Source organism: Pseudooceanicola sp. HF7, from assembly GCF_011806405.1.
Classification (GTDB): Bacteria; Pseudomonadota; Alphaproteobacteria; order Rhodobacterales; family Rhodobacteraceae; genus Pseudooceanicola.
The window spans coordinates 1-55,746 of sequence record NZ_JAATOW010000014.1 but is presented as its reverse complement, the minus strand read 5'-3'; the positions used below and the strand labels follow the sequence as shown (position 1 = coordinate 55,746).

Below are 55,746 nucleotides of genomic sequence, written 5' to 3'. Positions count from 1 at the left end.
GCTCCATGATCGGAGCCAGCCGCGCAATCGTCTCCTCGCCTATGGCTGCCGAGTTGAGCTTTTTAAGAACGCGAGCGTCGAGGTCGGCGGCCTGGCTTGCGACCGGGTCTACCAAGCAGGCGGCAGGATACATCGCCGGTGCCTTCAATCCCTTGATCGCCGTCAGCAGGGACGCAATCGCGTCGTCTTCCTTGGAAAGCTGCGCGAGGTTGTAGCCTGACCAGGCTGTCTCGACAGCTTGCGCGAATGCTCTGGCGGCGGCCTCCTGGACCCCGGGGATTAGCACGAAGGACTGGTTGCCGAGATCCAGAGTGAGGCGGGCGGAGACACGGCCACGCTGCACGACGGGACTTGCCGCGATCTCCGAGAGGTGGATCCTGGCATGCGCGCCATCGGATGCCGCAATGGTGTCGTCCTGAAGCGATAGCGCTCGCGGGTGTTTGCGGAAGGGGTCGGACAGGAAAGCGGGCAGGGGGCGCGATACGAGTTTCATCGAAATCCAGTGGTCGGGTTCTGTTTCCGACATACCAGACGTACCCCAGGGGGGAAGTGTCTGTTATCAATCTCCAGTGGGGGCACGCACGGTGAGGCATCGGCCCAAGGGGATGGATCGGTCTTACTACATCGGTTCCGGGGAGTGGTCGTCTGACGGTCCGGGCATCTCGATGTCCACCTCCCTGAACTTCTGACGCCAGGCTTCGGCAAACCGGGTGACTTCACCTTCCTCATGCGCGTCGACCAGGTCGCCTCCGAGAACCTCGGCAACGCTTCCATCCCGGAACGTTACCTGAATCCCTGATTTGTCCGAGCGGCGCCAGCGCCAGCCACTGAAGCGCGCATGCAGGAGCCGGAGAAGCTGCCTGAGCTGCTGGCCGAAGGTCAGTCGACCGGGCTGAACATCAGGCCGTGGATCTCGGAGATCTGCTGCTTCAAGCTGCGGTTCTCTGCCCGGATCTCCTGAAGCTGCCCCGAGATGGTCTTCAGCATCTGTGACAGTGCGGCGTTGGTCTCGTTCGCCTGATCCAAGGCTGCGCGGTGCTCGTCCCGGAGGCTTGTTGCTTGCCGAAGATCCTCCGAGATCCGCTGGAGAGCCTCGATCAGGGCCTGGCCGAGCTCGGACATCGGGTGATCGGGGTCGTTCAGCAGATCGAGCAGCGGGAGCAGCTGATCCATCTTGCCGTCCATGGTGAGCATCGTGTTCAGTAACACTTCGTGTTCCTGAGGCAGGGTCACGGATGTCATCTTTTTTTGCATGTTCGAATTCCATGAGTGGTTTCGCGTGGGGCAGGAGGGCTGCGATAAAGATCTGGGTGCTCAGGCGCAGTCGAAGGCGGTGGAGGGCATGTGCATGTGCGAGGCGCGTCTCAAGATGTCGCGGCTCCCAGGCTGGCCCCAACTCGCCGCCTAGGATCTGGGCCTCATCCAAGCTGAACAGGTGGCTCTTCACACCATGCGTATTCTGCGTTGTGGTGCGTAGGATGGCCGGGGATTGCTGCGCCAGAGCATCATCGAGGGCGTCGAGTGTTCTAGGGCGCTCGGTTGTGAAGATGGCTCTGAGGGCCTCGCTCAGCCTTTTCTTGGGCGCCGTGGTCAGCCGACGGGTGATGACCGGTGGGTCGAGGCGCGGGATCTTAGGATTGAAGTAGTCTGGTACGGGCAAGCCGAGGCGCCGAGCCAGCATTTGGTGATTGCGACTTGTCCGGATGTCGCCGGTCTCGGGGCGCAGGCGGGATCCGTCAAAGCCACGTAAGGCGATGGCGACATGCACATGGTCGCAGTCGGTATCGGTATGACGGGCCGCGACCCACGGAGTGCGCAGTGCGGGCAGGCCCATCAGGTGGAGCTGCGCCATGACAATCGCATGCCATGTTTCGCGACTGGCCCGCAGTCCTACGGGCAGCGACAATGTCATGTGCATCACTCCCGCACCATCCGCGAGGTTGTCCAAGCGGTCGCGCAGAATGACGGATTTCGCGCGCGGGATCGTACTGCCGATGAACTCTGCACTAGAACGGAGGTCGTAGTTTGGTAGGACGCGGGCTGTTTGGTGGAAGGTGTTATGCGCGCGCATCAATCAGCTCCTCTGTACCTTGCGGAGCTCCAGCGTGAGTCCATCGAGTAGAAGCGCCAAGTGGTCGAGTGTTTTGGGTGTGACGTCTTCCGCGTTGAGCGTCACACCGATACGACCAATAATCTCCGCGATCGCCGCTGTGCCGATTTCGGGTTCCAAAGCCCTCCTGCGGATGAACACAGTGCGGCTCTCTGATCCGGCAGACTGGCGCAGCTTTTCCAGCAGCGAGAGCTCCTCCTCAAAGAAGCGGACCTTGACGTACTTTTCCCGCCGCGCGCTCATGCGCGCGCCCCGTCAGGGTGACCGATGATCTGGGGGCAAGTAGAGCGGGTGCGGGCGCAGATGATGGCCTGGTTGTCAGTCAACGTGGTTGTTCCTTCAGCAGTTTTTCTGGCCTACATTGTAGCTGATGCAGAATTCCTCAGCGCGCCGGAATGGCGGCTCGAAGGCGTCTCACATCGCTATTATGTGGATAACCGCGCTGGCTTGGTGGGCCGAGTGGCTGGTGAAGCGCCCGGTCAGTGGCGGCTGAGATGACCTTGGCGGAAAATCCGTATTTTCCGCCAAGGGGGCTCACAGACCAGACTGGCCAGATCTGGCATGTTTATCGGAGCCTAATTGTCGCTTCGTGCCGCTTGCGCGCGAAAGGACCTAAGGGGGAGGGCCCTCGGGCGGTCAATCCTGAGCCGAAGCATCCGATATGTCGAAAATGATTTTCTGTCCCTCACTCTGGGGCAATCGCCTTGGATCTGAGAAAATCCGAGGGGGCAGGATTGCCTTGCAGAGAGCACGAGGAAGGGCCGGGGAAGAGGATAAGGGGTGTCGCGTCAGGGCCGTCCGGCCTCGCTTGCGACAGGATCACCGACGCGGACGGCTTGCCGCTGACCGTCGTCCCGCGCGAACTTGGTGATGCGCGCCCTCGTCGCCGGCACGCTGCGGGGGCGTCACCAGATGCGCCAGGAGGCGGCCATTGATCGGTGCCCGTCGAACCGTCTCACCAGCCCTGGCTGCGCGCCATTCAGGGACCGGGACGATCAGGCGCTGCGGCGCACCGCAGGAAAACGTCGCAAGTGGGGGTAAAACCGGGTTAGCAGTTTCACCGTTCGTTTCTCGAATGTTCTGCCAAACTTTGAGGCTAATTTCATTGTTTTCATTAGATAATCGCCAGATTTAGGTTCTGGCGCCTTTGGCGTGGGGGTTCGAGTCCCTTCACCCGCACCATTTTGATTTCAAAGAAAAAAATGGTTGTAGCGGCAATGCCGACGCCCGATTGTTCGGGCGGGTTTGGCAGTTTGTCAGCGCTTACCTGTTTCGTTTCCGCTCTGTTGCCTTGCCGTCTGGGCCCTTTGGGGGGCGGCTTGTTGTTGGCTTGGTGGGTATATGTCTGACCCATCGAGAGTGTCTTGTGGCCGCTAACGGCCTGGGTGTCGCGCATGTCGACACCTGCGTCGGCCAGCCATGCGGCACCAGGCCGCTTTGATGGGTGAAACGCAGATAATTTTCGGAACTTCCGCGACCCTCTTCTGCACCTTACGGTTTCCCTCGTGCTGAGTGCGGTTCTGCGCGTCCACGGAGCTGCCTGGACGCAGCCCCACTGAAAGGGGCGGCGCCGTTTAACAGCACAGTAAGGTCTGGCCTTTATCACCACAGCGCTGTTGGAATCTATGGGCAGGCCCTAATGCGTTTAGCTGCAATCGTATGTCTGGTCCTTGGACCCCTGATCGCCGCACCCGTGTTGGCTTTGACTGGCCGCCCCCTTCAAACAGCGACCACATTTCTTGTGGTCGGACCTATGAACGGTCTGCCGGAAATCCTGCGACGCGCAGGCGGACGGCCAATCGGCCCGACAGGCGCACCGCTTGCCCTGCTTGCTGTTGCAGACAGCCATCCTGAGAGCTTTCCAAGCCGCCTGAAAACCGAAGGCGCCTGGTTCGTACTCGACGGTACAATCCCAGCCCAACTTTGCGGAGTCTAAGATGAACAACAACAGCTCGTCCTTGGCAGTTGCACAGAGACAAGGTCTACGCTTGGTTGGCTATCTCAACATTTTGCTCACGCCCGTCCCGGCGTTCGGAGCTTGGATGGCAGGCGTTTCACCCTGGCCTTTCCTGGCGATGTCCCTCGCAATTGCGGCGGTCACCATCGGCCTGCAGCTGCGGGGCGGGGGGATCGCGCGGCTGGCCGTGTCGCTTGGCGCAATGGGGCAATTGCCGTTGCTGACGGCTGCGATGGCCGGACATTCCTGGCAGCTGGACACGCACCTGATCTACTTTGCCGTTCTGGCGGTATTGGTCATACTGCAGGACCAGCGCGCGCTTCTTGCCGCTTCGGGGCTCGTCGTTGCCCATCACGCCGTGCTGACGCTCTTCCTGCCGACCCTGATCTATCCGAGCAATGGCTTGCTGGTTGACGTGTCGCGCCTGGCGCTTCACGGCACGGTCTGGGTCGCCGAAACCGGCGGTTTGTTCTATCTTCTCCGCGTTCAACTTGGCCAACGCAAGCAGATCGAACAAGAGACGAAAAACCTCTCCCAGGCGCTGGAGAGCTCGCAGGAACTGCAAACGAATTTGGCCAAGAAGGAAGCGGAACAGCTTAATGTGATGGAGCAGTTCAGCGTGGCTTTGACAAAACTGGCCGGAGGGAACCTGGCGACACGGATCGAGACAGAGTTTCCGGAACAGTTCGAACCTCTGCGGGAGGAATTCAACGGCGCGGTGAAATCGCTGTCGGTTGCGATGTCCAGCGTGCAGGAAAACGCGGACTCCATAAAAATTGATACAAGCAGCATCGCGACGGCATCCGAAAAGCTCGCCAAGAGAACAGAGGATCAGGCGTACGCGCTAGGAAGCGTGGCCTCGCGTATTGATGAAATCAGTGAAGTCATGACCGCCGCATCGGAAGATGCCCAACGTGTGGCGGTGACGACCGCCCAAACGAGGGACGATGCCGAAAACGGCATGAAAGTGGTCGACGGTGCGTTGGAAGCAATGGGCGAAATTCAAAACAGCTCTGAACAGATCCGTTCGGTTGTTGTCTTGATCGAGGACATTGCCTTGCAGACCAATCTGCTGGCGCTCAATGCCGGGGTGGAGGCCGCGCGTGCGGGGTCCGCCGGTCTGGGGTTTGCAGTTGTCGCATCAGAAGTTCGCGCGCTTGCAGGTCGGTCCTCGGACGCGGCGAAGGAAATCAGTGTTCTCATAAACGATAGCGCCCGCCAGGTAACCAACGGTGTCAAACTGGTCGACAACGCCGGTGCCGCACTTCGCGGCGTTCTCGACGCCGTTCGCAAGGCACTCCACTCGATGCAGAACATTTCTTCGACTGTCGGAACGCACGCCCAACATATCGCGGATCTGAAACATACCATGGGCGAGCTTGACGAGCTTACTCAGCAGAATGCCGCCATGTTCGAAGAAACCTCCGCTGCGACAACGGCTTTGACTGCAGCAACCAATTTGCTCAGCGACGTCGTGGCAGAATTTCAAAATGTCGCGGAGTACGATGAGTCCGAGCTGTGGTCGGACATGGGCGAGATGGACCGTAAAATCGCTTCGTGATCGAGGGAGTCTGAACACCAGGGCCATGCAGCTTCGCATGTGACCTGCTTCCCGCTGCTCCCTCATTCATAACGAGTCGCTAGTGGTTGGATTCCGGTATTCGCGCGGCGCGAAGCGTCTTGGTGAGGCCGCCTCGGACAGGACGTCGCGCGGCAGGATTGAAAGCGACCTCTCCAAAGAAGAGATGTCGACTTCTTCCGGTGCGACCAGTGGTGACAGCCTACATCTGTCGATACAGCGGACGACGGGCATACCAAGGCGCGCGGCCTGCGTTCTGTCTTGGTTTATCGGCCATTTACTAAGAAATAGCCGTGCGTATGGCGTGATCGGCGAGACCGCTTGCCAAATCCGACAAGGATTTGGCCTATCGGATGCCGTAAGCCCTCTCGCGTTTTCTGGACCGTGGGCGTCGGGCAGCCCGAAGCTCGGTCCGGAGCTTCGCGCTAAGTTCGGCAAATGGCCGGTGTCACATGCTTCCCAAAATTCATGCGATACGCAGTATGACGCCAGGCGCAGACACGGATCTGGGGCAGGGAGCGGGCTTTCGTTGCGTCCTGGACGAACGCCCGCTGTTCGCAATTACCTGTGATCCTGATGATCGAGCACGAGGCTCTTGCGGCAGAAACGGGACCTCAGGGCGCTGCTATGGGAAACCAGCAGAAGCGCAACCTTTCGGCGCCCGGCCAGTTCGATCAGGGCCCGCATCAGGCGCTCCTGTTCGATCGCATCCAGTTGGGCGGTGATTTCGTCACAGATCAGAACCCTCAGACCCGTGTGGAACAGCCGCGCGAGCGAGACACGCGCCAGTTCGCCGCCCGACAGCTGCATCGGCCGACGGTCAGTCCAATCTTCGCGGATGCCGAGGGCTGTCAGCACTTCGGGGTCCGGGGCGGTGCCGTTTGCAAGGATCCTGCCCACGGTCCAGCGGGGATCGACCGCCAGCTCGGGGGATTGGTGGGCGTATTGCACCGGGGCCGGTTGTCCCGGGCTGGCCGCAAGGAGCTTTCCTCCATCGAGCAGAACCTCACCCTGATCTGGTATCAGCTGACCCGCGAGGATCCGGCACAGGGTCGTCTTGCCGGATCCCGAGGCTCCGCCCAGGCCCACCACTTCGCCCTGCGCAAGGTCGAGGTCCACACCACGCAGGACCTGCCGGTTCCCATAGGCATGACCCAGGGCGCGGGCGGTCAGCATTGCGTGTCCGATGCAAGCTGGGCATTCCAGAGCGCGCGGGAAAAGGCGTCGCGCAGGGCGGTTCCGGCTCCGCTGAATGCCTCTGCCAGGGCCGTTTCGACCTGTCGGCCCTGGCGCAGAATGACGATGCGGGACGCGATGCCGACCAGACCGGGGACATCGTGCGAGATCACGATCACACCGCGCCCGGCAGCAGCCAGATCTGCCAGCAGGGACAGAACGCGCGTCGCGGCGGCAGTGTCCAGCCCGACCGTCGGTTCGTCGGCGACGATCCAGTCCGCGCCCGTGGCCAGGGCCGTTGCCAGCAGGACGCGGCGCGCCATTCCGCCCGACAGCTCGTGCGGATAGAGCCGGGCGGTCTGCGACGGCAGGCCGACGCTGGCGAGCGCGCCGGGCACATCGATCGGCCGGTCGGCAAGCTGCGCAAACCGCTGGATCTGGCTTCCGACCGTGGCCAGCGGATCCAGCGCATCCAGGCGCTGAGGGACCAGTGCGACCGTCCGGGGGCCGACCGGCACGTCGGCAATGGTGATGCGGCCCGTGCGTGTGGCATCCGGGGGCAGCGCCCCAACCAGTGCCTCGGCGACGATGCTCTTGCCCGCGCCGGAGGTGCCGGTCAGACCGACAACCTCTCCGCAATCCAGCGACAGGGACACGCCCTCCAGCACTGGGCCGGTTGGAAAGCTTACCGCCAGGTTTTCGATTCTCAGGGTCATGCGATGCCGCCCGCCGGATCCGACAACCGGCGCAGGGCCTCGCCGAACTGCTCGAAGGCCAGGGCGACCAGCATCAACCCAAGGCCGGGCGCGGCCGCGACCCACCAGTGACCCGCCATGATCTCGCGCAGGCTTTCGGACAGCATCACGCCGATGGAGGGCAGGTGGGGTTCGATACCGAGGCCGATGAAGCTGAGCCCGGCTTCGTGCAGGATGGCATGGGGGAAGATCACGATGAAGCCGGCGAGGATCTGCGGCACCAGGTGCGGCACCAGGTGATGCCGCGCGACCCAGAGCCGCGACCGCCCGAGCGCGCGCGAGATTGCCACGTAGTCCGAGGCGGCGATCGTCTGCGCTTCGTGCCGCAGGACGCGGGAGAGGCGTGGCCAGTGGGTCAGCGCGACCGCGACAACCACGCCGGTCGTTCCCCCGCCCATGGCAAAAGCAATCATGATCAGCAGGACGAAATGCGGCAGGCCGAGTGCGAGTTCAGTCAGCACTCCGACCGCGTGATCGGCAAGACGCCCGAAGGTCGCTGCCAGACCCAGGACCACCGCCACGAGGGTCGATGCACCGGCCGCCAGCAGCCCGACCTGCACGCTCTGCGCCAGCGCCGCAAGCGTGCGGGCGGCGATGTCGCGGCCCAGCATGTCCGTGCCCAACAGGTGCCCCGGCTGAGGGGGCAGCGCGCGCGCCGCGGCGTTGACCGACAGGGCGCCGTCGGGCAGCAGTGCAGATCCTGCCAGCACCGCGCCCAGCAGCACCAGCGCAACAGCCCCATGCCATTTGGCCCGTTGTCGCGGGATCTTTCGGCTCCGGGCGGGCAGGGTCACGGTCAGTTCGGTCGCGTCGGTCATGCGGGCGTCCTCAGTCGCGGGTCGGCCAGGCGGGCGGCAATGTCAGCCAGCAGGTTCCCCATGAAGACGAACAGCAGCGTCGCCAGCCCGATCCCCATCAGCAGCGGCGCATCTGCCCCTGTCGCGGCGCGCACGGTCGCCTGTCCAAGGCCCGGCCAGGCAAAGACTGCCTCGGCCAGGATCGAGCCGCCGAAAAGCTCTCCCGCTCCCGCCAGATGCAGGGTCAGCGCGACACCTGCCGCGTGGCGCAGACCGGGGCCGAAAGCCAGCCGCAGAGGCGTGGCCCCATGGGTGGACAGGTGCCGTGCGGCGGGGCTGTCGAGGAAGGCCACGAGGCTCTGCCGCGTGTGCAGCACCAGCGGTGCGATTCCCACGACAGACAGGGTGGCGACCGGCAGGACCATGTGCCGCCAGCGCTCCGCCAGCGTGACCTCCGTAGCCAGTTGACCGGGGGGCGTCGCGCAGCAGGCGGGCAGCCAGCCCAGCCCGATCGCAAAGACCGCGACCAGCAGGATCGCCACCCAGAAGCCCGGGCTTGCCGCCAGCACGACGGCGAGGGTGCGGATCACCCGGTCAGGCCAGCCTCCTCGCGTGGCCCCCGCCACCAGGCCCAGGGCCGTGCCCAGAACGAAGGACAGCGCAAAGGCCAGCCCGACCAGCGCCAGCGAGGCCGGCAGCCGGGCAGCGATCACTTGAAGCACCGGCGCGTTGAAGGTGATGGATTCCCCCAGGTTGCCCCGGGTCAGCTGACCCAGCCAGCTGGCGAACCGCTCGGGCGCGGGCCGGTCCAGCCCCCAGGCGGCGGCGATGGCGTCCCGTTGCTCCGGGCCGATCTGCGAGGTGCGACCGCCGACGTAGGCCTGAACAGGGTCGATGGGCGCGAGCGAGATCAGCGTGAACAACCCGACCGCTGCCAGGGGCAGCAACCAGGCCAGCCGGATCAGGCGATCGGTCAGCAGGGGCGGAAGCCAGGCCTTCATTCGCCCCTCATTCGCAGGTCCAGCGCCAAGAGGGCAGGTCATGGGTGATCGGGAAGCCGTGCCCGTGCGGATGAACCTGCAGCGGCCCCAGGTCCAGGCAGTCCGACGCCCAGTAGGCATGTTCCAGGTTCACCATCCAGGCCCATGTCGCGTCGCCCTTGGGCCCGAAGCCCGTTTCCCCGTCCCAGGCTGCGGCTTTCCACTCGGCCAGTGACGCCTCGAAGCTGGGCGCGGCCTCGGCGGCCTCTAGGTGCGCGTCCACGGTCGGGTTCACGTAGTGGCCCGTGTTGTAGTAGTCGACGCCGGCGTAGTCGCCATGATGCAGGTAGAAGACCTCGGACGGGTCATGCGCGCCCCAACCCAGCACGACGACCTCGCTATGCATCAGCGCGCCGATCTCGTCCCAGCTGCTGCCCGTGGGCTGGGCGTCGATGCCGATCTCACGCAGTTGTTCCGAAGCCCCAAGCGCCAGCGCCTGCCGCGTGCTGTCACTGGCAGGATACAGCACCTGGAACCTCGCAGGCAGGCCGTCTTTCTCTCGGATGCCGTCGCCGTCGGTATCGCTCCAGCCGGCCGCATCCAGAGTCTGCATCGCGGTGGCCGGGTCATTGCCGGGGATCGCGGCCTCCGGGTTGTCCCAGGGCAGGCCGTCTGCGGGGCCGGTCGCGGGGCGACCGTGCCCATTCAGGGCCAGCGCCACCAGCGCCTCGCGGTCGAGCGCCTGGTTGATCGCCACCCGGATGGCCGGGTCCGCCGTCACATCGTTGCCGATCGGCGTGCCTGCCTCGGTCGTCTCGCCCGCCCTGGGCACCATCGGGAAGGCCAGGCCCCGATTGTCGACGGTATCGACGTGCAGCACCTTCATCCCCGAGGGGGCCCCGTCGGCCAAGGACGGCGGCACCGCCACCAGGTCGGCGGCGCCGGTACGGGCCAGCGCCTGTCCGGCCTCTTCCGAGCCGAAGATGAAGCTGACCCGCTCAAAGGCAATCTCGCCGCCATGCCAATGGGGGTTGGGTTCGACAACCAGCTGTTCGCCCTCGCGCCATTCGACCATCCGGAACGGGCCGGAGCCGACGGGGTGCCGGGCGTACCCCTCGCCATAGGAGGCAGCCGGCACGATGCCGAGCGTCGCAAGGCGCGAGACGAAGGTGATCCGAGGCTCCGTCAGCTCCAGTTCAACCGTCGTCGCATCCAAGGCGCGCGCCTCCTTCAGAACGGTCAGGTCAGCCAGTCCACCGGCCGTGCGGGCCGTGTTGTAGGTGAAGGCCACGTCCTTCGCCGTCAGCGGCGTTCCGTCCGAGAACATGGCGTCTTTGCGAAGGCGCAGCCGCCAGACAAGCCCGTCTTCCGAAAGGGCCCAGTCCGTCGCAAGGTCGCCGACCAAGTTGAGATCGGCGTCGGTGCGCAGCAGGGTCGACTGGAAAAGCGGATTGCCATAATGGCCCCAACCCATGATCGGGTCGAATCCGGCGTCGGGCTCTCCGCCAATGGCCAGAACCAGGGGGCGCGCTTCTGCCTGGGCGGTCAGCATCAGGGACAGGGCAACGGCCAGGGTGGACAGCGGACGGAACATGCGGCACCTCATGGTGTGAAATATCGAGTCACATTTCATACCGTGGTCAACTGCGGTGTAAAGCATGGACTGGCTTGCGATCCGCGTCCCGTATGACGATGCTTGGCAAGACAGCACGGAGAGGGTCATGCAACGGATTACCATAGCCATCGAAGACGAGCTGCTGGCAGAGCTGGACCAGCATATGGACCGGTCCGGGGCCACCAACCGGTCGGAGGCGATCCGGGACCTGCTTCGCCGGGCGCTGACACGGGATGCGCCGCAGAATGCGGATTGCATCGGGGTCGTCAGCTATACCCTCGACCTGTCGACCCGCGATCTGGGTCGAAGGGTTCCGCAAACCCGCCACGCGCGGCATGATCAGACGGTCGCGGCCATGTCGGTCCCCCTCGATCATTCCAATGCGGTCGAGGTGACGGTGATGCGCGGGAAAGTAGCGGAAGTGGAGGATTATGCGCACGGTCTGTTCGCCGAGCGTGGCATCCGGCATGGCCACCTGTCGCTCGTGCCCGTGGAAGACGTGGAGGAGATCCACCAACACGGCAGTGGCGAACCACACAGGCACAGCCACCTCACTATCAAGGATGGATTCCGAACCTGAGAAAGAGTCCAAGGTTGGCAATCAGGCAAGAGGTTGCGAGAAGCCAGATCGCCGGCGTGCAGTGAGTGTTCTCCGTAGGCTGTAACCGGCCATGTGACGCGCCTGTCGCGAAGGTCGACTCTGGGTCGGCAGCGCCGCGTTCTACTTCGCTCGCTTTTCGAGGCCGTCGCGGATAATCTTGATCTCTTCTTCGAGGTGCGGCCCGCGGTAGACGAAGGAGGTTTCGTGGCGGGCGTACTGGCCAGTCCGATCTGCGCTGAGCCAGTTGAAAGAGCCGGCGCAGAGAAGCTCCTTGTCAACGGTCACGATCTTGCTGTGCAGTTTCGCGACCCGGTGGACCGTGACGCCGATCGCCGAAAGCGCGTGCTCCACGGCATCAATCTGGGTTTTCCCGTCCGCGGTCGCCCCAGTGTTGAGGAGCGGGTCGGTAAAGACATCGATCTCTGCTCCGCGCCGGCAGGCCGAGGCCATCGCATCGAGCAGGCCGGTCCGCTCGATCGTCCCGGCAACGACCCACGGGCTGACGATCATGTATTTCCGCCCCTCGCCTTTCAGTGCGTCTAGCAGGAAGGCATCGTGCTCGTCCGCGTGCTGAAGCATCTCGATCCCGGTATTGCCTCGGGTCAGGTCCGTGCGCGGTTCCATGGCGAAATCCAGGGCCACGCCATTGGCCGCCAGAACCTCGAACAGCAAGGCGCGCGGCGTGCCGCTTCGGGCGGTGGCAAGGAGGTCCATGTCGCCGAAAACAAGGCAACTGTCCTTAGCCCGAGACACGGTGACGTTCAGCATGCTGGGAGAGGCGTCGATGAAGCCCCCGTCCGCGTGCCTAGAATAGACCGGCGAGAAGATGATGACGGGCCGTTCGGCGCCCTGCAGCGCATGTACCGTGCCGATGGTCATGCTGTCGCGCCCGGAGACCTTGATGTGGCGGGCGCTGCAGGCTTCGCGGATGGCGCGTACCTGCTGGCCGAACGGGGTGACGACGCCGACGAGCTGCTCGAGCGGGAGGCCGTAACGGCCCTCCAGAAGTGCCCGGTTGTCCTCCAGCCAAGCGGCGATGGTGCGGGCCTCGGCGGGGTTGGCGCGGCTTCCCCCGGCAGAGAAGGCACGGCCTTCGACATGCAGGTACCCAAGCGCGGGCAGGATTGCATCCGCAGGCGCGGGCCCGCGCATCGGGCGCAACTTACCTTTGTAGCACAGGGCGTTGCTGAAGCCGATGATCTCGTCGAAGCAACGGCGGTGCTCAAATAGGTAAAGCCCGCGATCCAGCTCGGGCCAGGGCGCGATCCTGCAGGCCTGCTGCGCGAGATGCATGGCGCTGCCGCCGTTCGTGCGGATGCCGCTCCTGTCCAGGTCCGTCGGAACGGCTTCGCCGTCGATCAGCCCGCAGTCCTTCAGGTTCCCGATATCGACAGGGCCGGGCACCGCAGAGATCGGCTCGATCTGCTGCGTGTCGCCGATGACCAGCGCGCGCTTGGCCAGGGCGAAAGAGGCTCCGGCGACCTCGGGAAGGACTTGGCCGGCCTCGTCGACAATCAGCAGGTCTATGAAATTGTACAGGCTTTCATTCGCGAAGGAGCCGGCCTGAAAGCGGCTGCACGAAAGCTTGCCCGGCAGGCTGGCAAAGGTGGCCACGGCGCAGGGCGTCAGCATCATGCGGCGGCGCCATCGGGGTTCGACAGACGTGCGTCCGGTTTTTTCATGAGAGGCGGTGATGGCGCTGAGATCGGCCTCCATCGCCATCAGCCAGCGCCCTTCCCAGTAATGGGTCGCTAGGAGGAAGAGATTGAACCGGCTGCCGAGATCCGCCTGCCGTTCCAGCGTTTCAAGGTCCTGTGCGCCTGCGAAGGCTTCGGCCAGCTCGCGCCAGGCCCGTTCGGTGGTCGCCGCCTGCTGGCTGAGATCCTCGGCACGGGCGAGGGAATGACGGGCGGAGGCGAGGGCCTCCTTCCCACGTCGCAGGGCTTGAGCGACCCTCGCTTCGATATCCTCGATACGGGTCATGTCTTGCAACCCGTCCAGCCCGTCCCCGATGGCCAGACGGGCCTGCAAGGCGCGCTTGCGCCGTAGCGGGGGCAAGAAGCCGAACAGCGCGGTTAGCCAGGACTCCGAGGCCAGGTGATGATCCAGTGCGCTGCGTGAAGCGGCCAGTCGTTCCGCCTCTTCCAAGCAGACATTGACCACCTCGGCACGACGGGCTGTTTCGGTCTCCGGCGCATCGCCAAGTTCCGACAGCAGGGCGGTGGCGGCGGCTTCTTGATGGGTAAGCGCCGTGTCGAGCTCTCGAAGCCGGTTGGCTTCGGCGGTCATGCGGTTGCGGAGTTCCGCGACATACCCGGCGACGTCCTGGCCCTTCGCCTCGGGGAACGCCCTGCCGGCCGACTCCAGCCAGGCGACACGGGCGCGCTGGAAGTAGGCGACGGTCTCACATTCTGCCTGGAAGGCCTCTGTCTGATAGCGTTGCGCGGCTTCCATGCGCCGGGAATGGGACGGCAGGAACATCCCGAAGCTCTTGATCTCTGGCAACCATCGCCCAGAAAACACGCCTTCGCCTGTCGCGAAATCCTTGCCGAAGGCGTCAATGATATTGGTGACCGCCTGGTTGTTCGAGGAGGCCGCCACGATCACCGGCGGGTCGCCCCCCTCAAGCGCGGCCTTCACCCAGAGTCCGGCCACGGCGGAGAGCAGCATGGTCGTCTTGCCTGTCCCGGGCGGGCCGTTCACCGCGATCACCTCGCCGGGTTGCGAGGCCTCGAGCCAGGCCAGGACCTGCCTCTGGTGTTCGGCCAGGGGGAAATGGGGGTTCGAGTGCCCGAGGCGCCGGGCCAACTCTCTTTCGACCGCATTATCCGGCGCGCGCTCAGGACGCGGAGCGGCAAACTGGCGTAGAAGCGGCGTGTCCGGCTCATCGGCGAGTAGCCTGTCGTAGAGGTCCATCATGCCGCGCACCGTTGCGCCCGCGCCCTCCGAGGCCTCGATGAAACCATTGCCGGTTGGCAGGTATTCCTTCTGCTCAGCGGGCCAGCCCGGCGCCAGGGCGTCGAGCATCTGTCGGCAATGCTGGCGATAGTCCTGCCAGCCGTCCGCGGTGGTCATGTCCGGCAGGGGCGTCGTGGTCAGGAAAGCGTCCAAGGCCTCGACTGATCCGAGCGCAAACGCCCCCCGCGGCAGCGGGGTCAGCAGGTCGCGGGCGATGGCGTTGCGCGTTGGCACGATCCGGCCAGTCCGATCGAGGACCCCCTCGGTCACGACGGGGGCGACAATCTCCGGCATGGCATCGGTGCGAGAGGCTGCATGTGAGACCCTGCGCGCCGTCACCAGGGGCCAGAAGCGCACCGAGACCGTTGCGGCGCCATCCTTGCCCCGGAAAATCGCCCGGACCAGGTGCTCGGGGAGGCAGCCGGTTTTGATCGCGTCATTCGGCAGGACCTCCAAACGCTTTCGATCCGCAGCCCGGAAAGTCCCTTCCCCTAGTGCACCATCCGCAAGGCTTGTCCGCCAATACCGCAGGACGTTTGAAAAGGTGGCGGTCATGATGGGGTCACCGTGGGGCTGTTGCGGGCGGAAATCTAAGCGAACCCAGTGGCTTGCTTAGAGGGTTTTCGAATTGTGACCTTTTGGAGATAGTAGGGCAAGTGTGGGCCTACCAGTTGGACACCTGCGATGCACTGCATTGCTCTATGCCCCCAAGATCGTTTCCTCAGCACTGCGGACCTGCGCCTTTCAGCGCACACGGCAGCGAGGCCCATTCCGGAGGACGGCGGGTCAGCGCCGTGAGCGGCGGTCCGCCAGTCAGGGGGAGAACCGGACATTCCCTTCGACCTTGGCGGATGCCCTACGTCGCAAGAAGTGGATGTGGCGCCTTTGAGATCGTGTCCGGTCGCTGTCGTTAAGGAAGGCCCGCACGATCAGACGTACTGAGCCTCTCAATCGGTCGAAACAGGTTGCCGGGAACGCACAGGCCAACTCTTCTTCTTGAGGCCAGCCGAGTTCTCGAGACCTAACGAGCAAGTATGGCGTCGAGCTCGGCAATCTGCCGGATTTCCGATACCATGTGACGTCGTTTGCCCTCTTGGAATGTTGGCTTGACTCGAGGTTGTGTCCGGGTCCAGCATAACAACTATGAGTATATCAAATTTAGAGACTTAACCTTCCTGGCAGTTCAGCGACCGTTGTCGACCGGCCGAACGTCTGTCGAGGCAAGGGGGAGGCAAACATGATATCTTTTGGACGAAAACGCTTGGGTGCGAGTGCCCTTGCCACGTTAACGGCATGCATCGGCATCGCGGCCAGCGCACAGGATGAAGCAAAGTCCCCGAACATCCTCGTGATATGGGGCGACGATGTCGGCATGTGGAATATCTCTGCCTATCATCGGGGCATGATGGCCGGCGAGACCCCCAACATTGATCGCATCGCCGATGATGGCATGCTGTTCATGGATCACTACGCACAGGCATCCTGCACCGCAGGTCGCGCGGCCTTCATCACCGGCCAGTATCCCCTGCGCGTCGGCCTTTCGACCGTCGGCCTTCCGGGCGCACCGCAAGGGCTTTCGGAAGAAGATCCAACCTTGGCGGAAATGCTGAAGGCCGAGGGCTATCGCACCGGGCAGTTCGGCAAAAACCATCTTGGCGATCAGGACAGGCATCTGCCGACGAACCATGGGTTCGATGAGTTCTTCGGCATCCTCTATCACCTGAACGCCGGTGAGTATGTCGAACAGGATGACTATCCAGCCCAGGCTTTCGAGGATGCGGGACTGGCGCAACGCGGTATCATTCACAGCTTTGCCACCAAAGATGGCGGTCAGGACATCGAGGATCTGGGTAACTTCGGAGAGGAGGTTCAGCGCAATCTCGATCAGGATGTGCTGGAAGAGAGTAAACGCTTCATCACCGAGGCGGCCCAGGCCGATGAGCCGTTCTTCGTCTGGCACAACACCACGCGGATGCATTATCGCACCATTCTCAATGACCACTACGACGGCATCACCGGCCTGGGCAACGTCTACGCCGACGGCATGGTCGAGCTTGACGACGACGTGGGCGAGCTTCTGGACCTGCTCGATGAGCTCGGAATCGCCGACAACACGATGGTGATGTTTTCGACCGACAATGGCGCGGCCTCGAACTCTTGGCCGGATGGGGGCAATCAGCCGTTCCGTGGCGAGAAGGGGGTAGGCGGCTACGAGGGCGGCTTCAAGGTCCCGATGATGGTCAAATGGCCGGGACTCGTTCCCGAGGGCACCACGACCGGCGAGCTGATGACGATGGAGGACTGGATCCCCACAATCATGTCCCAGCTGGGCAAGCCGGACATCAAGGAGCAACTGCTCGAAGGGACCGAGATTGATGGCAAGACCTTCAATGTCCATCTCGACGGCTACGACCAGACGCCGATCCTTACCCAGTCCGGCCCGTCCAACCGTCAGGAGTTCTTCTTCTTTACCGAAACAACCTTCCACGGTCTGCGCTACGGTGAGTGGAAATTCCTCTTTACCAACCAGGATCGCTGGTTCAACGGCCAGCAATACGAGATGACCACGCCGCTGATCACGCGCCTTGATCTCGACCCGTTCGAGCGCTTCCACGAGGCCAGAGGCTTCGACGAATGGCAGGAAAACCGCTCTTGGGCTATCGGTCCGGCCCTTGGCATGGTGAACAACTTCGTGGCCTCCTTCGAAGAGTTTCCGCCGCGCATCGCCAGCTTCTCGACCTCAGTGGAGGACATGTCGCGGCAGATCATGCAAGCTGCGCCGCCGCCGCAATGATTTGCAGCCGCAAGCGGTCTGCTGCGACGGATCCTGTTTCTCTGGGCCGCAACGGGCCGGGAAATGAACGACTGCAGAGGTAAAGATCCATTTGCCGGCCTGCGCACTTTGAAAGGGATGGCGAGGTCGGCCCGGAACCGTCAGGTTCCCTGGGGACACCTGCGCTCTGTCCGCCGCGCTGTCGCAGGTGCGCGTGGAGCCCTTTTCTCCTGATTTGACAGTCGGTATTGCAGGCGTGATCTGACAGGAGACGAAGTGTGAAAATCTGGGGCCGCAACAATTCCACCAATGTCCGCAAGGTACTGTGGTGTGCCGAAGAACTTGGACTGACGTACGAACATATCCCTGCTGGAGGTGCGTTCGGTGTCGTAACTTCTCAGGAGTTTCGCGCGCTCAACCCAAACGGCTTGGTGCCGTCTCTCAAGGACGGGGATCTGGTGCTGTGGGAATCGAACGCCATCGTCAGATATCTTGCAAGACAATATGGGACGACCCCGTTTGCACCTTCGGACACGCGCCTCTGGGCGGTGGCCGACAAGTGGATGGACTGGGCATCGCTTTCTTTCGCAGTGCCTTTCCGCGATCTGTTCTGGAATCTGATACGCTCTACGCCGGAACAGCGTGATGATGTGGCCGTAAAACGGGGTCTCGCGCAGTGCGCCACTCTCATGAGCATTGCGGATGATACCCTTTCAGAAAGCGAATGGCTTTCAGGCGCTGAGTTCGGGTTCGGCGACATTCCCTTGGGCTGCATCGCCTATGCCTGGTTCAGCATGTCAATCGAACGGCCAGAGCATCCTGCGCTTGAGGCATGGTATGGTCGCCTCTCTGAACGCCCGGCCTATCGCAAGGCTGTCATGACGGGGCTTACCTGAAAAAAGAGACCGAACGGCAGAAATGCCCGCGCAGCGGACCTCGGGATCCTGGTCCTTGCTGCGCGGTGCCATGTCGGTTCGGTTCGGATAAGCTGCGCTGCGGCAACGGTGATCCTGGCCAAGTTTGGCTTCGGGCCGATACCGATCCGCCACGGGTCTTCATTCAGCCGCGACCAAAGCTCGGTTGGTCTGTATCGGATCGTGTGTCATGATCGATCAGCAGCCCAGCTTTGTGTCGCCTGGGCTTTAACGTGACTGATCTCGGCGCTGGAAAGATCCTGCATCGTCTCGTTCCCGCGTAAAGGTTCGTCGTGGAACAAATAGACCCGGGACAGGAAATGACCGAACTCAAGGGAGCCTTCGCCATTGCGTTCCCCGTTCCCGCTGGTCGACACCACCACGCCACCGCCCCAATCCTGACCGCTGTCGTTGTTTGGATTGTAGAAGTAGACGCGCATTACTCCGGCCTGATCCTCTGCCACGCGCAGAATGGCGATCGCGTGCCATCCGATGAATTGCTGGTTTGGATCGGTCACAGCGATTCCCGCGGGCTGCGGATGGCTCAAGGGACGCCCGCCGTTGTAGTGCGGGTGATACGCGGCAAAGAAGCGGCGCAGGAAACTATCGTAATCCGCAAGATTGCCGGTCGCGACGTCCACCGCCACGGCACAGTCGCGCGACACCCACCACCCATGAAACTCAGGATTGATCCATCGGTGAGGGTCGCCGTCGCGCCCGATGCAAAGGTGACCCATCTTGGCATAGATCTTGTCCAGATGCGCCACCAGCAGGACCGAGACCGGGTCAGCGTCGATGGGGCCGAAGCCGGCCAGACCGACCGGCAGGTTGGCAGAGTTGATCTCGGTGCCTTCAAAATGCATCAAAATCGCATCGAATTCGCAGGCTTGGTAAATGATATGGAGCAGGTAATCGGGCTCAACCTGGGACCACATGGAAATCGCGCGCGCCGACTGGCAGGTCGGGTTCGCTCCCTGGCCCACACCCAGAGGCTGGCCGATGATCTGCAGGACACCGGCAAGAACATGCGTTTCGGGGGACACGAGGTCGCCAAAGCCCATGCGGATACGGTCGCGGGCAGAGCCGCGCACTTTTTGCTGCAACTGGCGCTCCAACGCCGGGACCATCGGCGCATGGTGCAGCACGCCACGTTCCAGCATGAGTGTCACGCCATAGATCGCCTGCGGTGTCGACAGCGTGACACCGGCACGGATCAGGTCCTCGATCAGGCGACGATAGTGGCGCCAGCAGTCCAGACCGGTCGTCCCGAGGCCCAACGTTTCGGGCACGAGGGCGCGGTCGCTGTAGTCCAGCACGTAGAGCAGAAATGTCACATGGTAGTCCGAGACGAGACCGGTGTCATGCATCGCCCGGGCAAAGCCCATCGCCTCGCGCGAGAGGGCGGCCTCGTCAAAATGCGCGATCCGTTCGAGGTAGACGTCCACTCCCGGATCGTCCAACGACGCGACCGTGGGGCCAAAGAGGGCGCTGACGAGACGCTCCGCCCCCAAACGCTCGCTGCCCGGCTCGGTCCCGTTTTCGTTCAGGGCGATGGCGATCTGCACGATCATGTCCTTGACCACGCCGACCTGAACGGAGCGCTGCTCCAGAAGACGCCAGATTTCCGTGACCAGCACGCCCAGTACATCCGTGAGGCCGATGTGCTCTGAGATGAACCGCAGAATGACTTGCCTTTGCTCGTGGCGCGCGCCAAGGGCCCGTGCCGCCTCGTCCGACTGTCCGAAGATATCGCGAACGTTGAGGGCCAAGACTTGCGTCAGGAAATGCCTTGCGGAATCCTGATGCAGGTTGCGGTGCCGCATGGCGCCAGTGGCGACCGCGAGAAAGCGAAACAGGCTTGCGATTTCCAGGGCCACAAGACCGGGGTCATCGGCAAGCAGCGTATTGCCTGAGAATTGGGGTCGCAGAGCCTCAGGTGCATCCCAGTCCGACCCGGCGAACAGCCCGGCAAGATCCATTGCGCCGGCACGGGCAAAGATCACGTCGATCCCTCCGTCTACCTGCAACAGCTTCCCGACATCAGCCAGAACGGCCTGTTGATGGGCCAGCTTGGCCTCCGGCTCTGCTGCCTTGAGTTGGTCGATCGTGGCGTCCAGATCATGAGACAACCGGGCGTCCTGCGCCCGGCTGTCGACAGTAGGATGCTGCGCGTCGTCTGTGGAGTTCATCACACGTAAAAATCCAGTTCTTCCTGCGCCTTGAGTAGGTCACGCAGTTTTATCGGATCGTCCCCCGCAAAGAAGATCAGCCCCCAATGCGTGCCGAAGGCGGATCGGTCCGGGACCGTTTCCTCTGTCGGTGCGACCAGTTCATGCGACTCGAAATACGGGTGCTCCGTTGTTTCCTTGGGCATCTCGAGTTTACTGACGACACGGCGGCGGGGATAGACACCAAAACAGCCGGCGTAGCACTGGGCATCCTCGACCGGACGGGGGAAGAATGCGTCGACCTCCTCCTTGGTGCTTTTGGGATCGAAAACGAGCATGGATGCCTGATAGGGATTGAATCCATAGGCGCGCTCGATCAGCTCGAACGCCTTGAAGCCGGGCGGGCGATAGGCGACCTCTCCGAAGTACATCTCGCCATCAGAGGTAACGAAGTACTCCGGGTGGATCTGGCCGAACTTGATGTCGAACGTCTTGATCAGCTTCTCGATCTGTTTGGTGATCGCGTCCCGCCAGCTTTCAAGTTCGTGGGTGGCCGGCACGAAGACGGAGTAGCCCAGCGTCACGTATTCGGAGATGTTGAGAAACTTTATCTCACCGTCGTGGATCCAGGCCTCGACCGCGAATTCCCAGCCGTCCAGATGGCTTTCCATCAGCAGCGGGTACTCTTCTTCAGGAATCTTGTCGATGTCCTCGATATCGCGGATCATGCGATGCCCCAGGCAGCCGGCCTTGTCGAAGGCCTTGACGTGGATCGGGTCATCCGGGTCGCCGTCAAGCTTGAGCAGCGTCTGGTTGACCCGCTTCATGAAGCGGATGATGTCGTCCTTCTCGTAGGCCTCTTCGAAGATCCCGACGCGGATACCGCCCAGCTGGGCGCGGCGCTTCATCAGGGCCTTGTCGCGGAACAGGATGGATTGGCCATACATGCGCGGCTTGTCCATGAGAACGGCGTTGATCGCACCCGACCACTCGACGGTCTCCTCGAACAGCGGAATGGCCACATCGACACCATCGTCCTTAAGACGCTGGGCGATTTCCACCGACCGGTCGTTGAGCCGTGCGAAGTCCCACGGTATGAACGGAATCTTGTTGGCCTCGCAGAAGTCCGCGGCCCATTCCGGCGCGACCACGACGTAGCGGCGGTCGAATTTCTGGGCGGCCTTGATCGCGTTCACGCTCCAGCCGAGCAGAGCGATATAGCCTTTGTTCGGGTCTTTCGGTGTTTCAGTTCCGCGCACGGAATCCATCGTGGGATCGGTCCAGCCCGAAAGAACCTCGGCTGTCGGAGTTTCAGTTTTCTTAGACATTAGTAGGCCTCCTTGAAGGTTGCGCACTAAACTGACGCCCTGTTCGGCAGCACAGCAGTCTGCATGCAGATGTTGACTGCTACCTAACGTCCCAAGCACCTTTGTCCAACCGAGCTGCCCTGGCAGAGAACGGACCAAGCCAAAAGCGGATAGGATTTCGGAACGGCTTGAAGACGAATTCCGGGCAAAGCCGCCGCCGTTGAGGGGGGCCGCAATCATGCAAGGCAATTCGCAAAACGACGACGAAACCACATCGCGCTGTGCCCTGCACGAAAGTTGGAGGTCCGCGATGAGCCAAAGTCAAATGGATCAAAGAGCTGAAAGCAGTCTGTGTCTTTCTTGGCTACAGACCGGTCATTCGCTGCGACAAGGGTGAAAATCGGCTTTGGGCCGGGCGCGTCATGCGACCACGCTAGCCTGCGCACGCTGCACGCCGCGCCGCCGCATGACCGCTTCGAGCCCAGATTGAAGGAAGCTGCATAGCGAACCAATGGCTTCTTTCAGGCCAATGTCTGTTGAGGCTCCGCAGCCCCCTGCGGTATAACACTTGCAGTCATCATAGGAGATCTCAGCATTGAAGGTGTTTGCCATGGTGGCCCTTTTCGCCGCAGTTTTTAGCACTGAGACCACGGCTGAAGTGACCAGGGCCGGACCGGCAGCCGTACTTTGTAGCGAACGCTCGGAGCTGACATACGATAATTTGCTTGCGAGGCAGTCTGTCATGTGGGCGGAAGGCTACTGGACCGCATTCAACATCGTACTTGCGGATAATTGTATGCTGCAGAGAGACTTGATCGGGTTGCAAACTGACAGGGCCCAGGTATGGGAGGAGTTGAAAAATCTTCTGCGACCGATTTGAAGATCATGATTTGCAGGCCGCAGCTTTTGGCGTGTTGATGAAACAGCCAGCTGCCAATGCCAAACCAAAGCCACAGTGCAATTAACGTAGCACCTGAGCCCAGGTCAGGTGGGCCCGACGGTTCTGTAGAACATGCGGCGATACTAACGTCTTTTCTAAGATACCGGGAACGTCAGCAGACCTGGGTGCAGTTGCAGCTGAAACGCGGTTCGTTAGCGCAGCAGATCTTGCGACGCCGTTGGGGTTTGCAATCGTGGCGAAAGGCAGCTTTGGCGGGCCGCGCTGCGGCATTCTGATCCAGGGGGAAGGTCCGCTGTGGGGCCACGAGCGCCGCGAGAGGGGGGACGAGGTAGTTGGAGCTTGCGCGGCGCCGCATGTCTGCTTCCAACCCTTAGTTGCCTGTTCCGCTCCGGTCGGTACGGACATACTCGATCAGATCCCAACGATTACCCCACGGGTCCTTCCAGACGACGACACGCCCGTAAGGTTCGTCGCGCGGTGGCGTTTCGAACTCAACTTTTGCGGCTTTAAGCCGCTCGTAGTCACGTGCGAAATCTTCAGTTTCCAGGAAAAGCCAGACACGTCCACCGCCCTGTACTCCGATAGCCCAAGACTGTCGATCATCGGCAGCGCGGGCGAGCAAGATCTCGGTTTCTGCTCCCGGGGGGGCGATCCGTACCCATCTTTTTCCGTTTCCAAGGTCTGTATCCTCACGGCACTCAAAACCAATGCTACGGAAGAAATCGAGAGCTTTGTCGTAATCCGGGATCAGCAATGAAAAATGGGAGATGCGGACGGGCATAAAGGGGCTCACGACAGGAGGATAAGGGACCAAGCTTAAAGCACAGTTTTGCTTGGCTTGCACGGGGGCGGAATTCTGGATGACAGCTTCGGCCGTTCAGCTGATCTCGACAACAGACAGAATGCTGCGCGACAGTGGCAAAGGCCGCTTCTGGCAATGATCCTGCCTTTATTGCACGCTCGGCTTAGTGCGCGAATGGAGGGTAGGCTTGTTGTTTCCATGATGGATCCTCCGATCCACCACGCCCCCTCACATCGACAACCCGACGTTGAGAAGGCACTGTAGCACATGATGCTTCGTCGCATCCGAGGTCAGCTTAGAGCCCATTTTGATTGCTACGGCAAAGTCTGGCAATATCCGTTTCCGCGGGACGGCCCGAGGCTTCACCTCGGGCCTTCGGGTGCCACCGGGGCGCCATTGCGGAGCGCGTGTTGTCCCAGCCAGACGCCAGCCAGGACCAGAACCATGCCGCTGGCCTGGAACAGGCTCAGCGTTTCGCCTAGAAGGACCAGCCCGAGCAGTGTCGCGGCGATGGGACTGAGGAACCCCAGTGGAGCCACGGCGGCAGGGCCAAGCCGGGCAATGCCGCGGAACCAGAAAAAGTAGGTGACCGCCCCGCCAATCAGGCTCAGGTAGAGGAAGCCGAGCACCGCATTCAGATCGAGCGGCGGCAACGCAGGTTCCGCAAAAAGCGCCACTGGCAGCAGCAGCAAACCACCGGCGGTCAGCTGCCACGAGGTGAAGGTGAGGGCAGGGACCGGCGGCTGCCATTTCCGGGTCAACACGGTGCCGAAGGCCATGGAAATCGCGCCGCCAAGGGCCGCAAGCACCCCCAGGCCATCCAGCGCGGCACCACTAGGTGACAGAACCAGGAGCGCCACGCCAAGAAGGCCCGCGATCCCGGCGATCACCGCAGCCGGCGGGGTGCTTTGCCCCAGCAGCCATTTGGACAGGTACAGCACGATCAGCGGCTGAATGGCGCCAACCGTCGCGGCGACGCCGCCAGGCAGCTGATAGGCGGCGACAAACAAAAGCCACCAGAAGATCGAGAAGTTGAGCGCGCCAAGCACGACGGACCGGACCAGCCACACGCCATGCGGAAGCTGGCGGGTCAGGAGCAGCAGCAGCAGGCCTGCGGGCAATGCGCGCAGCACCGCAGCGGTCATCGGATACCCGTCCGGCAGCAACTGCGTCGTGATGATATAGGTGCTGCCCCAGATCATCGGCGCAAGCGCCGCCAGAAACAGGTCAAGCGGGCGGGACATAGGAGGTTCCTTTTCATTATCTTGACGTCGAGATATATTCCAGAAATCTTGACGTCAAGATATCCTCTCGGTAAAAGGCCGACATGGATGCAGTGGACCAGATACTTGAGCAATGGCGGCAGGCGCGGCCGGACCTGGATGTCAGCGCTATGGGCCCGATTGGACGGCTCTCACGCGTGTTCCATCACCATTCCCGCCAGATGAACGAGACCTTCGCCCGGCATGGCCTGAACGCCGCCGGCTTCGATGTGCTGGCGACGCTGCGTCGGGCCGGGCCTCCCTTTGCCTTGTCACCGGGGGAGTTGATGGCCTCGATGATGATCACCTCCGGCACGATGACCAACCGCATCGACCAACTGATCAAACAGGGCCTCGTCACGCGGGCCAAGGATCCGGGGGATGCCCGCCGCGCGGTGGTCAAGCTGACCAAGACGGGGTTCGACCTCATCGACCAGGCTGTCGCCGCGCATGTGGAGACACAGAACACCCTGCTGGCAGCGTTGTCCGATGCGGAGATCGCGGGGCTGGACGAAGGCTTGCGCAAGCTGTTGGTGGCGGCAGAGCAGGATGGCGGACATTGACGCAGTCGCAGAGAACGTCCGCTTAGTCCGACAGAGCTGATGTCCGACCGCCATGGGGGAGCGCACGGCGAACGGCTGCTTCGATGTACCGCGCAGCGGCGCCCTGATCCAGGTCTGGGGGTCGGCATGGGGCCGCGATTGCCTAAGATCGGGCAGGGCGGGCGGTTGCGAAGGCGGCCGTGCTCAGTGCGGCAGAAGGCCGGTCAGCTTTTCGGGATTGCGGGTGATGTACAGGGCCTTGATGCGGCCATCCTCGATCGCGAGCGCGGTAATTTGCAGGTTGCCGTCGTTGCGGCTGATAAAGCCCGGCAACCCGTCAATTACCCTAGCACCCAGAAACTGCATCTGCGCGCCGAACTTGCGCTGAAGGCCCTGGAAGAGCCTGACGAGGTTCGTCGCCCCCTCGATGACATTCGGGTAGGAACTGACCCGCCCGCCACCATCGGAATAAAGCATCGCGTCCTCGGCGAGCATCTTGTTCAGGGCCGAGGCATCGCCTGAACGGCAGGCGTGAAAGAAGGCCCGGGCGATGGAGTGGCCCGTATCGCGTGGCACCTCGTAGCGGGGGCGGTCGATCCGTACATGTGCCCGCGCACGACTGGCAAGCTGGCGCGTCGCCGAAGCGCTGCGGTCCAGCGTGGTTGCAACCTCGCTCAGCGGCTGGCCGAAGACGTCGTGCAGCAGGAAGGCCGCGCGTTCTAGCGGTGACAGCCGCTCCAGCGCCATCATCAGCGAGAGCGTCAGGTTGTCCTCGCGCAGTGCGTCGTCGACCTCCTCGATCAAAGGTTCCGGCAACCACGTGCCGGGATAGGTCTCGCGCCGGGCGCGGGCAGATTTCATCTGGTCGAGACAGAGCCGCGAAACCACCCGCGTCAGCCAGGCGGCCGGTACCTCCACGGCCTCTGCGTGCTGCCAGCGCAGGAAGGCCTCTTGGACCATGTCCTCGGCCTCGGCATGGCTGCCGAGCATGCGATAGGCGAGACGGAGCAGCCGCGGCCGCTCCGTCTCGAAATTCAGTGCCGGATCAGGCCGCATCGGCCTGCACCGGGGGCAGGGTGGTGGCATGTGGCACGCGCAAGCCCGCCTGCACCCTGTTCCAGAGGTTGATCGCCCCGATGGAGAGCGTGAGCCAGGCACGTTCGTCGGTGTCGAAGGTCGCCTCGACCGGCGCCCAGTCCGCATCCGGTGCGCCCGTGTCGGAGAGGCGGGTCAGTGCCTCGGTCCAGCTAAGCGCCGCGCGCTCGCGTTCCGAGTAGAGCGCGCTTTCGCGCCAGCCGGATAGCATGTGCAGCCGCAGCGGCGTCTCGCCGTCCTTCAGCGCCTCGGCCACGTGCATCTGGATGCAGAAGGCGCAACCGTTGATCTGGCTGGCGCGCAGCTTTACCAGGTGGACCAGCAGCGGCTCGAGCGTGCTGCGCTGGATGGCGGCTTCGACCGCGAACATCGGCTCGAAGCCGGCCTTGGCGCGTTTCATATGATCGGTCATTCGAGGTGTCATCGTCGTCTCCGTTGTAGTGTGACACGGTGTTGACGACATAGCAGCAGGCGATGTGACACGACGGGCCAAAAAATCTGCGCGGAGCGCGAGGAAAATGGAAGGTGCCGCAGCGAGCCACGGCAACCATCCTTTCAAAGACTGGTTCTCACACTCTGAACCTCGCGCTTTCCTCCAGGGTAAACGCTGGGCACTGCCTGTCGCTCGAGAGACCGGGCCCGGTCGTCCAGGCCACCTCCGGTTTGAGCCCGATTGGCAGGGAGCCACGCTGTTTCAGCGCGTGCGCGGGTGGGCTGGCAGAAGTGGCGCCTTCACCGGCTTACTGTAGACACGGCAGTTCCTGGTTTTGTAGCTCGGCGCGATCCGTAAGCTCATCCAGACCGGTGACCACGCTGGATCCACGAGATAAGCCCTTCGCCTCGTCTTTTTTCGCGACAAAGCCGTGGCTTACGGAAACTGCATCTTTAAAAGCTGATACTCTTTCTGCAGATCATTCCCGCCGTCGCCTTCATACACGGTAGGCAAGTTCGAGAAACCTCTTCGAACTTTTGCATGGCTGCGACAGAATTTCCCCTATGGGATAACGCAAGGGCCTCGCCCTCAAGTTTCTCGACCAACTGGCACTCCGGGCCGAGGTCGAAGGATTCTTGCCAAGTCGAGTTCATGAACTCCTCCATTGGCCGGCATTACGTCCTGAAAGATTAGAAAATACCCTTTGTTCGGTCATCAGTGCGGTGGGATATCCTTGCTTGCAGAAGGATAACAAACCTATCCTTTTGGATAAGAGCCTTCATAGCAGAGCGGAAACCGGGCTTCTTCTGCATCCGGCATCAACGGTAGCTGTGCTCCGTTGAGCGGACCTTAAAGCTGGTGGGGTGTGACTTGCCTTTCTGGCACTCCCGGCCCATGGCGGACATCCAGACCCAGCTCAGATAGCGGTAGTGCGTCGGTCAAAGCTGCCGTTTGCCGCGCGTGTGAACTCTGGCGAGATTGTGCCGTCGGCTGAGCGGACTTTGCCGGCGTTCGACCTTCGCCTTGATATGTCTACACTCATCTGGAATTCTTGCCGTCTCTGTTTCCTATATCGAGGTAGGGAGTGATTTTGGCACCAGAGGATAGATCTGCGTTGATGGCCTTGGAAGAAGCACTTTGGCGGGCCGAAACACGCTTTGATCCGGTCTTCATGGATCAAGTATTCTCTTCGGATTTTCTGGAGTTCGGCAGGTCAGGACGCAGATATGAACGAGCGGAGATGCTCTTCGAGGCCGATCCAAACGCTGAAATCAAAGCGTTGCTGCCTCTACCGGACTACTCAGTCGAATTGGTCGCTCCTGACGTGGCCCTCGCGACATACACCAGTGAGGTAAGGACCGGCGATAAGATCGAGATCGGACGCCGGTCGTCGCTATGGGTCAAGGACAGCGGGCGATGGCAGCTCCGGTTTCATCAAGGCACACCTTGCTGACGCGTATTCGGGGCATGTCACCCATTAGTGAAAGGTGTCCTTCGCGCAGAACGCGGCATCGGTCATTCAGGGCCCACAGCCTAACTGCGGCGGCGCAGCGGACCGAAAACCTGGGGGACTGCGATGGTTGTTTCTCCTAGCCCACAGCCGACATTCGCGCCTGGCACGGGGCATGACCGGTCCCAGCCCAAAGCTGACATGCCTGCCACGCGGAGAAAGCCAGATACCGAGTATCGCACGGAGATTGGTCTGGTCATGATCCACGCAGGCGTCCGCTGACGACGCTGACTTCGATCGGAGCTCTCTGCGCTAAAACCCGGACAAACGCTCGATGACCCAGAAGGCCGCGGTGGTGCCGATCACGTAGCTGCCGGCATGGCTCAGCCCGGTGCCATGGCGGGCCAGCACCGGAAGGATCCGCCGGGCCAGTTCCCAAAGCGCCAACAGCACCGCGACAAAGGCCAGCTGCCCCAGTTCCACCCCGAGGTTGAAGGCCAGCAGGGCCAGTGGCACGTCACCCTGCGGCAGGCCGATCTCGTGCAGGGCACCGGCGAAGCCGAGGCCGTGGATCAGCCCGAAGCCGAAGGACACCAACGCCGGAGAACGCTCAGCCACGGGGTCGCGGCGCACGGGCGGCTTGGCCAATTCGAAGGCGAGGAAAACGATGGAGAGTGCGATGACCACCTCGACCGGCGCGGAAGGCAAGCGGAGCCAGCCGAACGTGGCCGCTGCGAGCGTGACGCTGTGAGCCAGTGTGAAAGCTGTGATCGCGAAGACCAGCCTGCGCGGCTGGCGCACGAGAAGCAGCAGCGCAAGCACAAAAAGCAGGTGATCGAGTCCTTCGAGGATATGGGTGAAGCCGAGCGCCACGTAGCTGGTGAAGACTTCGCCCCGGCCTGGCGTTATGGGTACGGTGAAGGCGGGCGCGGTTGCGGTCAGCCTGCGGGTTTGGGCCGCGCCAGGTTCCAGTTCGTAGCGTACCAACACGTCGGTGCGAGTGCGGCTGAGCCCGTCGATTGCGATCTCGCCCCCGGTGAGGCCCTCGGGGCAATGCGCCATGAAGGAGGATACCCAAGCCCGCCCGTCGAAGCCGGGCGCAGAGGCCGCGGTGGTCTCGCAGCCCGCAGGCAGGCGCGGCGCAATCGGCATTGGACGGCCGTTCACGTCCGGCATCCGCCAGCTCACCCGCCAGCGGCTGTCGCTCATGGCAGAAAGCTCGAGGTAACCGGGGTCTAGGGCATGGGCTTTGGCCCCGTGCGGCAGCACCGACAAGAGCAGCAGCAGGAGGGCGGCCAGCCGTCTCACTCCGCCCCCTCCGCCATCCCAGGCAGGGAGAGGCGATAGCGGCTCATCAGCTCCTCGGTGTAGCGGTCCCGCATCCGGCGGGCCTCGTCATAGCGCCAGTCCGCCAGTACTTTCTCTCGCTGACTGTCGAGTGGAGGCAGGGAGCCCTGCGTGACGTCGTCGAGCCGCAGCAGGTGTGGGCCATAGACACTGGTGAGCGGGCCGGCCCAGGTTCCGGGAGCCAGCTCGGCGACCTCGTCGGCGAAACCCGCGCCGAAGACCCGGTCGAGCGCCGGCAGGGCCATGGCCTCGATCCGGTGCGGAAGCTGCGTGGTGCGGCCCATCCCGTCGGGATCGGCTCCGCTGCGCAGGTCCGCGACAAGCGCCGAAGCCTCGGCGTCCGAGACGGCGGCGGGAAGCAGCACCTGCGTCAGGCTCATCCGCGCGGGTTCGGCATAGTCGGCGGCGTTGGCTTCGTAGTAGGCAGCGAGGGTGGCGGCATCGGGCTCCAGCGCGGCGGCGGGTGCTTCAGCGAGGAATTCGACCTTCGCGCGCAGGCGGTTGCGGATCATCGCGTCGCCCTGATCCAGTCCAAGGGCGCGCCCTTCGCGGACCATGGCTTCCTCGATGGCCCAGTCCCGCACCAGGGCCTGGGCCTCCTCCGTCGTGGGCGCACGGCCCCACCCGGCATAAAAATCATCGGCAAGGCGGTCGGCCTCGGCCTCGGTCAGGGTGATGACGTCGTCGCGGGGCGGAGCGGCGTCTGGCGCCGCGGTCAGCCCATAGACACCGAAGATCAGCCCGCCGAGCACAAAGAAGTGCACGAGCGGCGAGCGCAGCGTGGCCTGGAGCGGTGTGGAAAGAGACATCGTTACCCCGTCACTGGCCCTGAAGCGCGGCGGCAACACGGCCGAGCCGCGCGCCCGCATCCTCCGCCAGTTCCGCGATCTCGGGTGCCTCACCCAGGTCGCCCATGGCCATCATCTGGCCCGCATCCACCAACCGGACGAGCGCCCCGTCCGGGCCCTCTTCGACAGTGACATTGCAGGGCAGCAGCAGGCCCACGTCTGGACGGGCTGTCACCGCGCGGTGGGCGAGGCCCGGATTGCAGGCCCCCAGGATCGTGTAGCGCCGGAAACTCTGGCCCAGCTTCTCTGCGAAAGCCTTGTCGAGGTCGATCCGGGAGATGATCCCGAAGCCCTCCTGCGCCAGGGCCGCAGTCACCCTCTCGATGGCCTCATCGAAGGGGCCACCGAGCGCGATGGTGGTTCCGAAGTCCGCCATGGGTCACTGCCCTGCCGAGTACCAGATCGGCGAGGTATAGGCCCGCTCGGTCACGGTCATAGGCACATCGTCGGTGAAGGTGCTCTCTTCGAAATAGGCCGCGTCATAAGCGGTCCAGCGCGGCGTCGGGATCTCCATCACCCGGGCATAGTAGAAGGCGTCGAGCAGCGGGTCGAACTCCGGATCGGTCCAGACGGTGATCAGTTCCGGCCTACCGATGGTGTTGGTCCACGTGGCCTTCTCCACATCCACCGTGTCACCCACAGCGGGCAGCTTGCCATCCGCGCCGGGGGCACGGTCGCCGGACCAGGCGACATCGAAGATCTTCTCCTGCATCTCGCCGGCGGCATCGACCCATCCCTTGATGATCTGAATGCGGTCGAGGTTGCCGGAATAGGGATCCTTGATCGCAGCCACGAGGAAGCTCGGCGCCTCTGCGCCTTCTGGCGCGGGGGGCATGTCGGCGCCCATGGGCACGCCCTTGCCATAGCCGATGGCCCCGGGGTTGCGGCCAAGCGCGTCCTCCTCCGCGAAGCCCCAGCCGCCGAAGAAGCGCACGCCGATCCGCGTGCCGGTGGTGCCGTAGACCTCCTTGCGCTTCAGCGCATCCCAGATCGCCGCGCGGGTGTTCTCGGCCGCCCAGACGGCGGTCAGCCCGGAGGCTCCGAGTTTCCAGTCCTTCACGGTACGCCCGTCGAAGTCGAAAGCGTTGCCCGTGGACCGTTCGACGCCGGGCTCGGAGGTCGGGAACTTGCCGAAGAAGTTGTTCTCCTCGGTGGAGGAGATACCGGTGTGCGCGTCGGTGGAGCCGAGTAAGCCGAACTTGAACGGGTTGGTGCCGAACTCATCCTCCAGCTTGAGGCCTCGCTTCAGGGCCTCGCGGGCATATTCGTAGTCGAGCATCCCGGGCTCCTTGGGCACCACGTTCAGATTGCCCTTGTCCCAGATCTCGAAGTCCGCGAATTCATCGGACGGCGCCAGCGACGGGTGCTGTTCGGAGGTGCCCTTGCCCTGCGTGACCTCGTAGAGCGGCTCCCACCGGGCGCGGGTCTCTGCCCATTCCGCGTCGATCGGCTTGCCGTCCGGCGTCTCGGTCGCGAACATCAGCCCGTTGGAGAGGTTGCCGTTGTGGGGGATCGCCAGAAGGCGGCCGCCGGTCTCGGCCTCATAGTTTTCCATCCAATCCCAGAGTTCGTTCGGAATCTCGGTGTCGAACGTGGTGAGGGGCCGGACCATGTCCGCCAAGGTCTTGCCGTCCCGGTAAATGATGTTGCGGTGCAGGTTGTTCCCTCCGCCGTAGTTCGACGTCCATTCATAGCCGATCAGAGCGGTGAAGACGCCGGGTTGGTTATGGCCCTCGACGATCTCCGTCATTTTCTGCCACATGTCCATCTGGGTGGTCTTGTCGGTCATCGCGGCAGGGACTTTTCCCTGGCCCTGAAGGGTGATCATTTCCATGACCACGTCGGCTGCAGCCTCACCGCCCTTGCGCATGTCGTCATGCCAGCGTTTCAGCGTCGGATCGGACATGAAGGCCGGATCGCCGTCGTAGATACTGGCCACGACACCGAGCGCGTCAGAATGATCGGCGACGACCATCCAGTCATAGGGGCGAGACAGTTTCACCTGCTGGCCGGTGTTCGACGTGATCTCGCCGCCTTTGGCGTATTGAAGCGCCTCATCCGGGCCGACGCGCGTGCCGCCCCCGAAGGCATCGGGCGACCACGAGGTATGCAGATGCTGTTCGCCCCAGAGCGGCTGGGCCGGATAATCGCGGCCCGCGTAGGGGGAATAGCCCGGCTGGTTAAAGAACCGCTCGATCTTCTCGGTGGTGAGGGTGCCCGCGTCGGTGGTCACCTGCGCGGCGAGCGGTGCCGCGGACAGGGAAGCGGCGAATGCAATGAAACAGATGCGTCGTGCCATGAGAATATTATCCTCTGCGGGGGAACATCGAAATTCACGTTTTCAATAGGCCGTTGGTCCCCTGCGGGGCGCCTCGAAAACTACCCTTGGTTGCATCCAGTCAATGCGACAATCGGATAAAAATCAATCATTTCTTTCGAATGCCTTTGCGGCGGGATGCAACGAAACAGTCGCAAACTGGACTTTCACAAGGGAAGAGAGACTTGGCCCGGGCCTCCGCAGAGCGAAGAAGCTCATGCCTGCTTTTGCGCGTCGGAGCCAGTCGTCCATAATGCAGCGGATGGCAGCTCTCCGACCTCCCAGCAAGATCTGTCGCTCCTGCGGCGGCGATGCATTGAGTGCAGCGAGCGGCAGGGACGTCCCGCACGAGCGTCATTTGTGAACGGTGAGCGAATGACCGGGGGCTGTACTTTTGAGGATCGTTCAACGAACGTTTGTTTCCACCTCTTGCCCCTTCCTCTGCCGGAAAAACTATGTGTCGATACGGTGGTATAATTGTTTGTCGCTGATGGGGGCTCTTGCGACACTTGACTGATAACAAACCTCCGCATTGGCTATGCCCGCTGCTCCACCGACGCTCAAGCTCTCGCCGCGCAGCGCGCGGCGTTGGAATACCTTGGCGTGGCCTCCGAGTGAATCTACACCGAGTCTGGGCTGATCGGCCGGAACCGCGACCGGCCCGGGCGCTGGCTGCCGTGCGCGCGGGCGAAAAGCTTGTGGTGTCGACGTTTGACCGGCTGGCCCGCTCGGTGACGGGCGCGCGCGACATCGCACATGGGCTAGCTGAGAGCGGGGTGCGGCTCGCGCTAGGAAGCACGGTCTACGACCCAGCCGATCCGATGGGACGGATGTTCTTCAACGTGCTGGCGACCTCGCTGAGTTCGAAGCCGACCTAATCCGGCTTCGCACCCGCGAGGGCATGGCGGTGGCCCGCGCCAAAGGGAAGCTGAGGCGCAAGAAACCATAGCTTTCCGACCGGCAGGCGGCGGAGCCGACACGGATGCACGCAACTGGGGAGTATTCGGTGTCGGACTTGGCCGAGGTCATTTCGCTCTCGCGGCCAACCGCCTATCGCACGCTGGCGAGGCAGGTTGCGAAACATTGATGGTCGCCCCTCAAAGACCTTTGTGCTCGGCTCTATAAGTAAATGAGCCGAGGCCTCTTTGAACATGATGGGTGCTAAGCGGTCATCCGGTACCGTCCAGCTCGCCAGAGGGAACGCCCATTGCCTCTGCGATAAGCCGCATGTCGTCCAGGGTAATGCGTCGCTTGGGCCCGCGCAGAAGCAATCCCCAGTTCCCCGCGTGATGGCGCGTGAAGTCGAGGACCTCCAGAAGCGGACGAATGGGGGCGGGCCGTGCCTTGGTAATATAGTCGACATCGACCCGGTAGGGATTGAAGTCCATCGCCTGCGCCGCATGGTACGGGGTTTCGGAGGTGACGCGCCCGAGGGCCGTAAAGGACTGAACAGGCGCGCCGGTCCCCATGCCTTCACGCGGCGCATAATAGGCAAGCCAGTCCCCCTTGCGCAGCGCCCGGATGGCATCGTGCCTGCCATGGCCCAGCTGCGCAAAGCCGCCTGCGACGCCCCCACGGACATGCTCCGCGGAGGCTATGCCGATCCAGCAGGTCATCGCTCAATCTGCCTGCGCGACGGTATGCGCGGTGATCGAATAGCCGAAAGGATCCTCGAAGGCGAAGTAGCGGCCAAAGGGGCCATCCTTGGGCGGGAAGGCGATCGTAACGCCCTTGTCCGTGAGGTGGTCATGCAGCGCGTCGGCGTCGTCACAGCCGAACCAAAGGGCAATCCCATGGCCGAGGGGGCGCGTCTCTTCCAGGTCGACAACCGGGGTTCGTACGGCGAAGGGGATCGGCCTGGTGTCGAACACCACCGCGCCCGAAGGTGCGTAGGGTGCAAGGGGCAGCCCGACGACCTCGGTGTAGAAGGTGCGGGCGGCATCCAGGTCTGCGACCTGGATGCCAATAAAGCCGGGTCCGATAAGATGGGGCATGAGGATTGTCTTTCACAGGCTGGGAGGTTAAAGTCAGGGAGCTGATATAATATAAGCCTACTGATATGACAAGCGCCCATACACCCTCCGCCTCGGATGACTCCGCCTTCGAGGCCCATCACTCGCTTGGCTACGCGATCAAGCGCGCGCAGCAGGCGCTTCGCCTGCACATGGACCGGCAGCTGAAGGGGCTTGGTCTGACGGCTCCGCAGTACAACGTGCTGTGCAGCCTCGAAGCGGAGCCCGGCGCGTCCAATGCACGGCTGGCGCGGCGGGCCTTCGTAACGCCGCAGACCATGCAGTCGATGCTGGTGAAACTCGACCGGGCCGGTCTGATCGAACGAACCCCCGATGCCGAGCACGGGCGCATCCAGCGGACGCAACTTACCAAGGCCGGTCAGGACGTGTTGCAGCAGGCGCATCGATCCGTGCGTGAAACGGAGAAGATCGCCCGCGATGCGGCATCGCCAGACGCGGCCGAGATGCTGCTGCGGATCGCGGAGGCTCTTTCTTAGACTCCAGTGCCGGACCTGCCAGACGGACCTTAGCCAAGAGGAACCAAACCAATGGGCTTCAAGGGGCCCTGCGGCTGCGAAATCACGTGAACGGGCAACTGGCGCCCTGCGGGCCAATGTTGTTAACTCCAGTTAACAGGCCTTGGGAAAGCTGCCTGTCTCCTTGGTTGATCATCTCTAGCTGGAGCGAAATGATGCGCTGGATCCTCCTGTGTCTTGCCACGCTCGGGCTCTTGCAGCCCCAGTCTGCCCGGTCCGCGGATCTCATGACGTTTTGGGATAGCCCGCAAAAAGGCGGCAATGCCTTCAACGCCAAACCGGCGGACAGCAGTTATTTCACCGCCCTGACGGATACCGGGGCCAGCTGGGTCCGCCTGACCTTCAGCAAGTGGAAAGGCGAGGGGCGGGATTTCCTGATCGGAGATGCGGACGATTACCAGGGGCTGGTGCCTGAGGATCTGACCATCCTGAGGCATCAGCTGGACGCGGCCCAGGCGGCTGGCTTGAAAGTGGTCATTGTGCCACTGACCTTGCCGGGCGGACGCTGGACGCAACACAACGGTGGCAGCTACGATGACCGGATATGGTCCGATCCAGACTATCAACAGCAGGCCATCCGCTTCTGGGCGAATCTGGCGGTGGCGCTCAAGGATCACGAGGCGGTCGCGGGCTACAATATCGTCAATGAGCCCGCACCGGAGAAGACCGGTGGCCCGGAAGAGAACGCCTCGGATCAGGACCTGCGTGCCTGGCAGGCCGGGCAGGATGGCGGCCTACGGGATCTGCGCGATTTCTACGACCGAACCATTGCCGCGATCCGCGCTGTCGACCCGGTGACCCCTGTGATGGTTGACGCCGGCTGGTACGCCAACCCCCGGTCGCTCTCCGCCTGGCCGGCGCCGCTTGCGGATGACCGGGTGCTCTATGCCTTCCACATGTATGAACCCTATGCCGCCACCAGCGCGCCGAACATGCGGCGCGACCAGCCGCTTCGCTACCCCGGCGTGCGGACGGACTACGCGGGCGGTGAGCTGACCTGGGACCGGGCGGCCGTCACCGCCCATATCGAAACGGCCTTCGACTGGGCGGAAGGGCAGGGCCTTCCGGCAACCCGCATCGTGGCATCGGAATTCGGATGTATGCGCCGCTGGCCCGATTGCGGAGCCTACCTGGGCGATGTCCTGGACGCGATAGATGCGCGCAGCGCGCACTGGGCCTTCTACGCCTTCCGGGAGGACGAATGGGAAGGCATGGACTACGAGTTACCCAGCAGCATGCCTCCGGGCCGTTTCTACTGGCTGAGCGAAGAGGGCCGCGCGGATGAGTTGCCGCGCGACGGTGCGCTTATGGATATCCTGAAAGAGCGGATGCAATAGCCGACGGGTTTTCAGAACCGCCGCCACGCCCGGCATGAACAATGTCCGGATCGCGGAGGAAGCTGCTGCTCTGCTTGCGCCAGTCAAAGGACGCTGGCCGGTTGGATTGAATGCGCCGCCTGAGCGGAAAAATCACTTATCCACTTCGCGGCGGTGCCACCATTCTTCGAGGCTTTCACAAACCAGGGGGTCCGAACCTTCGGAAAATCTCAGACGAAAGGTGCCATCCAGTTCTATGCGGCTTCCGTCTTTGACCCGCCGAAGACTGGCCTGCCAGCCCGCCGCCGCCTCGTTCCCGTTGATGGCCCAGACCTGCGAGGCAAAGGTGACGTCTGTCTGAGCGTCTGCCGCGCCCTCTTGCCAGTACTGCTGGATGGCTTGCCGGCCGATCATTGGGTCATCGAACGGCTTTTCACGATAAGTGGCCCCCTCTGAGAAGAGCGTGACAATCTGCGCCGGATCGCCCTTGACCCAGGCCTTGCCGTACTGGTCCACCATGACTGAACACCCTCAATATTCATGCTTTTCTGCCCTCACTCAGTTCACATGCTTTTCGGAGTATCACCATTTACGAGAGTCTTGGACCAAGAGCAAAAGGGGCCATTTCTGAAAGGCGCAGTCTCCGTGAACCGGGGCTCGAACCGGCCCTCTGCCGCGCATCGTGCAAAGGTCCTGTCAGAGCCGATCTCGGGGGCATCGGTCAGGCGAATGCCCAATTCGCACGGTCGTTGCCCTTGACTTGGCGCAAGCAGAGGCTTTCATGCGAAGCATGAAGGATATCACAACACTTTCGCTGGATGAGCTGACGCTTGACGAGGCCGCGCGGCCCAAGGCGCCAAAGGTTCCGGCAGCAACAGACATGCACCGCCGCCAAGGGCGACAGCTGGCGGCCATCCACCGCCACTATCTGATGGAGATGGCCCAGATTGGCGCGGTATTGGCGCGGATCGAAGCGGGAGACGCTCCTCCCGAGCATCTGAAGCAGATCATACTTTCTCTCGATATGGCGGAGAATTTACGGGCGTTCGGAAATCTTTGCGGGCGCGAGTGCCGGGCCCTCAAGATCCACCACGACATTGAGGGGTTCGATATGTTCCCCCGGATCGAGGCCGCTGGGGAAGGTATGTTTCGAGAGGTCGTTGCCAAACTGCTGTCAGAGCACGAGGTGGTCCACGAGTTGATCATCCGTCTAAGCCGCGCTGCGGACGCGCTGATGGCAGATCCGCAAGAGGCGAACTTCGCTCATGCCGCAGCCACGTACCGGAAGCTTGAAGAGGTCGTCCGCTCCCATTTCGGCTATGAAGAAACGGAATTGGTGGAGGCCATCGGCTATTACCTCGGATCGGTCTGAAGGCGGATACGGACCAGCTATGCAGCTTCCGTTGCTGCGTTTTCACATCTTGCCCCACCGGCAGGCGCGTAGTGTGCGTGCGTGGGTGGTCTTCCTTTGTCTGGAGGTCGGCGGCCATGGCATTCACGAGATAATGCACTCTAAGGTCATCCTATTTTACCAAAAACGGGCAACCTCCGGGCATTCCACCTCTCATTAGGCCAGACCAGGATCGATCACACTGTCAGATACCTCTGGCGGTAGCTGGCAGAGGCACTGGCGCTCGCCGAAACTATCGAAATTTGAAGGCACTGGCCGTCTTGGCGGGCGTTTTATAGCTGCTGTGCACCGCTTGTCTGGTGCCGGCACGCGGCCCATTGAGCCGGCTTTTCGCGGCGGTCGCGATGTCGAGGCAGCCCCGAGCGAACGTCCCGCGGACGAAGGCATCCTCGGCCCTGCTGCCTTGAAAAGTAAAACGAACGTTTTACATTAATGTCCATGGCCCGAAGGAGGATTACCATGGAGATTATGACCAAGCTTACCACCGCCGCCGAGCGGCTCTTTGACCGGCACGGCTACATGGCCACCGGTATGGACCGTCTGACAGAGGCCGCGGGGATGTCGAGCCGGACGCTCTACAAGCATGCCGGCAGCAAGGCGCAGCTCATGGCTCGGGTGCTCAGCGAGCGCGACCGGCGATTCATGGCGCGGCTCGATGTGCAGACCGTCGACGGGCTTTTTGCAGCCCTGGAAGACTGGGTGCGGGTCGAGGGCACGCGAGGATGCCTGTTCCTGCGCTCGCGCGCCGAGACCGGCGGCGATACGCCCGAAATCGCCGAGGCCGTTGCAGCGCACAAGACGGCGTTTCACCATCGGATCGAACAGGTCGTCGCAGCAGACCTTGGCCGCGACGACCCGGTCCTGGCCGAACAGGTGCTGGTTCTTCTTGAGGGGGCAACCCATGCGGCGGTCTACCGGGGGGGCGACGCCGTGTCCGCAGCACGGGCGGCGGCGGCCATCCTGATCGAGAGGGTACAATCATGAGCCCCGCCCTTCGCATCGGCGCGACAGGCTTCGGCCTGATCGCGGTCTGCTACGGCTTTGCTCGTTTCGCCTTCGGCCTGTTCCTGCCGCAGATCGACGGCGACCTGAGCCTCGGTCCCTCGCTCAGCGGGATCATCTCTGGCGGCGCGTTTGCCGGCTACTGCATCGCTATTATCGCGTCCGCGGTGCTGACCGAGCGGATTGGCGCGCGCGCGGTTGCCGTGGGGGCCGCCATGGTCGCTGCTGTCGGCATGGCCGGGATCGCGCTTGCGCCCACGCCAATGATCCTTGCCATTGCCGTTGTGGTGGCGGGATCGAGCACGGGCCTTGCCTCTCCACCCATGGCCGCCGCAGTAGCGGCCGCGGTGCAGAAGAGCCGTCAGGATCTCACGAACACAGTGATCAATGCCGGGACAAGCGCCGGGGTGGCCCTGTCGGGACCAATCGCCCTTGCCATTGCCGGGCAGTGGCGGCTGGCCTTTGGCGCGTTCGCCGCCCTGGCGGTGGTGCTTGCGGTTGCGGCTGCGGTCTCCCTTCCGGCCTCACGGGGCGGCGAGGGGGCGGGCGGTCTGCCCTCAATGAAGGGCCCGGTGGTGCGCCTGATCTGCGCGTCGTTCTTGATGGGGGCGGCAAGCACCGCCCTGTGGTCCTTCGGAGGCCAGCTCGTGTCGCAGCACCTGGGATGGGGGCCGACGGGCGCCGGGATCCTCTGGACCTGTATCGGCGCGGGCGGCATTGCCGGAGCCTGGGCCGGCACGCTCATCGACCGGTTCGGTCTCAACCCCGTTCACTGGGCCTTCCTGGGGCTGATGGCGGCGAGCATCCTTGCGGTCGGATCGGGCATTGCCCCGCCCGCATTCGTCTTGATCGGCGGCGCTTTCTTCGGCGCAGCCTATGTGATGTTGACGGGGGTCTACCTTGTCTGGGGCATCCGCGCCTTGCCGGAGCGTCCCGCGACCGGGCTCATGATCGGGTTCCTGACCATCGCCGTGGGCCAGACCGCCGGCGCCCCTCTCTTCGGGGTCCTGATGGCAGGTGCGGGGGCCGGGACCTCCGTAGTCTGGTTTGCCATCCTTGCGCTTGCCGCGGGCGTCTTCCGGACAGGTCGCGCAACCGAACCCGCAGCTGCTTAGCCATCGAAGATAGATACCGTCGAGTGCGTCATGTCACTTCGTGCAAGGGCTCGAAGCGGTCACGGGGCGCAGGATATGGCCAATACTACCGCCGTATCACGACTGATCGGCACCTGCTTTTGGCCCGCGCATCGCGCGCGTCAAGCGACGGATACGTATCGCCCGGTTGAGCTCTCCGCCAAAGATGAGAACCAGGGCAGCCAGGTACATGAAATAGAGCGCCGCAATAATCCCGGCGAGGCCTCCGTAGTAGCTTGCATAGGCCGCAAAGTGCCCGAGGTAGAAAGAGAAGGCGGCCGTCAGCACAATCCAGGAGACGACCGTGAACAAGACCCCGGGATAGATCGAGGAAAACCGCGTGCGGCGTGCCGGCAAAAAGACATGGGCCAGGAAAAGGGATGCGATGAGGATGAGCGCAGCCGACGGATAACGCGCGAGGCTGACCGTCACGGAGGCCGGATCGAAGTCGGGAAACAGGACGTGCAACCAGGAGCCGGCGCGCGGGGCCAGGACAAGCAGGTAGCCGACCAGCACCAGGACCAGGCTGGCGATCACCACCATCAGAGCCATCAGCGGATAGAGGATGTACCACGGGCGGGTCTCGCGCACACCGTAAGCGCGATTGAGGCCCACCCGGATGCCATCGACACCGCCAACCGCGAACCAGATGGTCAAGAGGATGCCAAGGGAAAGGACGCCACCGCGCTGGACAGTCATCACCTGGCGGACTTCCTTAACGATCGGCTCGATCAGCGCCTCCGGCACGATGGCGATGAGGAAAGAGATCAGATCTTCGGCCATGCCTTCATTCCCTATGAAGGCGGTCATCGAAGACGTGAAGATCAGGAACGGAAAGACGGCCATGAGCACGCGGAAGGCGACGTTTCCGGCCAACCCAAAGGCATCATCGCTCCATAGCCTCAGCCCGCCCTCGCGGCAGACGGCCCATGCCGCGCGCCAACCAGTCCCGCGCAGCAATGCTTCGGGGTTGTCGGTGACGATGCCATGCGTGATGACGGCATCACGCCCTGCTTCGGTCGGCGTACGATCAGCCATGCGACCTCTTTCGTTTTGAACTGATGTCTTAACTAGGTCGCTCATGTGGGCCTGACCACACGCCATCGTGTCCTTTAAGCACAGGCGCGCCATGACCGCCGATCGCCATGGATCGGATCTGGACTGCACGGGCTCCGTCAATCGAATTCACCAAGGGCGCTCTCTCGCGCGCCGCGGGGGCGCAATACTTGGCGCGACCGCAAAGGGAATTGGCACTTGGGCCAAAATGAGTGCCATGCCGTGTGAGGCTTTCCGTCTGCCGTCACCACGGCGATCAATGGACAGCAGCGCAGCTCAGGTCAGGGTCTTGAGGTCCCGTTCGGCGCGGTCGAGCCGTTCGGTCAACCCCGGCTTGGGGTTTTCCAGCCAGGCCACCGTGACCTGAGCGAAGACAGCCATTCCGATCTGCGCAGCAAGCGTAGCGCGGCCGTCGGGAACTTCGCGCGCGCGCAGCGCCTGCGCCAATGCCTCCGCGAGGGCTGCCAGCTTTGCCAACTCGCGTTCCTGGAGGGCGGGCGTTGCCGAAATCACCTTTTGCCGGGGCTCAGAGAAGGGACGGTTGGCTTCCAAAAGCGGGACGACCGACCGAAAGGCCAGGAACAGGGTCTCGAGCGGCGCCACATCTTGCGGCACGTCTTCGATCGCGGAAAGGAGCGCCTCCAGAAGCACCGCCTGCCCATCGAACAGCACCTCGCGCTTGTCGGCGAAGTGCCGGAAAAAGGTACGCTCCGTCACGCCTGCATGGGCGGCGATCTCAGCGGCCGTGGTGCCTTCGAACCCCCGTTCCCGAAACAACTTCACCGCCGCCTGTTGTAGCCGCGTCCGCGCCGTATCTGCCAATTCTGCATCCTCTCTTGTCAGTCACTGACATCACGTTATGTCAGTGACTGACAGAGATCATAGGATCTGTGCGAGCAAGCGCAAGGAGGTTGACCATGCGTGTTTTTCTGACGGGTGCCAGCGGTTGGATCGGATCGATGATTGCCCAGGATCTTCAGGCGGCAGGGCATTCCGTCACGGGTTTGACGAGCGTGCCGAGCAAGGCAAAGGCCCTGAGCGCCGCAGGTGTGACGCCCCTTGTCGGGGCTCTCGATGATATCGACATCTTGCGCCGTGGCGCCGAGACTGCGGAGGGCATCATTCACACGGCCTTCGGCCTGGATATTTCGCGCATCGATGCACTGGCTGCGGAAGACCGCACCGCCATCGAAACCTTCGGAGAGGTCTTCGACGGATCGGCGCGACCGATCATCGTCACCGATGGCTTCCTGCACCTGACGGGAGAAAAGGCAAAGGAAACCGACCGGCCCGAGGTGCTGCCCGCGTTTCCGCGTGCCTCCCAGCGGACCGCTTTCGCGCTAGCGGACCGCGGCATCCACGCCAGCGTCGTGCGCAATCCGCGATCCGTCCATGGCAAGGGGGAGAGGCATGGCTTCGTGCCGATGCTGGCAGCCATTGCGCGCGACAAGGGCGTGTCCGCCTATATCGGAGAGGGACAGAATGTGTGGCCCGCCGTGCACCGCCTTGACGCTGCTCGCCTCTACCGGCTGGCCCTCGAACGCGGCGCGCAGGGAGAGGCGTATCATGCTGTCGCGGAAGAGGGCGTGCCGTTCAAGAATATCGCCCAGGCGATTGGCCGCCAGCTTGGCCTTCCGGTCACGTCGCTCACGCCCGAGGAAGGGGAGGCGCACTTTGGGCCACTTGCAGATTGGGTCGCAAACGACGGTCCCGCATCGAACGCCTGGACGAAGAGCACGCTTGGCTGGCAGCCCGAACAGCCCGGCATTGTCGCTGATATCGACCAGCTCGATTACGAGGGATAAGGCATGTCTCAACGAGAAGAGGGCGGGGGCCGAGGCCCCCGCCCAAACGCTAAACTAACCACTTAACTGGCTGGACGCTCAGCCGGGCAGGGCAATGGCCTTGGCGTTGACGAATTCGGTCATGCCGAACCCACCATGCTCGCGCCCGTATCCGCTTTCTTTCACGCCGCCGAAGGGCATTTCAGGCGTCGCAAGGTTGAAGTGGTTGATGAAGACCATCCCGGTGTCGAAATGCTGCTTGGCCAGCTCGCGGGCGCGCGCCTCATCTTTGCTGAAGATGCCACCGCCAAGGCCGTAGCGGCTGTCGTTGGCAATCCGCATGGCGTCCTCATCGTCCTTGGCACGGATCACCGAGGCGACCGGCCCGAAGAGTTCGTCGTCATAGGCCGGCTGGCCCGGCGCGACCTCCGTCAGGACGGTGGCGGGGTAGTAGCAGCCTTTGCCCTCGGGCATCTTGCCGCCCACAGCGATCTTGGCGCCATTGGCGACCGATTCCTCGACCTGCTGATGCAGCGTGTCGCGCAGATCCGCGCGCGCCATGGGGCCAAGGTCGGTATCTTCCTTCGTGGGATCGCCAAGCTTAACCTCGCCCATCGCCTTGATGTAACCATCGACGAAGGCGTCATAGACCTTGTCGGTCACGATGAACCGCTTGGCATTCACGCAGGTCTGGCCGTTGTTGTAGATCCGACCCGCCACGCAGGTCTTGATCGCCACGTCCAGGTCGGCGTCTTCCAGAACCAGATAAGCGTCGTTGGAGCCAAGCTCCATCACCGTCTTTTTCAGGTGCTCACCGGCCTTCGCGGCGATGATGCTGCCGGCCTTTGCACTGCCGGTCATGGTGACGCCGCGCACCAGCTTGTGGGCGATCAGCTCGTCGGACTGATCATGATCGATCAGCATCACGGTGAAAAGGTTCTTCGGCAGGCCGGCCTCTTCGAAGAGGTCGCGCAGGAACAGGCCCGAACCGGTGCAGATCTCGGCGTGTTTCAGCAGCACGCCGTTGCCTGCCATCAGGTTGGCAATGGCATACCGCACTGCTTGGTAGGCCGGGAAGTTCCACGGCTGGATGCCATAGATGACACCAATGGGCGAGTAGGTGATGACGCCCTTGCGCCCGTCCTGCAGGCTGCGCTCTTCATCGGCAAGAACGTCAGGCCCGGCCTTCGCGGTCCAATCGCAGATCGCGGCACAGAGGTCGATCTCATCCCGGCTGTCCTGAAGACGCTTGCCCATTTCGCGTGTCATGAGCTGCGCGAAGTCTTCCTTGCGCTCACGAAGCTTGCGGCCGATGGCTTCCAGGACCTGGCCGCGCTCCGCGTGGGATTTCAGCCGCCAGTCAGTGAAGGCCTCGTGGCACGCTTCCAGGGCAGAGGTCATTTCTTCGTCGGTCATGAGCGGGTATGTTTTGAGCGCCTCATCCGTTGCCGGGTTCATGGTGGAGAGCGCGCGATCGGTGCTGTTTGAATCTTTCATAACGAATACTCCAGAGATGGTGTCTGGTGCCTAACGTCCTCTTGCCCTCGTCGTTCCATGGAAAGCCTGTCACGCGACATCCCCATTTCGTGATGGGCGCCCCGCCGGGAAGGGCGCTGCGCCCATGTATCCCCTGCACGGAGGAAAGACCGGGGCTGTCTTTGGCCAAGAAGGCGACCGGGCGTGACAGGCGCTGGCAGCCTGACCCAGGCCAACCGCTGCGCTTGGTAGGGACGGCCGGGTGCGTCGCGTTATCCCTGCGGCGCCCCTAGCGAGGAGGGAATGCGGAGTGCGTCTTCAACGTTTTGGCCGAGCGCTCGCTTGGAGTGTCCGGCGTCTGCGTTTCTGCACCTTGCCTAGCGTTTGGGCGGAGAGGAGGGACGGCGCTTCCAGCCCGGAGCAGCAATTGGTCCGGAACCAAGGAAGGCTGTTCTTGGTATCCTGCGAAGCGTACGATTGTTGCTGTGTCTGGCTTTTACCTGCTGATCGAAGAGCGGATACGCCGATGGGCGCTGGCCCAGAGTTCTCCGAGCCAGCGCCCCGCCGGATAGCTTTCACTCAAAGCTAGAAAAACTCTTCAGCTTGAGGCCCTATTGCGTGGGAAGCATCTCGGGATCGGCTTGCGCCAGGACGTCGATATGTCCGGAGAGCGCGGTTCCCGGTGCGGCGCAAGTGTTCTCGCGCCCGGGGGCGCGATTTTCGGGGCAGGCTGCGTGATGCGTGTGCAGGCCGATATAGGCATTTCCATCCAGGATTTACTGAACCACGAATGCGGCCGTCAAACCTCTTTCCTGGCCGACCATGGGCGCATCCATCTTCCAGTCGGTGACTTCCAGCCTGAGACCGGTTTCAGTTGCAGAGATTGTGCCGGGCAGTTGCTGGACGAAGAACTGGGGACCTCCTTGAGGGTAGTTGTGAAAGTGGATCGGGCCAAGGGCACCATTCGGACCTGCATTCGCAAGCTGGTCAGGCGCGATGCCGTCCACGTCAACGCGAAGATACCGCAGGATGCCGGTGTCCGGTTCGATCTCGATCGTGGCCTGGCCGGTCGCGGTAAGCGAAGAGCCCCAATGCGCGGAAATTTCATGATCGCTGGAAAGGTGCGAGTTCGCCTGCACGACTTCAGCGGCAAGCATATGGGGTGCGAAGACGGAAAGTGCGGGTATTGCGAGAATTCGTAGTACAGACTTGTGACGTTTCATGATCAACTCCTGGAATAGCCTGTGCGGCTTCACATTCTGATCTTTAAATGTTTAAAAAATCGTTCTCGCCGGAGCAGGATGGCCGACATCTGTTCACCTTCGATCTAATCGGCTGAGGATTCCTTCGGCCTAACGCAGCATGGGAACGGTTTGACCCTGCGGCGCACTGCCATCCCATGAGTGCGAGAGGCCCGGACATAGGACTTCGCGCTTCCGGTCCGTTACCTGGCCTGAATTTGCGGGCCGGAGACGGGGGCGGTGGCGTGCCCTCCACTCAGGACGAGTTTGCCGGTGAAGGGGGGGCAGCCGCGCAGCGAGAACGGCAGAAACTTCGGGCAGGGGCCGCGATACGGCAGATTTTTTCACGCGATCCGTTAGATAAACAGCATGAGCGAGCCGTCCTGCGGCACCACGCCGGGCCGGCGGCAAGAAACGTTCAGCACGTCCTCCGGCCCGCAGCCCAGTTCATCGAACATGTAGTCAAAGGCGCGCATCTGGGGCTTTTAGGCCTGTGCGCTCTCTGCGGTGAAGACATGCGCGATCGGCGCGCCAAGCTTGGCCATACTGTGCGGGATCTGGCTGTTCATCGAGTTGGTCTAGGCAACCAACGGGATGTGTGGCGCGATTTTTGCCAGGCTGGCGGGCACATCGGGGTTCGGCCCCCAGGTCGGCACGCAGACGTAGATCTTCGCCGCGATCTCTGGGTCGAAGGCCACGCCGTTGCGCTTGCAGGCGCGTTCCTGCGCGTTGTGCACCACCTCGGCGTAGGGCTTCCAGGCGCCCAGCACTTCGTCCAGGCGGTAGGCTGAGAAGTCGCGGATGAAAGCCTCGATCTTCTCCGGCCCAAGTTGGTCGCCGTAGAAGTCGCGCGCGGCTCCGGCCATGTCGACGTCGATCATGGTGCCGTGTCAATCGAAGGTAATGAATCTGGGGCGGAAGGTCATATCAGTCTCCGGGGTACGTATTGCCTGTATCTTGGCCTGCCCGTCACGACAGCGCCTGCCGCGTTTGTCGCTTTGAGCGCATGAAATCGCTTTTGTCGCGCGGGCGGCGGCACGGTTTGCCGCGCCGCGGGCGCTTTCGGTGACTGTGGCCGGGCAGGGCGGGGCATTCTGCCAAATCCTTGCCGGTCGCTGCGAGATGGCCAAGGACGGCGGCGAGACACATGTTTTCGGCGCCGGCGACAGCTTCGTCATGAAGCCCGGCTTCACCGGCACCTGGAACACGCTGAAGACCGTGCGCAAGATCTTCGTGATAGCCTCCTGATGCCGGGCGGCGGAGATCCTTGAACGGCTGGTCGGTTTTTCCAGCGTCGTCGGAACCCCGAATACGGCGCTGATGGACTATGTCGCGCAGTACCTCTTGGAGCACGGTGTGTGGGTCACCCGGCTTATTGGCCCCGAAGGTGATCGCTAGAATCTCTTCGCGACCATCGGGGACACCTCTGTGACTGGCTATATCCTGTCTCGGCATGACGGTGTCCTTCCCGCGCAGGAGTCGGGCTGGTTATGCGATCCCTTATTGCTGCGTCGGGACGGTGAGCGTCTGATCGGTCGCGGGGCCTGCGACATGAGGGGCTTCGTTGCGGCCGTGTTGGCTGCGGGACCGGAACTGGCAGCGATGAGACTCAAGGCGGCGCTGCGGCTGATGGCGTCGTGTCGCCGGGGCGGCACATCCCGGAAACCCGGATGTGCGCCGGGTCCCGCTTGACTTATGCGGGGCCCGGGGTCAGTCAGCGGGGCTTCTGGTTTCCTTACGTACAAGAGTGTCTGCCCATGTTCGCCTGGTTCGAACGCCGTATCGCCCCCTATCCGGAACAGACGCCGGAGATGCCGCCGGGCTCGCTGGTGCGCTTCGTGCTGCATTACAGCCGCGGCGCGCTGCCCTGGCTGGTCCTGCTGGCTCTTGGCTCTGGCCTGATCGCGGTGATCGAAGTGGCGCTTTTCGGCTGGCTCGGAGAGCTCATCGACCGCCTGGCCGACACCCCGAAAGAGGTCTTCTGGCAGGAGCAGGGGACCCGCATCGCCTTCATGGCGGTGGTGCTTCTGGTGGCCTTGCCGGTGCTGAACGTGGTGACCTCCATGGTGTTGCACCAGTCCCTGATGGGGAACTTCCCGCAAAGGATCCGCTGGCAGGCGCACCGCTACCTGCTGCGGCAGTCGGTGGGGTATTTTCAGGATGAATTCGCCGGCCGGATCGCGCAGCGCCTGATGCAGACCGCGCTGGCCGTGCGCGAGGTGGCGATGAAGGCCATGGACGTGGGCAGCTACGTGCTGATCTATTTCCTGGGGGCCATGGTGCTGGCCGCAAGCCAGGACTGGCGGCTGGCGCTGCCCTTCCTGCTCTGGGCGCTGGCCTATGCGGCGATGCTCTGGCGGATCGTGCCGCGTCTGGGCCGTGTCGCCCAGGACCAGGCCGATGCCCGCAGCGCCATGACCGGGCGGATCGTGGACAGCTACACCAACATCGCGACGGTAAAGCTGTTCTCTCATTCGGACCGGGAAGAACGCTGGATGCGCCATGGCATGGATGGCTTTCTTGAGACGGTCTATCGCCAGATGCGCCTGTCGAGCCTTCAGGACATCGTGCTGAACCTGATCAACGTCTGGCTGGTGGCCTCTGTCGCGGGGATCGGCCTGTGGCTCTGGTCCGAGGGCCGGGTCGAGGTGGGCGCGGTGGTGATCGCCGTTCCGCTGGCGCTGCGGCTCAACAACATGGCCCATTGGATCATGTGGGAATTCGCCGCCCTGTTCGAGAACATCGGCACGGTGCGCGACGGGATCTCCAGCCTGGCGTTGCCACGTCAGGTGCGTGACGTCCCGGATGCCAGGGCCATGCAGCCGGGCCCCGGAGAGGTGCACTTTGATCACGTGACCTTCCGCTACCAGGGCATGGAAGGCGCGCAGCCCATGGCGGTGCTGGATGACCTGAGCCTACATATCCGCCCCGGCGAACGCGTCGGCCTCGTGGGGCGGTCTGGCGCGGGAAAATCCACCCTGATCAACCTCTTGCTGCGCTTCCATGACATCGAGGGCGGCGCGATCACCATCGACGGGCAGGACGTGGGCAAGGTCACCCAGGACAGCCTGCGTGCGACCATCGGCGTCGTCACGCAGGACAGCTCCCTGCTGCATCGCTCGGTCCGGGAGAACATCGCCTATGGCCGCCCCGACGCCACCGAGGAAGAGATCCAGGCCGCCCTGCGCATGGCCGAGGCCGAAAGCTTCGTGCCGGATCTGTCGGACAGCCATGGCCGGCGCGGGCTTGACGCCCATGTGGGCGAGCGCGGCGTTAAGCTGTCCGGCGGGCAGCGCCAGCGGATCGCGATCGCCCGCGTGGCGCTGAAGGATGCGCCGATCCTTGTGCTGGACGAGGCGACCTCGGCCCTCGATAGCGAGGTGGAGGCCGCGATCCAGTCCCGGCTGGACGTGCTCATGCAGGGCAAGACGGTGATTGCCATCGCGCACCGGCTTTCGACCATCGCGGCCATGGATCGGCTGATCGTGATGGATAAGGGCCGGATCGTGGAACAGGGCAGCCACGCAGAGTTGCTGTCCCATGGCGGGATCTACGCGCGGCTCTGGCAGCGCCAGTCCGGTGGCTTCCTGGCGCCGGACGCGTGAGACGGTTGCGGGGGTGCGGCATAGCTGACGGGCAGGGGGCTTCGGCCCCCTTTCGCCGCCCAGTGGCCTGCGCGCGGCCTAGGATGTTTCCGGTTTGAATCATTTTGCCCAGGCTACACCGGCGTTCCGGCGCCGGGCTTAACCCTTTTTCCACGCGGCATGGGCCATCTGAACGCGTCATGACGCAGCGTAGGAGGCTTCCCGTGATGAGAAGCAAGTGGGTGACGGACTTCGCGATCCGAGTGCTGGCCTGTCTGGCCCTGACCACTGGCGGGCTGGCGGCGCCATCCCAGGCTACGGCGACGATCGCGCAGGATGCGGCGAAGCGAAAGATCAACCTGGCGGGGCGGCAGCGGATGCTGTCCCAGCGGATCGCTATGCTGTCCTGCATGGCCGATACGGACGTGCTGGTGGACCAGAGCCTAGCCAAGGCGCGCGCCGCCACGGACCTCTTCGATCGCACGCTCACAGGGTTGCGACAGGGGAGCGAAGACCAGGGGCTCGCGCCAGAGGACAACACCGGCGTGCTTGAGGCGCTGACCATCGTGGACCGCCTCTGGCTGGGCTACGGGGCCGCCGTGAACCGCTACCTGGAGGGGCAGGAAGAACCGGCGCTGCGGGCGATCCACCTGCGCAATGTCGCCGTTCTCAAGAACATGAACACGGCCGTGGGCATCATGGAACGCACCTACGGCGAGGGGCTGATCTCTGCCGATATCGCGGCGGCGCTGAACATTGCGGGGCGCCAGCGGATGTTGATCATGAAGGCCCTGAAAGAGGCCTGCATGGCCGGCCGCAGCTTTGATCCGCAAGAGGACAGGCGCGCGCTGGCCCGGACTGTCTCGCTCTTTGAAAGCAGCCTTTACAAGCTGCGCACGGGCAATGAATGGGACGGCATCGTGGCGCCGCCCTCGTTCGAGATCGAGATGCAGCTGGAACTGGTGCAGATGGTATGGGACTGGATGGGGCCGCAGCTTCACGAGATCGCGGGCGGTGGGGCCGCCGGTCCTGAGGCCCTGACACGCCTGCTTTACCACGGCGAAGTGGCTTTGAGAGAGATGAACGCCGCCGTCTGGATGTATGAACATTTCTGACCCGGCGATTCCCGTCCACCGCCAAGGTCCGCCCCAAAATGGCCGGCCCGGCTGAGCGGGTCGCCTTTCGCAATCCTTGCCCGGGCGGGTGTTTTTCCGCCATTCCGGGGCAAAACAGCCTGAATCCGCCTTGCGTGACGGGGGCGCTGCGCATAGAAGGCAGTCTGATTTTGCTGGCCGCAAACGGGCGGCCCCCGGAATGGAAGGACAAGCTAGGATGCAGGTCACCGAGACCCTGAAAGAGGGCCTGAAACGCGGCTACACGATCACCGTCACCGCCGATGAGCTCGACGTCAAGGTGAACGAAAAGCTGGCCGAGGCGCAGCCCGACGTCGAAATGAAGGGCTTCCGCAAGGGCAAGGTTCCGATGGCCCTGCTGAAGAAGCAGTTCGGTCAACGCCTGATTGGCGAAGCGATGCAGGAAAGCATCGACGGCGCCATGAGCAAGCATTTCGAAGACAGCGGCGAGCGTCCCGCGCTTCAGCCGCAGGTCACCATGGCAGACGGCGAGAACTGGAAAGAGGGCGACGATGTCGTCGTCGAGATGTCCTATGAAGCCCTGCCGGAAATCCCCGAGGTCGACCTGAAGACGATCTCCCTGGAGAAACTGGTCGTGAAGGCCGAGGACGAGGCCGTCGAAGACGCGCTGAAGAACCTTGCCGAATCCGCTCAGGACTTCGAGGAGAAAGACGGCGCAGCGGAAGATGGCGACCAGGTTGTCATTGATTTCGTTGGTAAAGTCGATGGTGAAGCCTTCGAAGGCGGCTCCGCCGAGGATTACCCGCTGGTGCTGGGCTCCAACTCCTTCATCCCCGGCTTCGAAGAGCAGCTGGTCGGCGTGACCGCGGGCGAAGAGAAGGCTGTCGAAGTCTCCTTCCCCGAGGAATACGGCGCAGAGCACCTGGCCGGCAAGGCCGCTGTCTTTGACTGCACCATCAAAGCCGTCAAAGCGCCCAAGGCTGCCGAAGTCGACGACGAGCTGGCCAAGAAGTATGGCGCAGAAGACCTGGCGGCCCTGAAGGGCCAGATCTCTGAGCGCCTGGAAGCGGAATATGCCGGTGCTGCACGCGCCGTCATGAAGCGCCATCTGCTTGATAAGCTTGACGAAACCGTCACCTTCGAACTGCCGCCGAGTCTGGTGGAAGCCGAAGCGGGTCAAATCGCGCACCAGCTGTGGCACGAGGAGCACCCCGAGGTCGAAGGTCATGACCACGCCAACGTCGAGCCGACCGAAGAGCACAACAAGCTTGCCGAACGCCGCGTGAAGCTGGGCCTGCTGCTGGCCGAACTGGGCCAGAAGGCCGAAGTGGAAGTGACCGACCAGGAAATGACGCAAGCCGTCATGAACCAGGCGCGTCAGTACCCGGGTCAGGAACGTCAGTTCTTTGAATTCGTTCAGCAAAACCAGCAAATGCAACAGCAGCTGCGGGCCCCGATCTTTGAAGACAAGGTCGTGGATTACGTCTTCGAACTGGCGGATGTTTCCGAAAAGGAAATCTCCAAGGACGAGCTGGAAAAAGCTGTCGAGGCGCTCGAGGACGAGTGATCCCGGCTTCCCGGATCGATGGATCGAAAGGCCGCCCCCCAGGGGCGGCCTTTTTCGTTTTCGCGGGCCTTGCGACGGTGCGGTGGCGCCTTTTCGGAGCGACTAGTAGGGGCGTGGAACGGGGGCGTGTGCCGGGCTGACGACTGGGGATGTGACGGCGCTCCGTGGGGTTTTGAAGGCTGTCGGTGGGGCGTCGGTACCGCGTCTGTTTTGCGTCGGTATCACGTCGGTATTACGTCGGTGCGTTTCGCACGGGGTGTTAGGCTTGTGTTAAGCGCTGTAGGGGGGCTTTGCCCCCCACGAAACAGGGGGGCACGATGCCCCCCGGTTTCGTTCCCCCCAGAGTTTTTCGGCAAGAAGAAAGAGGGATGGGGGGCATGGGTCTTACTCTCGACAGAACCTGTGCGGGAGACGTTGGCTAAATGGCGGGCCAACCTATTTGATAACGCCATGAAGCACGTCATCCTTTGCCTCCTTGTCCTTTTCGCCGTCGCGGGCCAGGCAACCGCTCAAGGCACTCCTCAGGAAAACGGGGGGCCGCCGCGCGTCGCGGTGGAAGATGCCCCGTCCGATACGGCCATCGCCGACCGGTTGCGCGCCATTCTTGGCGCGCTTGAGCATGATGGCATCAATGTCACCGTGCAGGCCGGGGTGGTCAGGCTTTCGGGGGATATCGCGGACCCGGCCGTCAGCCGGCAGGTCGCCGCCATCGCGGAGCGCCTGGACGGCGTGGTTGCGGTCAACAATGCGCTTGCCGTCTCGGACGACATCGCCCAGCAGATCAATCCCGCGGTGAACCGCTTTCGCGCGCGGATCGATCAGCTGATCGCGCGATTGCCGCTCTTCCTGCTCGCGCTGGTGGCCTTTTCGGTGATCCTGGTTGCTGGCATGTTGCTGGCGCGGCTGCGCTTCTGGGATCGGATCTCTCCCAATGCCTTCATCGCGGGGATCTACCGCCAGGCCTTCCGCGTCGCCTGCGGGATCGTCGGCATCGTGGTGGCGCTTGACGTGATGGGGGCGGCGGCACTGCTGGGGACCATCTTGGGGGCAGCCGGGATCGTCGGCCTGGCCATCGGTTTCGCGGTGCGCGACACGGTGGAGAATTTCGTCGCCTCCATCATGCTGAGCCTGCGCCAGCCCTTCCGGCCGAATGACCTGGTGGAGATCGAGGGGGAAGTGGGGCGCGTGATCCGCCTGACCTCTCGCGCGACGATCCTGTTGTCGCTGGACGGCAACCATGTCCGCATCCCGAATTCCACGGTCTTCAAGGGGCGGATCGTGAATTATACCCAGTATCCCGCGCGCAGGTTCATGTTCGATATCGGCATCGATCCCGATGCAGACCTTGAGGCGACGCGGGCCCTGGCGCAGGACGCGCTGAAGGCGCAGCCCTTCGTGCTGGACAGCCCCGAGGAGCTGGTCTGGATCGAGAACATGACCGAGTCTGGGGCGATCCTGCGGGTGACGGGCTGGATCGACCAGAACGCGACTGGCTTCGCGACCGCCCGGGGGGATGCCATCCGCCTGGTGAAGACCGCCATCGAAGAGGCGGGGGTCGCCATTCCGGACACCACCTATCGCATTCGCCTTGAGGGCATCGGCGCGCCCGCCGAGATACCTGAGACGAAACCGGCCAGCGCGAAGCTCGTCCAGGCCCAGCCCGATGTGGCGAAGGACGGATCGGTGCATCAGTCCGAGGAAAAGGCGCTGATCCCGCTCGTGGATGCAGAGCGGCAGGGGGCTGATGACCTGTTGGCACGAAACGCGCCGAGGGAATGAGGAATGTGCGCCCGGTAGGATTATTCATGCCGGGCGCAGAGATCCGATGGGGGATCCGCTTCATTCGCTTTGCATCGGCTTGAGTGCGCTTCGGTAAACCAGAGGCATGTCCGTCTGGGCGACGAGGGCCTGAACGCGGCGTGCTGGGCGTGTTCCCGTGTTTGGTGGGGCGATGGTGTTCAGCCTCATGCAAGCCTCTCCCGGGAGGTCGAGGCAGGCCGAGGCGGTGTTGTCCTTCAGGTGTGCAAGGGGAGAGGCGCCAGGTCTCAGCAGGATATTCGGCGCCTGCTCCCGCGCCTTTGCCGAGATTGCGGGGCCTTCGTGGATGTCATCAAAGTCCGTCTGCGCGCGGCGGCGGTCCCGTAAGTCGGAATTTAGAGATCAGCAGTGTCTCTACGATCATGGTGCCGCAGGGCTTTGGAAGCATCATGAAGACTGCGCGCTTCGCAGGCTGGTGTCAGTTCTGTTGGGGCATCGGATGCGCCCGACAGAAGGGCGGGCCACGGAAAAAGCCGCGCCCTTTCGGACGCGGCTTTCAGGTTTCGGGCCGGTCGGCTGACCGGGAAGGACGGGCTTACTGCTCGTCTTCCTCGGAAGCGGCGGGCGCGTCGTCTTCGTCGTCCGAAGCGGCAGAGCCGATATCGTCGAAGAGTTCGGCGATTTCGAATTCCGCGGCAGCTTCTTCCTCTGCGGCCAGTTCCTGAATGGACTTGCCGGCAGCCTGGACTTCCGCTTCTTCAACGGTCCGGGCCACGTTCAGGATGACCGTGACGATCACTTCCGGGTGCAGGGTCACGTTCGCCTCATGCAGACCAAGATCCTTGATCGGCTGGGGGATGATGACCTGCTTGCGCTCGACGGTGTAGCCGTTTTCGGTGGCGACGTTTGCAACGTCACGCGGCGAAACGGAGCCGTAGAGGTTGCCGCCATCGGAGGCGGCGCGAATCACGACGAACTTCTGGCCGTCGAGTTTCTCACCAAGCGCTTCGGCTTCTTTCTTGGTCTCGAGGTTGTTGGCCTCGAGCTGGGCTTTCTGCTCTTCGAAGGAGGCGATGTTCTCTTTCGAGGCGGTCAGCGCCTTGCCTTGCAGCAGCAGGTAGTTGCGGGCGTAGCCGGGCTTGACGGTGACGATATCGCCCATCTGGCCGAGCTTGGCGACGCGTTCGAGAAGGATGACTTCCATTGTATCAGCTCCTTACTTCACAGCGTAGGGAAGCAGGGCGAGGAAGCGGGCGCGCTTGATGGCGCGGGCCAGTTCACGCTGCTTCTTGGCAGAGACGGCGGTGATGCGCGAAGGCACGATCTTGCCGCGCTCGGAAACGTAACGCTGCAGCAGACGTGTGTCCTTGTAGTCGATCTTCGGCGCGTTGTCGCCGGAGAAGGGGCAGACCTTGCGGCGGCGGAAAAACGGTTTCGTGGCCATGATTTATGTCCTTTCCTTCAGGCTGATCAGCGGCGCTCGCGACGGCGATCGTCGCGTTCGTCACGTTTCTGCATCTGGACCGAGGGGCCCTCTGCGTGCTCGTCGACCTTGATGGTCAGGACGCGCATCACGTCGTCATGCAGGCGCATCAGGCGTTCCATTTCCTGGACGGCCGTCGCCGGAGCGTCGGAGCGCAGGAAGGAGTAGTGGCCCTTGCGGTTCTTGTTGATCTTGTAGGCCATCGTCTTGACGCCCCAGTACTCGGAATCGACGAGCGAGCCGCCGTTGTCCGCGAGGACGGTACCAAAGTGTTCGATGAGGCCTTCGGCCTGCGCGTTGGAAAGGTCCTGGCGCGCGATGAAGACATGCTCGTAAAGCGGCATGTGCACTCCTGTTTCTGTCTGGGCGCATTTCATAGGAGGGTCGGTATCCTTCCGCGACCCGTCCACGAGAGGCTGCGCGATGAAAGCGATCCTGCGGAAGGAGGGGCTGCATTACATCGGAACGGGCGGGCTGGCAAGGGGCGGGGGCGTTGTGGTGTGTGCGGCCTGCGTTTTGGGCACGCCTGAGGGTCTGGGCGGGATTTCGCCGCTTTTGTTTGGCGCGGGGGGCGGCCTGATCGGGCGGCGTTGGCCAGGGGAGGTG

At 63.0% G+C, this 55,746-nt stretch carries 51 protein-coding genes and 1 pseudogene (1 of these 52 only partly in view); 20 read left to right on the top strand and 32 right to left on the bottom strand.

Annotated features, from left to right (window positions below):
* The 3 genes from HCZ97_RS10235 to HCZ97_RS10225 all read right to left on the bottom strand — a co-directional run.
* Positions 1–526 carry the 5' portion of a UvrD-helicase domain-containing protein gene (locus tag HCZ97_RS10235; RefSeq protein WP_254871457.1) on the bottom strand. Its footprint begins 2,432 nt before the window's first position, so only the first 526 of its 2,958 coding nucleotides appear in the window; the start codon lies at positions 524–526; its stop codon lies off the left edge, out of view.
* A 353-nt stretch (positions 527–879) separates the two neighbouring features.
* Positions 880–1,242 (bottom strand): hypothetical protein, encoded by a 363-nt coding sequence (locus HCZ97_RS10230; protein ID WP_217701762.1) that lies wholly within the window; start codon positions 1,240–1,242, stop codon positions 880–882.
* Between the two features lie 832 nt (positions 1,243–2,074).
* Positions 2,075–2,353, bottom strand: a complete 279-nt coding sequence (locus tag HCZ97_RS10225) for a hypothetical protein (RefSeq protein WP_167688608.1) — start codon at positions 2,351–2,353, stop codon at positions 2,075–2,077.
* Between the two features lie 24 nt (positions 2,354–2,377).
* On the opposite strand from HCZ97_RS10225, the gene HCZ97_RS10220 reads away from it, so the two are divergent.
* On the top strand, positions 2,378–2,608 hold the full coding sequence (locus HCZ97_RS10220; RefSeq protein WP_167688607.1) for a hypothetical protein: 231 nt from the start codon (positions 2,378–2,380) through the stop codon (positions 2,606–2,608).
* Positions 2,609–3,224: 616 nt separating this feature from the next.
* Here the strand turns inward: HCZ97_RS10220 and HCZ97_RS10215 are convergent.
* The gene (locus tag HCZ97_RS10215; protein WP_167688606.1) at positions 3,225–3,506 is read right to left on the bottom strand and encodes a hypothetical protein; all 282 of its coding nucleotides are present in this window, start codon (positions 3,504–3,506) and stop codon (positions 3,225–3,227) included.
* Positions 3,507–4,047: 541 nt separating this feature from the next.
* Here HCZ97_RS10215 and HCZ97_RS10210 point away from each other — a divergent pair.
* A complete protein-coding gene (locus tag HCZ97_RS10210) occupies positions 4,048–5,628 on the top strand; it encodes a methyl-accepting chemotaxis protein (RefSeq protein ID WP_175581699.1) in 1,581 nt (526 codons plus the stop codon).
* A 579-nt stretch (positions 5,629–6,207) separates the two neighbouring features.
* Here HCZ97_RS10210 and HCZ97_RS10205 read toward each other — a convergent pair.
* The 5 genes from HCZ97_RS10205 to HCZ97_RS10185 are packed head-to-tail and all read right to left on the bottom strand — an operon-like array spanning position 6,208 to position 10,948.
* On the bottom strand, positions 6,208–6,822 hold the full coding sequence (locus HCZ97_RS10205; RefSeq protein WP_167688605.1) for an ATP-binding cassette domain-containing protein: 615 nt from the start codon (positions 6,820–6,822) through the stop codon (positions 6,208–6,210).
* Positions 6,816–7,538, bottom strand: a complete 723-nt coding sequence (locus tag HCZ97_RS10200) for an ATP-binding cassette domain-containing protein (RefSeq protein WP_167688604.1) — start codon at positions 7,536–7,538, stop codon at positions 6,816–6,818. Before HCZ97_RS10200 ends, HCZ97_RS10205 begins: the two co-directional genes overlap by 7 nt.
* Positions 7,535–8,395, bottom strand: a complete 861-nt coding sequence (locus tag HCZ97_RS10195) for an ABC transporter permease (RefSeq protein ID WP_167688603.1) — start codon at positions 8,393–8,395, stop codon at positions 7,535–7,537. Before HCZ97_RS10195 ends, HCZ97_RS10200 begins: the two co-directional genes overlap by 4 nt.
* Positions 8,392–9,375 (bottom strand): ABC transporter permease, encoded by a 984-nt coding sequence (locus tag HCZ97_RS10190; RefSeq protein ID WP_167688602.1) that lies wholly within the window; start codon positions 9,373–9,375, stop codon positions 8,392–8,394. The genes HCZ97_RS10195 and HCZ97_RS10190 overlap by 4 nt, the downstream gene beginning before the upstream one ends.
* 7 nt (positions 9,376–9,382) lie before the next feature.
* Entirely contained in the window at positions 9,383–10,948 is a 1,566-nt protein-coding gene (locus HCZ97_RS10185) for an ABC transporter substrate-binding protein (protein WP_254871456.1), read from the bottom strand.
* Between the two features lie 127 nt (positions 10,949–11,075).
* On the opposite strand from HCZ97_RS10185, the gene nikR reads away from it, so the two are divergent.
* On the top strand, positions 11,076–11,549 hold the full coding sequence (gene nikR / locus HCZ97_RS10180) for a nickel-responsive transcriptional regulator NikR (RefSeq protein ID WP_167688600.1): 474 nt from the start codon (positions 11,076–11,078) through the stop codon (positions 11,547–11,549).
* Between the two features lie 141 nt (positions 11,550–11,690).
* Here the strand turns inward: nikR and HCZ97_RS10175 are convergent, their stop codons facing one another.
* On the bottom strand, positions 11,691–14,822 hold the full coding sequence (locus HCZ97_RS10175) for an AAA domain-containing protein (protein WP_217701761.1): 3,132 nt from the start codon (positions 14,820–14,822) through the stop codon (positions 11,691–11,693).
* A gap of 943 nt (positions 14,823–15,765) precedes the next feature.
* On the opposite strand from HCZ97_RS10175, the gene HCZ97_RS10170 reads away from it, so the two are divergent.
* Both HCZ97_RS10170 and HCZ97_RS20830 read left to right on the top strand, forming a co-directional pair.
* Positions 15,766–17,322: a sulfatase-like hydrolase/transferase gene (locus HCZ97_RS10170; protein WP_167688598.1), complete on the top strand. Its 1,557-nt coding sequence runs from the start codon at positions 15,766–15,768 to the stop codon at positions 17,320–17,322.
* A gap of 257 nt (positions 17,323–17,579) precedes the next feature.
* The gene (locus tag HCZ97_RS20830; protein ID WP_167688597.1) at positions 17,580–18,197 is read left to right on the top strand and encodes a glutathione S-transferase; all 618 of its coding nucleotides are present in this window, start codon (positions 17,580–17,582) and stop codon (positions 18,195–18,197) included.
* Positions 18,198–18,403: 206 nt separating this feature from the next.
* Here the strand turns inward: HCZ97_RS20830 and HCZ97_RS10160 are convergent, their stop codons facing one another.
* The 5 genes from HCZ97_RS10160 to HCZ97_RS10140 form a co-directional block, all read right to left on the bottom strand.
* Positions 18,404–20,404, bottom strand: coding sequence for a hypothetical protein (locus HCZ97_RS10160; RefSeq protein ID WP_167688596.1), 2,001 nt, complete (start codon positions 20,402–20,404; stop codon positions 18,404–18,406).
* On the bottom strand, positions 20,404–21,651 hold the full coding sequence (locus HCZ97_RS10155; protein ID WP_175581700.1) for a carboxylate--amine ligase: 1,248 nt from the start codon (positions 21,649–21,651) through the stop codon (positions 20,404–20,406). Before HCZ97_RS10155 ends, HCZ97_RS10160 begins: the two co-directional genes overlap by 1 nt.
* A gap of 459 nt (positions 21,652–22,110) precedes the next feature.
* Positions 22,111–22,302, bottom strand: a complete 192-nt coding sequence (locus tag HCZ97_RS10150; RefSeq protein WP_167688594.1) for a hypothetical protein — start codon at positions 22,300–22,302, stop codon at positions 22,111–22,113.
* Positions 22,303–22,961: 659 nt separating this feature from the next.
* Complete coding sequence (locus tag HCZ97_RS10145) at positions 22,962–23,372, bottom strand: VOC family protein (RefSeq protein WP_167688593.1); 411 nt, start codon at positions 23,370–23,372, stop codon at positions 22,962–22,964.
* Positions 23,373–23,755: 383 nt separating this feature from the next.
* The gene (locus HCZ97_RS10140; protein ID WP_167688592.1) at positions 23,756–24,637 is read right to left on the bottom strand and encodes an EamA family transporter; all 882 of its coding nucleotides are present in this window, start codon (positions 24,635–24,637) and stop codon (positions 23,756–23,758) included.
* A gap of 83 nt (positions 24,638–24,720) precedes the next feature.
* Between HCZ97_RS10140 and HCZ97_RS10135 the strand changes: the two genes are divergently transcribed.
* Positions 24,721–25,218 (top strand): MarR family winged helix-turn-helix transcriptional regulator, encoded by a 498-nt coding sequence (locus tag HCZ97_RS10135; protein WP_167688591.1) that lies wholly within the window; start codon positions 24,721–24,723, stop codon positions 25,216–25,218.
* 183 nt (positions 25,219–25,401) lie between these two features.
* Here the strand turns inward: HCZ97_RS10135 and HCZ97_RS10130 are convergent, their stop codons facing one another.
* Together HCZ97_RS10130 and HCZ97_RS10125 are read right to left on the bottom strand one after the other, a co-directional pair.
* Entirely contained in the window at positions 25,402–26,253 is an 852-nt protein-coding gene (locus HCZ97_RS10130; protein ID WP_167688590.1) for a sigma-70 family RNA polymerase sigma factor, read from the bottom strand.
* Positions 26,243–26,704 carry a carboxymuconolactone decarboxylase family protein gene (locus tag HCZ97_RS10125; RefSeq protein ID WP_254871455.1) on the bottom strand — a complete coding sequence of 154 codons (462 nt, stop codon included), beginning with the start codon at positions 26,702–26,704 and terminating at the stop codon, positions 26,243–26,245. The genes HCZ97_RS10130 and HCZ97_RS10125 overlap by 11 nt, the downstream gene beginning before the upstream one ends.
* 1,144 nt (positions 26,705–27,848) lie before the next feature.
* Here HCZ97_RS10125 and HCZ97_RS10120 point away from each other — a divergent pair.
* On the top strand, positions 27,849–28,178 hold the full coding sequence (locus HCZ97_RS10120; protein ID WP_217701760.1) for a DUF4440 domain-containing protein: 330 nt from the start codon (positions 27,849–27,851) through the stop codon (positions 28,176–28,178).
* Positions 28,179–28,487: 309 nt separating this feature from the next.
* On the opposite strand, the gene HCZ97_RS10115 is transcribed toward HCZ97_RS10120, so the two are convergent.
* The 4 genes from HCZ97_RS10115 to HCZ97_RS10100 are packed head-to-tail and all read right to left on the bottom strand — an operon-like array spanning position 28,488 to position 32,669.
* Entirely contained in the window at positions 28,488–29,483 is a 996-nt protein-coding gene (locus tag HCZ97_RS10115) for a HupE/UreJ family protein (RefSeq protein ID WP_368484354.1), read from the bottom strand.
* Positions 29,480–30,286: a peptidyl-prolyl cis-trans isomerase gene (locus HCZ97_RS10110; protein ID WP_167688587.1), complete on the bottom strand. Its 807-nt coding sequence runs from the start codon at positions 30,284–30,286 to the stop codon at positions 29,480–29,482. Before HCZ97_RS10110 ends, HCZ97_RS10115 begins: the two co-directional genes overlap by 4 nt.
* A gap of 55 nt (positions 30,287–30,341) precedes the next feature.
* Positions 30,342–30,746, bottom strand: a complete 405-nt coding sequence (locus HCZ97_RS10105) for a DUF302 domain-containing protein (protein ID WP_167688586.1) — start codon at positions 30,744–30,746, stop codon at positions 30,342–30,344.
* Positions 30,747–30,749: 3 nt separating this feature from the next.
* Positions 30,750–32,669, bottom strand: coding sequence for a DUF3604 domain-containing protein (locus tag HCZ97_RS10100; RefSeq protein ID WP_167688585.1), 1,920 nt, complete (start codon positions 32,667–32,669; stop codon positions 30,750–30,752).
* Between the two features lie 636 nt (positions 32,670–33,305).
* On the opposite strand from HCZ97_RS10100, the pseudogene HCZ97_RS20825 reads away from it, so the two are divergent.
* Positions 33,306–33,774: pseudogene (locus HCZ97_RS20825) on the top strand (recombinase family protein).
* Between the two features lie 82 nt (positions 33,775–33,856).
* Here HCZ97_RS20825 and HCZ97_RS10090 read toward each other — a convergent pair.
* Positions 33,857–34,303 carry an EVE domain-containing protein gene (locus tag HCZ97_RS10090; RefSeq protein ID WP_167688584.1) on the bottom strand — a complete coding sequence of 149 codons (447 nt, stop codon included), beginning with the start codon at positions 34,301–34,303 and terminating at the stop codon, positions 33,857–33,859.
* Between the two features lie 3 nt (positions 34,304–34,306).
* Positions 34,307–34,681 carry a VOC family protein gene (locus HCZ97_RS10085; protein WP_167688583.1) on the bottom strand — a complete coding sequence of 125 codons (375 nt, stop codon included), beginning with the start codon at positions 34,679–34,681 and terminating at the stop codon, positions 34,307–34,309.
* A gap of 65 nt (positions 34,682–34,746) precedes the next feature.
* Here HCZ97_RS10085 and HCZ97_RS10080 point away from each other — a divergent pair, with 65 nt between their 5' ends.
* Both HCZ97_RS10080 and HCZ97_RS10075 read left to right on the top strand, forming a co-directional pair.
* Positions 34,747–35,196, top strand: coding sequence for a MarR family winged helix-turn-helix transcriptional regulator (locus tag HCZ97_RS10080; RefSeq protein ID WP_167688582.1), 450 nt, complete (start codon positions 34,747–34,749; stop codon positions 35,194–35,196).
* Between the two features lie 266 nt (positions 35,197–35,462).
* Positions 35,463–36,572, top strand: coding sequence for a glycoside hydrolase family 5 protein (locus tag HCZ97_RS10075; protein WP_217701759.1), 1,110 nt, complete (start codon positions 35,463–35,465; stop codon positions 36,570–36,572).
* A 132-nt stretch (positions 36,573–36,704) separates the two neighbouring features.
* Here HCZ97_RS10075 and HCZ97_RS10070 read toward each other — a convergent pair whose 3' ends face one another.
* The gene (locus tag HCZ97_RS10070) at positions 36,705–37,070 is read right to left on the bottom strand and encodes a nuclear transport factor 2 family protein (protein ID WP_167688580.1); all 366 of its coding nucleotides are present in this window, start codon (positions 37,068–37,070) and stop codon (positions 36,705–36,707) included.
* 271 nt (positions 37,071–37,341) lie between these two features.
* Here HCZ97_RS10070 and HCZ97_RS10065 point away from each other — a divergent pair, with 271 nt between their 5' ends.
* The 3 genes from HCZ97_RS10065 to HCZ97_RS10055 all read left to right on the top strand — a co-directional run bounded on the left by HCZ97_RS10065 (position 37,342) and on the right by HCZ97_RS10055 (position 40,079).
* Entirely contained in the window at positions 37,342–37,923 is a 582-nt protein-coding gene (locus tag HCZ97_RS10065; protein WP_167688579.1) for a hemerythrin domain-containing protein, read from the top strand.
* A 498-nt stretch (positions 37,924–38,421) separates the two neighbouring features.
* Positions 38,422–38,946, top strand: coding sequence for a TetR/AcrR family transcriptional regulator (locus tag HCZ97_RS10060; RefSeq protein ID WP_167688578.1), 525 nt, complete (start codon positions 38,422–38,424; stop codon positions 38,944–38,946).
* Entirely contained in the window at positions 38,943–40,079 is a 1,137-nt protein-coding gene (locus HCZ97_RS10055) for an MFS transporter (RefSeq protein WP_167688577.1), read from the top strand. The genes HCZ97_RS10060 and HCZ97_RS10055 overlap by 4 nt, the downstream gene beginning before the upstream one ends.
* A gap of 96 nt (positions 40,080–40,175) precedes the next feature.
* Here HCZ97_RS10055 and HCZ97_RS10050 read toward each other — a convergent pair whose 3' ends face one another.
* Positions 40,176–41,135, bottom strand: a complete 960-nt coding sequence (locus HCZ97_RS10050) for a YihY/virulence factor BrkB family protein (protein WP_167688576.1) — start codon at positions 41,133–41,135, stop codon at positions 40,176–40,178.
* Positions 41,136–41,429: 294 nt separating this feature from the next.
* The gene (locus HCZ97_RS10045; protein ID WP_175581697.1) at positions 41,430–41,975 is read right to left on the bottom strand and encodes a TetR family transcriptional regulator; all 546 of its coding nucleotides are present in this window, start codon (positions 41,973–41,975) and stop codon (positions 41,430–41,432) included.
* A gap of 95 nt (positions 41,976–42,070) precedes the next feature.
* Here HCZ97_RS10045 and HCZ97_RS10040 point away from each other — a divergent pair, with 95 nt between their 5' ends.
* Positions 42,071–42,958 (top strand): SDR family oxidoreductase, encoded by an 888-nt coding sequence (locus HCZ97_RS10040; protein WP_167688575.1) that lies wholly within the window; start codon positions 42,071–42,073, stop codon positions 42,956–42,958.
* 78 nt (positions 42,959–43,036) lie between these two features.
* Here HCZ97_RS10040 and HCZ97_RS10035 read toward each other — a convergent pair whose 3' ends face one another.
* The 3 genes from HCZ97_RS10035 to HCZ97_RS20585 all read right to left on the bottom strand — a co-directional run bounded on the left by HCZ97_RS10035 (position 43,037) and on the right by HCZ97_RS20585 (position 46,535).
* Positions 43,037–44,434, bottom strand: coding sequence for an NAD-dependent succinate-semialdehyde dehydrogenase (locus tag HCZ97_RS10035; RefSeq protein ID WP_167688574.1), 1,398 nt, complete (start codon positions 44,432–44,434; stop codon positions 43,037–43,039).
* A 755-nt stretch (positions 44,435–45,189) separates the two neighbouring features.
* A complete protein-coding gene (locus HCZ97_RS10030) occupies positions 45,190–45,636 on the bottom strand; it encodes a hypothetical protein (protein ID WP_167688573.1) in 447 nt (148 codons plus the stop codon).
* Positions 45,637–46,232: 596 nt separating this feature from the next.
* Complete coding sequence (locus HCZ97_RS20585; protein ID WP_254871453.1) at positions 46,233–46,535, bottom strand: hypothetical protein; 303 nt, start codon at positions 46,533–46,535, stop codon at positions 46,233–46,235.
* 184 nt (positions 46,536–46,719) lie between these two features.
* On the opposite strand from HCZ97_RS20585, the gene HCZ97_RS10020 reads away from it, so the two are divergent.
* From HCZ97_RS10020 to HCZ97_RS09995, 6 genes are all read left to right on the top strand, one after another.
* Positions 46,720–46,902 carry a cupin domain-containing protein gene (locus HCZ97_RS10020; protein ID WP_368484353.1) on the top strand — a complete coding sequence of 61 codons (183 nt, stop codon included), beginning with the start codon at positions 46,720–46,722 and terminating at the stop codon, positions 46,900–46,902.
* 180 nt (positions 46,903–47,082) lie between these two features.
* Positions 47,083–47,346: a M20/M25/M40 family metallo-hydrolase gene (locus tag HCZ97_RS20580; protein ID WP_368484352.1), complete on the top strand. Its 264-nt coding sequence runs from the start codon at positions 47,083–47,085 to the stop codon at positions 47,344–47,346.
* 65 nt (positions 47,347–47,411) lie between these two features.
* Positions 47,412–49,259 carry an ABC transporter ATP-binding protein gene (locus HCZ97_RS10010; protein WP_167688571.1) on the top strand — a complete coding sequence of 616 codons (1,848 nt, stop codon included), beginning with the start codon at positions 47,412–47,414 and terminating at the stop codon, positions 49,257–49,259.
* Between the two features lie 206 nt (positions 49,260–49,465).
* Complete coding sequence (locus HCZ97_RS10005; protein WP_254871464.1) at positions 49,466–50,353, top strand: type IV pili methyl-accepting chemotaxis transducer N-terminal domain-containing protein; 888 nt, start codon at positions 49,466–49,468, stop codon at positions 50,351–50,353.
* 217 nt (positions 50,354–50,570) lie between these two features.
* Positions 50,571–51,899 (top strand): trigger factor, encoded by a 1,329-nt coding sequence (gene tig / locus HCZ97_RS10000; RefSeq protein WP_167688569.1) that lies wholly within the window; start codon positions 50,571–50,573, stop codon positions 51,897–51,899.
* Positions 51,900–52,349: 450 nt separating this feature from the next.
* A complete protein-coding gene (locus HCZ97_RS09995) occupies positions 52,350–53,678 on the top strand; it encodes a mechanosensitive ion channel family protein (RefSeq protein WP_167688568.1) in 1,329 nt (442 codons plus the stop codon).
* A gap of 574 nt (positions 53,679–54,252) precedes the next feature.
* On the opposite strand, the gene rplI is transcribed toward HCZ97_RS09995, so the two are convergent.
* The 3 genes from rplI to rpsF are packed head-to-tail and all read right to left on the bottom strand — an operon-like array spanning position 54,253 to position 55,484.
* A complete protein-coding gene (gene rplI, locus HCZ97_RS09990; protein WP_167688567.1) occupies positions 54,253–54,861 on the bottom strand; it encodes a 50S ribosomal protein L9 in 609 nt (202 codons plus the stop codon).
* A 12-nt stretch (positions 54,862–54,873) separates the two neighbouring features.
* Positions 54,874–55,101, bottom strand: coding sequence for a 30S ribosomal protein S18 (gene rpsR, locus HCZ97_RS09985; RefSeq protein WP_116133697.1), 228 nt, complete (start codon positions 55,099–55,101; stop codon positions 54,874–54,876).
* Between the two features lie 26 nt (positions 55,102–55,127).
* Complete coding sequence (rpsF, locus tag HCZ97_RS09980) at positions 55,128–55,484, bottom strand: 30S ribosomal protein S6 (RefSeq protein WP_167688566.1); 357 nt, start codon at positions 55,482–55,484, stop codon at positions 55,128–55,130.
* Positions 55,485–55,746: the final 262 nt, after the last annotated feature.

Excerpts from the sequence above, each read along its gene's own strand:
- HCZ97_RS10210 (WP_175581699.1), top strand. The coding sequence starts at position 4,048 with ATGAACAACAACAGCTCGTCCTTGGCAGTTGCACAGAGACAAGGTCTA.
- tig (WP_167688569.1), top strand. The coding sequence starts at position 50,571 with ATGCAGGTCACCGAGACCCTGAAAGAGGGCCTGAAACGCGGCTACACG.
- HCZ97_RS20585 (WP_254871453.1), bottom strand. The coding sequence starts at position 46,535 with ATGATCGACGTCGACATGGCCGGAGCCGCGCGCGACTTCTACGGCGAC.
- HCZ97_RS10125 (WP_254871455.1), bottom strand. The coding sequence starts at position 26,704 with ATGACCGATCATATGAAACGCGCCAAGGCCGGCTTCGAGCCGATGTTC.
- HCZ97_RS10175 (WP_217701761.1), bottom strand. The coding sequence starts at position 14,822 with ATGCCGGAGATTGTCGCCCCCGTCGTGACCGAGGGGGTCCTCGATCGG.
- HCZ97_RS10190 (WP_167688602.1), bottom strand. The coding sequence starts at position 9,375 with ATGAAGGCCTGGCTTCCGCCCCTGCTGACCGATCGCCTGATCCGGCTG.
- HCZ97_RS10085 (WP_167688583.1), bottom strand. The coding sequence starts at position 34,681 with ATGCCCCATCTTATCGGACCCGGCTTTATTGGCATCCAGGTCGCAGAC.
- rpsF (WP_167688566.1), bottom strand. The coding sequence starts at position 55,484 with ATGCCGCTTTACGAGCATGTCTTCATCGCGCGCCAGGACCTTTCCAAC.
- HCZ97_RS10215 (WP_167688606.1), bottom strand. The coding sequence starts at position 3,506 with ATGCGCGACACCCAGGCCGTTAGCGGCCACAAGACACTCTCGATGGGT.
- HCZ97_RS10030 (WP_167688573.1), bottom strand. The coding sequence starts at position 45,636 with ATGAAACGTCACAAGTCTGTACTACGAATTCTCGCAATACCCGCACTT.
- HCZ97_RS10155 (WP_175581700.1), bottom strand. The coding sequence starts at position 21,651 with ATGGATTCCGTGCGCGGAACTGAAACACCGAAAGACCCGAACAAAGGC.
- HCZ97_RS10220 (WP_167688607.1), top strand. The coding sequence starts at position 2,378 with ATGATCTGGGGGCAAGTAGAGCGGGTGCGGGCGCAGATGATGGCCTGG.
- rpsR (WP_116133697.1), bottom strand. The coding sequence starts at position 55,101 with ATGGCCACGAAACCGTTTTTCCGCCGCCGCAAGGTCTGCCCCTTCTCC.
- HCZ97_RS09995 (WP_167688568.1), top strand. The coding sequence starts at position 52,350 with ATGAAGCACGTCATCCTTTGCCTCCTTGTCCTTTTCGCCGTCGCGGGC.
- HCZ97_RS10105 (WP_167688586.1), bottom strand. The coding sequence starts at position 30,746 with ATGGCGGACTTCGGAACCACCATCGCGCTCGGTGGCCCCTTCGATGAG.
- HCZ97_RS10150 (WP_167688594.1), bottom strand. The coding sequence starts at position 22,302 with ATGGCAAACACCTTCAATGCTGAGATCTCCTATGATGACTGCAAGTGT.
- nikR (WP_167688600.1), top strand. The coding sequence starts at position 11,076 with ATGCAACGGATTACCATAGCCATCGAAGACGAGCTGCTGGCAGAGCTG.
- HCZ97_RS10080 (WP_167688582.1), top strand. The coding sequence starts at position 34,747 with ATGACAAGCGCCCATACACCCTCCGCCTCGGATGACTCCGCCTTCGAG.
- HCZ97_RS10230 (WP_217701762.1), bottom strand. The coding sequence starts at position 1,242 with ATGACATCCGTGACCCTGCCTCAGGAACACGAAGTGTTACTGAACACG.
- HCZ97_RS10040 (WP_167688575.1), top strand. The coding sequence starts at position 42,071 with ATGCGTGTTTTTCTGACGGGTGCCAGCGGTTGGATCGGATCGATGATT.
- HCZ97_RS10205 (WP_167688605.1), bottom strand. The coding sequence starts at position 6,822 with ATGCTGACCGCCCGCGCCCTGGGTCATGCCTATGGGAACCGGCAGGTC.
- HCZ97_RS10035 (WP_167688574.1), bottom strand. The coding sequence starts at position 44,434 with ATGAAAGATTCAAACAGCACCGATCGCGCGCTCTCCACCATGAACCCG.
- HCZ97_RS10010 (WP_167688571.1), top strand. The coding sequence starts at position 47,412 with ATGTTCGCCTGGTTCGAACGCCGTATCGCCCCCTATCCGGAACAGACG.
- HCZ97_RS10100 (WP_167688585.1), bottom strand. The coding sequence starts at position 32,669 with ATGGCACGACGCATCTGTTTCATTGCATTCGCCGCTTCCCTGTCCGCG.
- HCZ97_RS10005 (WP_254871464.1), top strand. The coding sequence starts at position 49,466 with ATGAGAAGCAAGTGGGTGACGGACTTCGCGATCCGAGTGCTGGCCTGT.
- HCZ97_RS10050 (WP_167688576.1), bottom strand. The coding sequence starts at position 41,135 with ATGGCTGATCGTACGCCGACCGAAGCAGGGCGTGATGCCGTCATCACG.
- HCZ97_RS10195 (WP_167688603.1), bottom strand. The coding sequence starts at position 8,395 with ATGACCGACGCGACCGAACTGACCGTGACCCTGCCCGCCCGGAGCCGA.
- HCZ97_RS10185 (WP_254871456.1), bottom strand. The coding sequence starts at position 10,948 with ATGTTCCGTCCGCTGTCCACCCTGGCCGTTGCCCTGTCCCTGATGCTG.
- HCZ97_RS10065 (WP_167688579.1), top strand. The coding sequence starts at position 37,342 with ATGAAGGATATCACAACACTTTCGCTGGATGAGCTGACGCTTGACGAG.
- HCZ97_RS10130 (WP_167688590.1), bottom strand. The coding sequence starts at position 26,253 with ATGCGGCCTGATCCGGCACTGAATTTCGAGACGGAGCGGCCGCGGCTG.
- HCZ97_RS10170 (WP_167688598.1), top strand. The coding sequence starts at position 15,766 with ATGATATCTTTTGGACGAAAACGCTTGGGTGCGAGTGCCCTTGCCACG.
- HCZ97_RS10070 (WP_167688580.1), bottom strand. The coding sequence starts at position 37,070 with ATGGTGGACCAGTACGGCAAGGCCTGGGTCAAGGGCGATCCGGCGCAG.
- rplI (WP_167688567.1), bottom strand. The coding sequence starts at position 54,861 with ATGGAAGTCATCCTTCTCGAACGCGTCGCCAAGCTCGGCCAGATGGGC.
- HCZ97_RS10160 (WP_167688596.1), bottom strand. The coding sequence starts at position 20,404 with ATGAACTCCACAGACGACGCGCAGCATCCTACTGTCGACAGCCGGGCG.
- HCZ97_RS10090 (WP_167688584.1), bottom strand. The coding sequence starts at position 34,303 with ATGACCTGCTGGATCGGCATAGCCTCCGCGGAGCATGTCCGTGGGGGC.
- HCZ97_RS10135 (WP_167688591.1), top strand. The coding sequence starts at position 24,721 with ATGGATGCAGTGGACCAGATACTTGAGCAATGGCGGCAGGCGCGGCCG.
- HCZ97_RS10075 (WP_217701759.1), top strand. The coding sequence starts at position 35,463 with ATGACGTTTTGGGATAGCCCGCAAAAAGGCGGCAATGCCTTCAACGCC.
- HCZ97_RS10060 (WP_167688578.1), top strand. The coding sequence starts at position 38,422 with ATGGAGATTATGACCAAGCTTACCACCGCCGCCGAGCGGCTCTTTGAC.
- HCZ97_RS10145 (WP_167688593.1), bottom strand. The coding sequence starts at position 23,372 with ATGCCCGTCCGCATCTCCCATTTTTCATTGCTGATCCCGGATTACGAC.
- HCZ97_RS10140 (WP_167688592.1), bottom strand. The coding sequence starts at position 24,637 with ATGTCCCGCCCGCTTGACCTGTTTCTGGCGGCGCTTGCGCCGATGATC.
- HCZ97_RS10200 (WP_167688604.1), bottom strand. The coding sequence starts at position 7,538 with ATGACCCTGAGAATCGAAAACCTGGCGGTAAGCTTTCCAACCGGCCCA.
- HCZ97_RS10055 (WP_167688577.1), top strand. The coding sequence starts at position 38,943 with ATGAGCCCCGCCCTTCGCATCGGCGCGACAGGCTTCGGCCTGATCGCG.
- HCZ97_RS10225 (WP_167688608.1), bottom strand. The coding sequence starts at position 2,353 with ATGAGCGCGCGGCGGGAAAAGTACGTCAAGGTCCGCTTCTTTGAGGAG.